The following is a 57671-nucleotide window of genomic DNA, read 5'->3' on the forward strand; positions in this document are numbered from 1 at the left end:
AGCTAATTCCAAAGGAGGTAAAACAGAAATTTATTTTTTTTTAAAAAAAGGTAATAAGTGGAAATTTTACGAGAAAAAATTATTGTTTCTATAACAGGGTACTTCATTTTTGATAGTGATAACTGTTTTGCATGAGCTTCTACACCAGAGAAGAGCTTATAATATAACAGAATATTTATATTTTAATAATAATAAATTCCGGTCTCATTTTGAGACCGGAATTTTATTTTATTAACAAGCTTTTAAAATCCCCGCTATGCAAAGTCTCCAGACTTTGAGCCAATAAATAATAGTAATTTTATAAACATTCCCCACAGTCGTGAGAAGAAGGTTCTTCGACGAAAGCGATGTGGATTCAACTATTATTACATCAATCATCACTTTATAAGCATGCCATTACAAACAATTCCATATATTGGAAGATATAAATGGTTGAAATAAATTTAAAAGTCATGAAAAATACTATTTTATTCCTTTTGGTTTTATTTATTTGTTTTTCCTGTGGAAAAAAATGTTCCAATGAACAGATTTTAATAACTATAAATTATGCGGGAAATCAAGATAGATATGAAGAATATTTTTTACTAAATTATTCATTATCTGAAAAGTTAGCGCTTAATCAATCTGAGTATAGGGTACAAAATAATTGTATGTTACAAAATATCAAGAGCTATGCTCAATTACATAACTCAAAATTTGTTCATAAACTTAATAAATTAAAGGTTGTTATTATTGAAAAAAATGTTAAAAAACAATATTTTTTCAATGCTACAGATGGAATTAGGTTTATTGATTTTCTGGAAAAAGAGGTTTATATATCTCCTGATAACAAGTATTTTAATGATCAATATTTTAAAAAAGAAGTTCTACCAGTATTAAGGAGTGAGTTGAAATTCTATTCGGGAAAAGAATATATGTACGACTAAAATTAATTCAAATACAATAAAAACTTAAGGGCTATATCTGCTATTAAATTTGCATTGTATCAATCATAAATTCTTGCCTCATTTTGAGGCAGGAATTTTATTTTATAACCTAGGTTATAGAATCCCCGCTACGCAAAGTCTCCAGACTTTGAACCAATAAATAATAGTAATTTTACAAATGTTCTCCAAAGTCGGGAGACTTCGGAGAGCAGGAGTCTATAAATGTTTCATCACCTAAACCATATGGAGTTGATGTTGAAATGGAACCTTTTATAAGTCCATCGAAAGTACACTTGGGACAGGCAGCAGGTGGTAATCGTGGTGGTGGATATATAGAATTTACAGTCCCTAAATCGGGGGTAACCCCTACTCCTCATATTGGTGGTACAGAAAATTCTGGCAGAATTCTGATAGAAGGTCGTATGCAATTGGATATAAGAAGTTTGAACCCAAAATATGTTAAACGTTGGTGGTAGCCTTTTTAATGAAAATATGAAAAAAATAAAATTAGAATATAACCTCTGTGTATTTTTATTTGCTTATTTAAATCAAGCAGACTTATCATTACACAGAGCAGGATGGACAAGCATCAGAGAATTGAAAAATTTTTATTCAAATCAGGTAAACCCTAAAGAAGTAGTAAATTTTTTAATATTAAATGCTGATATAAATGTTAATAAATTAGAATATTATTACGGAATAAAAGAGTATGGTTTTAAAAACATCATACTTTCCCGAATAAATTTTTTACTAGGATTTCCTCCTATCTTTCTTAAGGATGAAATTTATTACATATGCAAAAAATTATTAGATTTTGCAGAGATGCTTGAAAAAGACACTGAGGTTCATCCATTGGAAATGGAAAAATTAAGAATAGAGCTATCAAAATTTTCTTTTGATATATTAAGGTATAAAATATCTCATAAAGATTATAGTAAAACATTAAAAATTGAACATTACATGCAACATGATGGGCTACAGGACATTAAAATCAAAGAATTTATAAAAAAGCTTCCTGATTCCCCCGCTGCGCAAAGTCTCAAGGCTTTGAGTAAATAAATAAAAGTAATTTATAAACATTCTCCAAAGCTGGAGACCTCGGAGAGTAGGGTTCTTTGGCGAAAATAATGTTTGTATTATCTTTTGTCAAAGTATATAAAAATTAATTACAAACAGAACTTTTTTATTGATACAATGATAAATGGCTGCCTTATTTTAAGGCAGTCATTTTATATAAAAAACCACCGCAAAAGCGGTGGCTAAAAAATCAAATCTAATATGGACTATAGATTATAAATTGGGATTATTTTCAATCTCTTTCAATGGAATACTGAATAAATAATACGGACTATTCGGAACAAACGGAGTCTTATTCGGAAGATCAAATACGCTATGCCCTTTTCCATCAACTGTTTTTACTGTTCCATTAGAAGTGGTCACCTGAACTTTAATAGGCTTTCCTTCTGCATCTACAAATGGCTTTCTTTCCACTGTTCCCTGCGTTCTGATAATATCTGAAAGTGAGAAGCCTTCTCCAAACAATTCTTTTCTTCTTTCAATCAAAACTTCATTTACCACATCATTTTGTGCTAATGAACCTGTATAAGCATTAGCATTTCTTGCTGCTCTTAATTGATTTAAAACAGCTACTGCCTGAGCTGGATTTCCATTTCTTGCTTCTGACTCAGCTTCAATCAGGTACATTTCAGCCGCTCTCATATAAACAATATCTGCAATAAGTGTTGACTTAAACTTGAATTTAGCATATCTCAACAATCCTTCCCTTGCTGGAAGTCCATCCCATGAAAATAACTCAGATCTGATATCATTGCTATCAAACAGTTTTTTAAAATAAGGATCGGCCATGAAACTGTAATAATAACTCCCTGATGAAGACACATCCAGATAATGGAAGGCATAACTTGCATCCGACATCTCTTGCGTCTGTGCATGCCCCCAGATCCATTCTCCATTATTAATATCATTGAACCCTTCCTTATATTTTTCCGGAGTCATCAATGCAAAACCTTCTCTTGCTGTTTTTGCAGCAGCAGCAGCTTTAGTCCATTCTCCGGTATTCAAATAAACTCTTGCTAAAATCCCGTTGACAACGTTACGGTTGATCTTATCCTTTTTATTTCTTGTATAATTCTTCAATAAGTTATCAGCATCCGTAAGATCACTTTTAATCAAAGTATAAATATCTTCCAGGCTGGATTTTTTCTTTGCAACACTGCTTGTTGATGAAGGCTCCGTATAGATTGGAGCCGTTAAAGCCGATTTATCTTTTAGGTAACTGAACTGATAAAAACTGGCAATATTCAGATAACAGAACGCACGCAATGCTTTTGCCTGACCTTTTACCTGATCTTTCTTTGCCTGGCTTCCCTCTGCTGCATCAATTTTGGCAATAACATTATTCATATTATTGATGGTGGAATACAACATTGTCCAGATAAATAAAGGACGGGCTGCTGTATTATTCACCATTTCTGTAAAATCATAGGTCGATGAAAAGCCATACTTATTGGTTAACACAGCTACATCGCTTCCCATAGCATCACTTGCTCTTAATACAGTTGAGTACCCGATATTAGCAAAAGTAGTTCCGTCATTATTGAATTTCGCCCAGGTTCCGTTAATTACTGTTTCTGCACTTTCGGCTGTTTTGAAAACTTCTACACTATTCGCCTGATCCGTAGGAGCAGTATCCATCTCACTTTCACAACTTGTGAGTGACCATAATCCAATTAATGCAAAAGATAAATATTTTAATTGTTTCATTATTTCAAATGTTAAGGGTTAAAACGTTGCCTGAAGACCAAAAGTAATCGTTCTCATAGCCGGATATCTGTAATATGTGGTCCCGTCCAGTGCCTGTTCAGGGTCCATTCCTTTATGTTTATAGAAAGTCAGAAGATTCTCTGCCTGAACATAAATTCTGAACTTCTTCAATCCAATTGTTTCAAAATAATCAGATGGTAATGTATATCCTAAGCTTACATTCTTAAGCCTTGCATACGTTCCTGAATAAAGAAACCTTGTAGAAACCGAAGTCCAGTTATTCGTTTTTGTATTTAAAGCCGGAACATCTGTATAAGGATTGTCAGGAGTCCATCTGTTTAGCATTTCCGTACCCCATGCGCGTCCACCTAAGTTTCCACTGTGTAAGATTGAAGTATAATCTGTGTCCAGAATCTTCCCCCCAATCTTGAATGTCAATAATGCAGAAAAATCAAAATTCTTATAATTAATGCTCGTACTGACTCCTCCAGTTAACTTAGGCAGAGCAGAACCTTGCAGCATTTTTGTAGCCTTGGCATATTCTGAAGTTGTTCCTTCCACCGGATTTCCATTAGCATCCTTTGTAATGGTTTTCCACAATGGTTTTCCATTACTTGGGTCTACTCCTACCCATTCCGGAATAAAGAAATCATATACAGATCCCCCTTCATTCAATTGTTTGGTTGTTCCTACCACAAGAGGACCTTTAGGCAATTTAGTTACCGTATTGTTTAAGGTGCTCAGATTAATATCCACGTTCCATTGGAAGTCCGTATTTTTAATAGGTGTTGTGAATAATGAAAATTCAAAACCTGTATTCTTTATTGTTCCAATATTGGCCGGATAATCAGTGATCCCTAAAGACGGAGCAACCGGTACATTAAAGAGGAGGTCTTTACTTTTTCTTTCAAAATATTCTACGTTTCCTTTAATTCTGTTATTAAGAATGGCAAACTCAAGTCCTACATTCAAATTAAGATTGGTTTCCCATTTCAGATTAGGAGTTCCTACTTTCTCCAACGTTTTTCCAGGCTCACCAGCTAGAGGTGAGTCCCTGTATAATTCCTGATAAGCATAATAAAGGCTCTGTCCATTGGGCCTTAATAATTTATCATTCCCCTGTCCTCCATAGCTTGCACGTAATGTCAACTGATTGAAGAAATTTAGATTTTTAATAAATTCTTCATTTGAAAGTTTCCATGAACCTCCTACAGACCAGAATGTCCCCCATCTGTTATCTTTTGAAAATCTTGAAGAACTATCAGCTCTTGTAGATGCAGATAAGAAATATTTATTATCAAAATCATACTCCACCTTTCCAAGGAAACTCAACAAGCTTAATTTATCACTATTCCCTCCAAAATCCACTAACAGAGAGGCTGCATCAGGCTCATAGTAGTTGGGTAATGAGAAACCTTGTCTGCTACCGGAAATAATTTGGTAATCATATTTATAAAATTCATGACCTCCCAATACATTAATATGATGTTTTCCAAACCTCTTATCATAAGTCAGAATATTACTGGTCGTATAGGAAAGTGTTCTGCTATTCGCTTTTCTTACAGATCCTCCGGTCTCCTTTCCTTGTCCAAGAAGCGGATTGGTATAAAAATGCTCATTAAAGCTAACAAGATCAACAGAAAAACTTGTTCTAAACTTCAGCTCCGGAAGAAATGTAAACTCCATAAATCCTTTCCCTGAAAAATTATCGATCTTATTTTCATTTTTATCCAATGGTAAACTTGCCGCTAAATTTTGATTCTGAAGTGCCGCAGTAGGTCTGTATCTTCCAAAATCATAAATCTTGTTCCCTTCCGCATCCACTACATAAGATCCATCCGGATTTCTTTCATAATAAGGATAAAAAGACGGAATTGCCCTTGCCGCCTGAATAATATTACTCGCCTTAGAATCTGAAGAACTTGGAGCCTGCTGAATACTGTTCGTGTAACTTAAGTTCGCTCCAACATTCAACCATTTTTTAACTTCAGAATTTATTTTTAATCTCGTACTGTATCTTTTAAACCCAGATTCAATAGCCATTCCTTTATCATCTAGATAACCTAATGAAAAGAAATAATTACTTTTTTCATTTCCCCCGCTGATGTCTAGATCAACCTGATTTCTGGAAGCAACTCTTTGAAGAACATCTCTCCAGTCATCATTCCATAAAGCTCTCGCCCCCGGTAATAATTTCCCGTCTGTTCCCACTGGTTTTGGATAATTAGCTCCATAAGGATTAATTGATAATCCGGTACCAGATACAATATTGTCTGTTGCCATCTGTGCTGCCTGTTGTGCAGAAATCTGACCGGATTGGTATCCGTTTCTCATTGCCTCCCAATACAATTGGAAATATTGATCCGTAGTGACCTGCTCATAATCTTTTACCGCTCTGCCTGAAAACCCCTGGCTGATGTTAAGGTTTACCCTGGCTTCTCCTTTTTTACCGGATTTTGTGGTAATGATAATAATTCCGTTCGCTCCTCTTGAACCATACAAAGCACTTGCCGTAGCATCTTTTAAAACACTGATGGATTCTATATCATTAGGACTGATCGCATTGATGTTTCCGTCAAAAGGAATCCCATCCACAACGTATAAAGGCTCACTGGAAGCACTAACCGAACCTACCCCTCTGATCCTGATCGTAGAAGTAGCTCCAGGCTGTCCTGATGCACCGGTAACCTGAATTCCGGGAACCTGTCCTTCCAATGCTTTGGTAATGTTGGTCACAGGTCTGTTATTGATTTTATCACTGGAAATTGTTGCTACGGAACCGGTGTAGCTATTTCTTTTTGCTTTTCCGTAAGCCACCACAACCACTTCATCAATTTCCTTTTCTTTAAGAGTATCCTTTTTCGGTTTGGAATTTTGCCCGCTTACACTTACAATTCCTAAGAAAAATACAGCAACGGGTGGAATCCAAATTTTAGAATTAAATAGATTTTTATTAATCATAATCAATTTTATTTACCATATATTAAAATTTTGCCCTTTACTGAAAAAACAGCAAAGGGCATCGATAAATACGATAAACCAAATGCTTATTTTTCCTTTAAAGGCTGAATGTAACACCTTACATAACGCAGGTTGTCAAGACTTCGTAGGGTCAGTTCCCTCCATCTTTCTTTATAAGCCGATCGAAATATGGTTGCAAATCTATAAACTTTTAGTCTACAAAACAAGTAGACTTATAAAATTTTCATGATAATTTTTCAAAATTTATTATAATATTTTATTAATACCCACCACTATAAGACCTTAAATAAATTATCATTTTAATAAATATGATAAATATCATTAAATTGTATTTAATGATAAAACCATCTCATAATATCAAAAAAATGGTGCCTAAGCACCATTAAATTAAAATCTCTAAAAACCGTTTTAAATGTAAAATTATTGATTACATTCAAAACTTTTTTTCCACTTTGCTAAAGTATTTCTACTCATTTTAAATTGATTCGCCATTTGAGTATTATTATATCCATGGTCTTTTTGAAAATTTAAAATTTTTATAATAGCAGACTTATCATAAGACTTATGTCTTTGATTAAATTTTTCTGTTTCAATTCCTTCTAATCCGAAGACAATTTCATTAAGCTTAAGAACATCCAATGCCGTCAATCTTTTTTTTTGTAAAATAGGCGCACATATTTCAAGTTTTTGAGGATGCTTCATGGCAATGATATCAGTATAAATTCTTATATAATCAGGAGCTTGTTCTATCATATATTCAATGTTTTTAATTTAATATTTCAGTGCATGAGCCAACCATTTATTTCTAACTATCAAAATGAAAAACCTACTTAAGATTTATCATACTTACTAGCCCATTTATAAAGTGTAGTTTTAGGAATCTTGTATTCCTCTATTACCTGTTGCTTTGTTTTCTGCCCGGTACTGATAAGTTCCAAAACAAAATCTATTACTTCTTTAGTATATACATTCTTCCGAAACTGCGGAAGAGAAGAATCCTTTTTGGGACTAACTGTATTATATCCCATATTGGCTTGCGGTGCAAATATGATGATATGCTGGGTATAGATTCTAAAGAAATCATATTCTAAAAGCTTACTCCATCTCAACAGAACTTCCGTATCCAGACTTTTTTGCATAAACATTTCATACACCTCATCGTCTGTTATATTAAGAAAATTGCAAACCCGAATCATTGAAATTCCCAAGCTCTCATATCTTTCCTTAATACACGCTCCTATATGAATGTTTTTAAAATCAAATACCATTATTTAAAAATTACATATTGATAAATTAAAAAATCAGGCAGAATTAAGATTCATCACCAAAATATGGAAATTAGCAAGATGAAAAAATCACAATTATAACTGGACGTTCTACCTGATATTATTTATTTCATTCAGTCCCAAAAATAATATCTTCTTATGTATGACTGCTTTACAACATCATCTTCAAAGAAAAGGAGAAGGCATCTGCGGCTTTCAAACATCTTTTGAGGCACAGCATAGCTCCAAATCTCTGAATGCCAATAGTTAAAACCATGTCCTAACATTGAGACGATTTCCTCTTTACTCTTATTAAGAAAAATCTCCGGCTTAATCAGCTGTAAATCCTTATATAAATACTTCATTATACAGTGCATATTATTAAATCAAACTAAGAAATCATTGCGTCTATCCGTCTTCAGGATATCACCTCATGATAACGAAACTTGATTAATATAGCCTTTGGATAGATAAATAGATATCTCTGGTATCATCTGCGGTTGTAGCTGTATTCTTATTATCCACAATTGGGAAGTAATACACTCTATACCACTTATCATCCAATGAAAGGTCCATCGTCAAAACCTCCTGATGTGCTGAACCACCACTGCCTGTTACCCTTGGTGTGCTTGACCCTACCATATCATTATATCCTAAGTTATAATAAATCCCGTTATCCAATTCCACAAATGCAGAAGGAGCAAGAGAGGTTCCACTCCCTGTTGGTATACTTGGTGCCAAAAGATAATTTCCAGCATTGAACCTATCCACAGTCGTGAGGGCACTGAACCAAAACTTCACTGGTGATGAAGAGACATTAACCATTCTCGGATACATTGTAACCGACTGAGGTCCAACACTAGAATCTGCATTAAACCAGGCATCGAGCCTTAGTTTCCCACCCAAAACAGGAAGGTCAGGCATATAGGCACTCATCCAAACATTGGCAGGCCCTGCAGGTAAAGTAGCTTTATAGTAAATCAACTCTCCAAGCCCAATACCATCACCCCCTCCTACTATTGCGGAGCAGGATTTTCCACCAATATTTATTGGGAAAGTTGTAGTAATGGGACTGGTAACTGTTGGGGTACCTGCCACCGTATAACTCAATGTGCCTGCTCCAGAATTAAAATTTCCTGAGGAAAGAGTTGCTGTAAGCCCATTCACGGGTCCTATGGATTGTGCAGGATAAGTTCCTCCATTTCCTCCTGTATAAGGAACATTCATGGTTCCCGTATAGGGAGTCCCGGCAGTGTAAGTACTTGGTGATAATGTCACCCCATTACATACAAGAGCTCCAATAGTCCCAGGGGTAAGTGAACTGTTATTAAGTGATCTCCATTCCGTTCCGTTCCAAAAGACATAACCTACATAATTAAGTCCGGCTGTTCCCAAATTAAAAGCCAGCAACCCCACCGCTGGTGAAGCAATTGTAACCTGATCTGTTGGCGAGGTAAGGGCAACCTTAGGTCCTAAAAAGCCCTTCTTATTCCCGGAAGCCAATCCATCGACATTCACATCCAGCATGGCTGAAGCATTGGGGGAAACAGTTCCGATCCCAACTCTTCCCGTTGGAGTCACCGTAAAGTCATTGGCCTGCTGCAACGCAGTGGGAACTCCTGTAGTAGGATTATCTTTTGCCCCATCAATATGGAAGATTCCTTGTGGGTTGGTAGTATTAATCCCCACTTGGGAAAATAATACCCCGGAAACAACAAACATAAGTAAATGTATTCCTTTTCTCATTTTAATTGTATTTTTATTTTGGTTAGAAAATTGATAAAATATTTCATTATATACTTCATCAGTATTAAAAAATCATCATTTGTGTTTTATTTATTGGATGACATTTGTGTTCTTAATTATTGACTATTACATGGTATAAAGGATTGATTAACTTCTCTTGAATTTCTAAATCATAAATTATTTTTTACCATAAGATTTTATTGTTAAAGATAACCTCAAAACTATTTTTCTTTTCTTTATTTAAATTTTTGTCATAAATTCGAAAAATATATTTGAAAGAAAATTCATAAAAACTATTATAATAACCTAAGATTAAAACTTCATTTATAATCAATCTTTTTTGATTTTGTAACAAGCTTTTTGCAAAGTTATTCCTTAAGAAGATTCAAAAAAAATCAACTATAAATGATAATCTAGAAATTGATTTAACATTCATAAAAATCTCAAAATCAGATAATTAAAAGAATGATTTATTAGATTTCATTAACAATTATTATAATATTTAATTTAAATGTCCACATTGAAAATAAAAAAAGACCAGATACATAGGTTAAAACTGGAACTGATGGATAGATATGTGATTCTTATGATTTCTATCTTAGGAGTCTACTCCATCATTTTTATTTTTTTTATACCCGACAAAATTCTATCCTGGTATCTGCCGACAGGGATCTTATTCTTAGGATCCGGTTATTCATTTGCACGAAAAAGATTTTCTCCCAACCTCATTGTAAATACTTATCTCATACTTGCCCCCATATTCGGTTTTTATCTCATGCTTGCTTTTTGGGAAAATTCTGTAGCCAGCTTCTCATGGTTATTACCCATTCCTTTAGGAGCTTATATTTTTTTTTCTAAAAAAGGCACCATAAAGTATGTTGCGTATACTCTGATCATAATTATTACAGCCAGTATCACCGCTGACAATTTGAAATATGCCTTTCCAAAGCATACTCAAAGGGAGGTCATGTTTACAGACATCAATTTATTTATTTCAAATATTCTGGTCGTATCCTTATTGATTTATTACAAAGACAAAATCAAAAAGCAAGAAATACTGGAACATGCAGATTCACCGCCTCTCCCAAAGGCTAAACCTTATGAACCCAAAAGCGCAACAGACATTGCAGATATTGAGGGCATGGAAAAATTATTTGAAAGAATAGAAACAGCCATGAACCAGGAAATGCTTTTTAAGGATGTTAAATTGAACCTTTCACGATTAAGCGTTGTGCTAGATGTCAACAGTTCTTATATTTCTAAAGCAATTCGATATAAAGGACATTCTAATTTCAACATTTATCTCAATACCTATAGAATCAACTATGTAAAAAAACTTTTAGAAGAAATTGATTTTCAGAAAACTACTCTCATGTATGTCTATACTGAAGCAGGGTTTTCAAATCAATCTACATTCAATAGAGTTTTTAAACAAATTGAGGGAATCACTCCTTCAGAATATATTCAACAGAACTTAAAAATTGATGACAATTAGGATGTATAGTACAGTCCATTTCCCGTCAATTTTTTAAGAAAAATATTACATCATAAAAAGGTGTTGTTTAAAAACAGCCACCTTTTTACGGCCAGATTCTCAAAAATCATTATTTTTTCAGTATCAATTTAGTGATCTCTAAAAATAAATCTGAATTTAGATCATTAAATCACCTATGTGCTTTTATATTTGAAAACAAATTATAATCCCGTTTTATCCAAAGCATATGCAATTACATTATGAATAAATCTCTCCTGAGGAGTATCTATAGCTCCTGTTACAGATGCACGGAAAACTCCTTCATCCCAAAAGAAAATAGCCCTTCCATCCGCTCCTGCAATCCACCCTCCAGCATTATTTGTGGCCTCAGTAGCAAGAAGCCTTGCACCTGCAGGGAGTTGTGACATTAGTATTCTTCCAGCAGTATCAGCACCTGATAATGCAATATCTCTCACATCACCGAAAATACCATTATTTACAACATCATTTGTACTTCTCGCAATAACTGCACCACTACCCACAGTTCCGTTACCTCCAAAGGCCTGAAGCAATCCCGTTCCTACATTTCTGTCAAATAGTAAAAGGGCAACCCCACCCCGATCTACATACTCTTTAATCTTCGCAGCATCAGCAGCAGGTAAGTTAGACCCATTCCATCCTGTACATATCATATCAAAGTTGGTAAGTAATTCATCAGCCGTCATGTTTGATAAAGTAGAGGTGATATTCGTAATCTGAATTCCGGAAACTTTATTATATGTTCCGGAAGTTCCATAATTATTGGTGTCAGTAAGTTGAGAATTAAAAGGCATCCCCGCAGGAACAGCCCACTGGGCCATACGCAAAACAGGTGGTCTTCCTTTCCTGTCAGACACACACCGTGACCATCCGTTTAATTTATAAAATCTAATACAATCCAGAGTGGAATCATATATAATAGTCCCAACAGCAACATTACCTCCCTGAGGGTTAATAATATTATCCATATCTGAATTGGTAGGAATTACCAATCCGGAAGTATTGGTGACAGGCTTATTAATATCTAAAGCACCTCTTGGCGTTGTTGTGTCTATGCCCATTTGTCCATACATCTTAAACAATGCACTGCCCAAAACAACAATACTAAAAATAATTTTCTTTCTCATTACCTCTTGTTTTTTAATTAAATATAGATGGCAGATTATAATCCAACCCTATCTAAAGTGTATGCTATTACATTGTGCAAGAACTTCTCCTGAGGAGTATCTATTACAGTACCCGCTACATCGGATGAACGAAAAACTCCTTCATCCCAGAAGAAAACAGCTCTTCCACCAGCTCCAGTAATCCACGCCCCTGCATTATTAGTAGCTTCATTAGCAAGTAGCTTACTGCCCGTCGGAAGTTGGGATATTTGTACCCTGCCTGCACTGGCTGCCCCTGTTAATGCTACATTTCTTGCATCTCCAAAAACACCATTATTAATATTGCTCGTTGTGCTATTCCCTGCAAGACCTCCCGTTGTTACATTACCAGTACCTCCAAAAGCTTGAAGTAATGCTGTTCCAATATTATTATCAAGCAATATGATAGCAACACCCCCTCTGTCTACATAACTTTTAATCTTGGCAGCATCAGCAGCACTCATATTAGAAAACCCTGTACAGATAATATCATAATTAGTCAGAAGGTCTTCAACGGTTGCATTTGCCAAAGTAGAGGTAATGTTAGTAAACTGAAATCCGGAAACATTTTTATATGTCCCGGATACACTATAATTATTAATATTATTTAACTGAGAATTAAAAGTAGTCAAACCTGAACTGCCAATAGCAAATGTTGACCAATAAGCAAAACGAACAGTCTCTGGTCTGTTGATCTTATCAGACAAACATCGCGACCATCCATTTGATCTGTAAACCTTGATACAATCCTGAGTAGAGTCATACATCATTGTTGCAAGGGCAACATTTCCTCCCTGAGGATTAACAATATTATCAGTATCTGAATTAGTAGGAAGAACCAATCCAAAAGTATTTGTAGTAGGCTTATTGATATCTAAAGCACCTCTCGGCGTTACCGTACCAATACCCACTTGCCCATATACCAGAAGTAGTGTACTACATAAGACCACAGCAGTCAAAATAATTTTTTTTTTCATTACTTTATATTTATTAATTATAATACAATTGAGAGGAAATCATTGAAATACATCTGGCTATTATAACTTTAGCATCATCAAACCAATTCTCTTTGGTAGTAAATCTTCATTTCAAATCATCAATAAGAAGTATTATAAGTATCTTATAATTAAATTAAAACAACTACGCAGAATTAAACCCTGAAAAGGATTTATTATTCACCCAACTTTTAGCTAAAGTCCTATCCCATTTTAATAGAATTTACGCTGTCAATTCATCTTATAGTTTTTACTTTCTAACTACCAAAACAGTTAATATTAATTAAACGTCCAACAATAACTCCACAAAAAAGAATTATTATATGTTCATTAATTTTATATTTTTTCTATAATTTAGTAGACTTGATATATTTTCAATCCAAAGTTTGAGAAGCAAAATAATGTAACTAAATTGGATGAAAAAGAAATTTAATTTTAAGAAACTTCAAGGAATTAATGATAGAGTATTTTCATTATCTTCAACTTTTCAAAGTCCTGGTGCAAAGTTATTATTTACGATGCTAAAAAAAATTAAAGCATAAATGAAAATCTAGAAAATGACTTACAACAAACATATAACCAACTATAAAACAATAAATTAAACAAACCCATTATGAAAAACTGATTACCTGTATAAAATAATTTAATAGCTTCATTAAGTGCAAAAAGAAGACCTGATAAAAGACCTGAAACTAGAATTGATGGATAGATATGTAGCGATTATGATTTTCATATTAGCTATTTATATCACTATTTTCATATTTTTTATCCCAGACAAAATAATGTCATGGTATTTGGCTTTTGGTTTATTTTCTTTAGGATCTCCTTACATATTAACAAGAAAAAAATATTCACCTGATTTACTGGTCAATTTTTTTTTAATTTGTGTTCCTCTATACAGTGCTTATATTATACTATCCTTTTGGGAAAACTCTGTAGCAAGTTTCTCTATCTTATTGCCCATTCCGTTGGGCGCTTACATATTTTTTTCTAAAAAAGAAGTTATATTATATACCATCTATGTAATACTTACCATTATTACAGTCAGTATAATGGCTAACAATTTCAATTTTGATCTCCCCAAACATACCCAAGAAGAGGTTAAGTTTAATGACACCCTTCTATTTATTTCCAATATATCAATTGTGTTTTTACTGATCCACTATAAAGATAAAATTAAAAGACTGGAAACATCAGATCAGGTTATTTCACCTTCTTCTACCCTGATTAAAGATGAAAATGAAAGTATAATCAAGACTATACCAGACTCTATAGATATAGAAGCTTTTGAAAAATTATTTGAAAAAATAGAAACAACAATGAATCAGGACATGCTTTTTAAAGATCCAAAGTTTAATCTTTCAATGATGAGTGTTGTTTTGGATGTCAACAGCTCTTATATTTCCAAGGCTATTCGTTATAAAGAATATCCCAACTTCAATACCTATCTTAATAGGTATAGAATTAATTATGTGAAAAAGTTATTCACTGAAACTGATTTCAAAAAAATCACTTTAATGTTTATCTACACTGAAGCCGGGTTTTCGAATCAATCAACCTTTAACAGAGCTTTTAAGCAAATTGAGGGGATTACACCCTCTGAATATATTCAGCAAAACCTGTAATTTGTAACAGATAATAGTCTGTAAAAATATTTATCTTTGGATAAATTCTTTTTATGAAAATTTTAATTATTAATGGTCCTAACCTTAATCTTTTAGGCACCAGAGAACCTGAAGTTTATGGGAGTATTTCTATGGAAGCTTATTTAGAAAATCTAAAAATTGAGTTTCGTTCTCATGAATTAAAATATTATCAATCCAATATTGAAGGCGAGCTTATCAACAGGCTTCAGGAAGATGATTTTGATGCCATTGTGATTAATCCAGGAGCATTTACCCATTATTCTTATGCAATAGCAGATTGTTTAAAGAATATCCAAAAACCAAAGGTAGAAGTTCACATCAGTAACATCTACAAAAGAGAAGAATTTAGACAGAAATCTGTTACAGCAGCCAATACAGATGCGGTTTTATCAGGTTTCGGAATGGATGGATATAGATTGGCCTTATTGAGCCTTAAGTAAATTTTGACCAATTACCGAAATGAATTAGTCAACAATTACATAGACATATTAAAAACCAAAAGAGTCCATCTCACTACCCGTGAAAATGGACTCTTTTATTTTTTTCTTAGCCTCTGTCTAAGAATGATAAGGTTAAAATTTGTATTAGATCTATGTTCATTGTAATTTTCCAGAATTCTATAATTTAACTGTATATTTTCAAAATCTACCTTACATATTCGATCGCTATACTAAATATATTACAAAACATTCTGGCATTAGGACTTTCTGTACAACCTGTTCCTTCATTATAAAATTTATCTGTGGATTCATAATTATAAAATAAATTCACATCGGTATACACTAATAGATTACCATCTATGGTCCCAGCAACTCCACCGGCGCTGTCTTTCATAAATAATTTGGCAGTAGAAGGAAATTGCGTGATTCTTCCCATATAACGGTTAGTCTGTATCCTTGTATTTTCGGTAAGATTCCCAAATACACCACTATTTGGTCCTTGAGAGGTTGTGGTAAAAAAAGATCCTGGTCTTTGAGAATTAATATATTGTACACTGTAACCTATATTAAGTTTATTGATTGGAGTAAGATTTTGATGTTCCGCATCAATAATAAAAAACTTTTTCTTTTCTTGAATCTTCTGTTTCAAAATAGTGATAGCCTGATCCGAGAAATAACTAGTATATACATAACCAATCCAAATAATATCTGAGTTATCGATTGCCTGCGATAATTCAGCAGAGGTTGCAGTCTGGATATTAACAGTATTGAAAATAAAATTTGACATTACCACACTTCCATTGGGCCCAAAGTTACTAGGATTGGTCAACTTAGACCTCGCAACTGACGAATATCTCCCATAAGAATCTGTCGATAAAGTACCATTCCAAGCATCAGGAACTATGGAAAGTACTTTTATTGTCCTTCCAGAAGGCTGATTCGTCACCGTGATATTAAACGTACAACTGTCATTTCCTGAAGGATTAATAATAGAATAGGTATAGGTTCCTGTTTGTAAAGGAGTTCCTTCAGCGGAAAGAATAACATATTGTTCTCCTGTATTCTCAAAATTTCCATCTCCACTAAAACTCAACCCATTGATTGTTGCCGTATTAATTTTATAATTTCCAGGCTTGTTTACGGTTACTTTAATCCTTACAGAACCTGCTGCCGCAGCACCTGCATAAAAGCTTCCGCTGACAACAGGCTCACAATTGATCGTATAAATTGATGAGCCTCCCTGGCACATATTAATCCATTCCAAACTATTCCAAAATTCCAGACAGTGAACGGTTGTATTGTAAATCACCATCCCTTCAGCCTCTACATTTGGAGATTCCGGAGAAAGCAAATCATCTCTTTCCAGAGTTGTCATGCGTGGCGGAAGAAAACCTTTATTTTTAGAAAATACTTCTAGCGCTGATTTAGGGTTTGGTGTAGCAGTATTTATCCCTACCTGGCCATAGATCAATAAGAATGGGGCTATAAAAGCCACCATTTGTAATAATTTGTGTTTCATCATTTTTTTATATTTAATTTGTATTCTTTTGTATCTAAAACAGATAGCTATCCTGACTGGCTTTACGCTATAGCAGGATCTCCATTATTTTAAAATCACACTGTATTCATTTCAAAAGTGGTTATTTTTTTAAACAGTATGTATTAATCACCATTTGTGTTTTTAATATATATAGCAATTGTGTTTATTTTATTAGATTATGGCATAACAAGTTCTTAATACTCTATCCTCAAAATAGATAGGAATATTTTTTACTATAATTTATTCAAGATTAAGAGATTTTCAATTCAAGCTTGAAAAGTAAACGATCTGAATAAATAGAGGTATTTTCCTTTATGATGTAAAAATGATTATAACGAGAAGAAACGAAAAGCCCTTTTCGCCGTTGTCGTACTAATACCAACCTACCCGTGTATCAGAAGCAACGTACTCTATAAAATTAGTAACACTCAAAGACATCACTCTCAAAATTAAAAAGCCATTAATCATACATTAACGCAGCGTCATTTATAAAAATAAATTTCTCCTTCATAATCATTGACTATTTACTTAAAGCTTATTTTCATATTCATTAATACTTTATCCTTTATTCCAACCTGCTAAAATTATTCGATAATCTTCTATTGTAAAAGCAGCAAATATTACAATAACTCTACAAAATAGAATTATTATTTGTAACTAAAATAGACAAAAAGAAATTTAATTTTTTTAAAAAATATAAGGAATTAGTGATAGAGTATTTTCATTATTTTCAACTTTTCAAAGCCCTGTTGCAAAGTTATTCTTTACGGTCCTACAAAAAATTAAATCATAAATGAAAATCTAGAAAATGACTTATAACAAGTACATAAAAAGCTATAAAACAGCAAATTAAAAAAATTAATTATGAGAAACTGATTATCCAATATATAATAATTTAATCGCTTCATTAAGTGTAAAAAGGAACAAATAAAAAAACTGAAATTAAAATTGATGGATAGACATCTGGCAATTATGATATCCATATTAGCTATTTATATCACTATTTTCATATTCTTTATCTCAGACAAAATAATGTCATAATATCTAGCGGGTTATCGGTTTATTTTTTTCTTCTAGATTTAATAGATTAAGAGTATTTTTCATTCTGAAAAGTCTATTCTTTTTATGTAATATGGCATCAGCTTAATCCGTAAGATATAAAATAAAAAAAGCCTCATCGTGGATGAGGCTTTCTATTTGTACTCTATCTTATTAGATAGTTTGTTCTTGTAATTGTGGTCCAGAAGGAATTAATCTCTTACCTTCTTCAGTATCACAATACTGTTCGAAGTTTTTGATATATCTTGAAGCAAGATCTTTTGCTTTCTCTTCCCATTCTGAAGCATTTTCATAAGTATCTCTAGGATCTAAAATACCTGTAGATACGTTTGGAAGTTCAGTAGGAATTTCTAAGTTCATGATTGCAACCTGAGTTTTAGGAGCATTATCAATAGATCCGTCAATGATCGCATCAATAATTGCTCTTGTATCTTTTAGAGAAATTCTCTTTCCGGTACCATTCCAACCTGTGTTTACTAAATACGCTTTAGCGCCGTGTTCTTTCATTTTTCCGATCAATGTTTTAGAATACATTGTTGGGTGTAATGTAAGGAACGCTTCACCAAATGCCGGAGAGAAAGATGGCTGAGGCTCAGTAATTCCTCTTTCAGTTCCAGCTAATTTTGAAGTATAACCGCACAGGAAGTGGTATTGAGCTTGATCTTCATTCAGGATAGAAACCGGAGGAAGTACTCCGAATGCATCCGCTGAAAGATAAACGATCTTACTTGCATGACCAGCTTTAGATGGCAATACAATTTTATTAATATGATAGATTGGATAAGAAACTCTTGTATTTTCAGTGATAGATCCATCTGTATAATCTGCTACTCCATTGTGTACTACAACGTTTTCAAGAAGCGCATCTCTTTTTATTGCTCTGAAGATATCCGGTTCTTTCTCTTCTGAAAGGTCAATTACTTTAGCATAACATCCACCTTCATAGTTAAATACTCCATTGTTATCCCATCCGTGCTCATCGTCACCGATAAGGTATCTTTTCGGATCTGCAGATAAAGTAGTTTTTCCTGTTCCGGAAAGACCAAAGAATAGAGCAACATCCCCTTTTTCTCCTACGTTTGCAGAACAGTGCATTGAAGCCATTCCTTTTAATGGAAGGTAATAGTTCATCATAGCAAACATCCCTTTCTTCATTTCACCTCCGTACCAAGTACCTCCGATGATCTGTAGTTTTTCAGTAAGGTTGAACATCACGAAGTTTTCAGAGTTCAATCCCTGAGCTTCCCAGTTAGGGTTAGTTGTTTTAGAACCATTGATTACTGTAAAATCTGGTTCTCCAAAATTTTCAAGCTCGAAGTGAGAAGGACGGATAAACATGTTGGTAACAAAATGCGCCTGCCATGCTACTTCCATAATAAATCTTACCTTAAGTCTTGTATCTGCATTTGTTCCACAGAAAGCATCTACAACATAAATTTTCTTAGCTTCAGAAAGCTGAGTCATCACTAGTTCTTTACAAGACCCGAAAATTTCCTGCGTTGTTGGTAAGTTTACTTTACCATCCCAGAAAATTGTATCTCTTGTAACATCATCCTGAACAATATATCTGTCTTTAGGTGAACGACCTGTGAAAATTCCTGTTTTTACTGATACCGCGCCCGATTCTGTAAGTTCCGCTTTCTCAAACCCCTGATTTTCAGGAGAAACTTCAGCCTGGTATAATTCTTCATACGAAGGGTTACACACTACTTCATAGTTTCCTTTAATCCCTAATTTCTCTAAATCCTGGATGATTTTAGTGTTTTTCATTTTACTTATATTTTCTATTTCTTTATTGACTTCAACAAAAATAATATTAATTATTTGTTAAAGGCGGTTTAAATATACTGATATAAGTCAGAATGGCAAATAAAAAAAAGGAGCTATAAAACACTGATTATAAATCAATTAAATCAGACCATTTAAAAACAGTAGTAAAACCTTTCTCCCAAAAATACTCTTTAAAGCCCCCAAATTTGGCACTCATCACGAAATCTCCGCCCCAAGCACCCAAACTTTTGACAAATACAGGGCAATCTGAGAATATTTTTTCTTTAACTGTAGGAATTTCAATAAAATCGGAAATTTTACGCTCATGAATCATCATTAGTTCAGAAAAGGTTTCCAATTCATTGCATAATAAAACTTTCTTTGTGATATCTGAAAATTCATTAACTAATTCCTGAGACTTCTTTTTTGATTTGTAAAGATTGATTCCTTCACGGCTGTCCTGCTTTTGATTTAAGTGGATAAAAATCAATTCATTTTTAAAGGATGGATTAAAATCTATCTTCTCATACCAGATTTCTGGTTTGCTCTGAAAAAGTACGGCTGATTTTTCTTTTGCAACAGCAATATCATACCCACTGCCGCCTAAACTGATTGTATTTAAATAGAAAGGATCAACTTTAGCCCATTCAGAAAGGTTGTTCATCAATGTTGAACTGCTTCCAAGGCCAAAATCAGCAGGAAACTGAAGATTGGTTTTTAAATGGTAAGTATAATCGTTTTTGAATTTTGTAGTAGAAAGCTGCTGAACGTTCTTTAATGTTTTTACAATAAATTCAGCACTTGATGGAATGTTGGTTTCCAGGATTTGCCATTTTTTGTAATCAATGACAACCTTTAACCAAGGTTTATTTTGATGAAGAGCTTCCCAGAAAATCAAAGACTTGTTATCATCTTTTTCTTCAAAAAAAAACTCTTGTCCCAGCTTGGTAGGTACCGCTAAGACAAGAGCTCCGTCGATTGCGAAATATTCTGAAGTAAGCATCAGCTTGCCCGGTGAAAATATCGCGCTCATATTTTTTATTAATTAGATGGCAGAATTAGATTCTACTGATCCGTCAATTTTTTTGATTAGTCCCTGAAGAGTTTTTCCTGGTCCTACTTCTACAAAGTTAGAAGCACCATCTTTAATCATATTCTGTACAGACTGTGTCCATTTTACAGGACCTGTAAGCTGATCGATAAGATTTTGTTTGATCTCATCAGGATTGGTTACTGCTGTAGTCGTGATATTCTGGTATACAGGAATAGTAGCTTTTCTGAATTTTGTTTTTTCAATAGCAGCCGCTAATCTTTCCTGAGCCGGCTGCATCAAAGGTGAATGGAAAGCTCCGTTTACCGGTAATAATAAAGCTCTTTTTGCGCCTGCTTCTTTTAATTTCACACAAGCTTCTTCTACTGCAGAAGTTTCTCCTGAGATTACCAATTGTCCTGGGCAGTTATAGTTTGCCGGAACAACAATTCCACTGATCTGTGCACAGATTTCTTCAACTTTAGCATCCTCAAGACCTAAAATAGCTGCCATTGAACTTGGATTTGCATCACAAGCCTCCTGCATAGCCTTAGCTCTCTCAGAAACCAATTTCAAACCATCATCAAAAGATAAAACGCCATTAGCGACCAATGCTGAGAACTCTCCTAAAGAGTGTCCTGCTACCATTTCAGCGCCAAGACCGTTTACTGCTTTTAATGCTGCTACTGAGTGAATAAAAATTGAAGGCTGGGTAACCTCTGTTTTCTTAAGATCCGCATCCGTTCCGTTAAACATAATGGAAAGAATGTCGAAACCTAAAATTTCATTAGCAGATTCCATCAGATCTTTAATATCTTTTCTAGAATCATACAATTCTTTTCCCATTCCTACGAACTGAGAACCCTGCCCTGGAAATACAAGTGCTTTCATGTATTGAATTAAATATTATGCAAATATAACTATAATGTTAACAATATTCTTTTAAACAAAGATAAATCATCTAAGGTACCAGCCTGATTACTCTATAACCTGTGTTTACATAGGCACCGTTCGACTTAGATTTTACAAACTCAAATTTGGTGGCAAGCTGAGTCTGTACTTTATTCATTTGTTTGAAGATTTCTCCTTTTCTATTTTCTCTTGTCAACATATCATTAACAACATCAAAACCTACGATAGCATATTTTGGTGGAGTCTTACAGTATTTACTTTTATAAGCTGCAAGAATTTCTTTTTCAAAGTTACCATCTGTATTGATCTTTCTGTCCATCAGATATACCAGACTTGCCTGGCTCAAATCATCCACTTTCTTCTCAAAAACCGGAGAGTAGAACATACTGAATGCTTTTACTCCCTGTACTTCTTTAGAAAGGGCAATCACTTTATTAGCAAAAGCTTCTCCCATCTCATCACTAGCTAAAACAGCAATAACCGGAGCAGACTGTCCTGTCATCATGTTTTGATCCGGTTGAATATCTGCCGGAGAATTAACAATAATGATATTAGGATTTTTCACTGCTTTTTCAAGCCCTGCTTTGATGTAGTTTGCATTTTCTTTTTTAGCGTCTGCTACTACATATATCTTTTGATCTGAATATACTGATTTAACTTCTTCTATAAGTTTATCTGCATACGTCTGATTATTCGTTTCAACGATAATCAAATTGCTATAGTTATATAATTCCGGTGTATTGGCAAATGGAGCCACAACTGGAATTTTTTGATTTTTAGTAAAATCTAATACATCAATTACATTGGACTTAAAGAATGGCCCAATGATAAGATCCGTATTTTCAGGATTGATCTGCGTTAGAGAGTTTTTAAAAGAAGCTTCATTTCCTGAATCTACAATTTTAATATCCAGTTTCTGACCTCCTCTTGCGTTTCTTTCAATAGCAAGTTTAGCTCCTGTTAAGAAATCCAGAGCCATTCCTCTGTACTGTGTTTCATTGGTGCTGTAACCGAAAGGAAGCATCAATACCACACTTAGCGCATCACCATTTTTCTTAACGTAAACCGGATCCTGTTTTTTGATTTTTAAAACCATTCCTGATTTCAACCCTTTTGAAAGGTCCGGGTTAAGAGCAATTAATTCATCGATACTTACTCCGAACTTATTTACAATAGAGAATACGGTATCTCCCTGCTGAACGGTATAAGTCACATAGTCATCACCAACCACTACATTGTTGGAAACAGGTGTAGATTTTTCATTCCCTGAATCCATTTTTTCTTTTGAATTGGTTGTTTCAACTCCAGAATCAGTATTGATTTTTTTTATTTTAATGGTTTCACCAGGCTTCAGTCCTTTTTCTTCCAATCCTGGATTTAAGGTGTAAAGATCCTGTTGGCTAATCCCAAACTGTTTTGTAATTCTGTAATAATTATCTTTAGCCTGAATCACATAGCTTTCTCCTTCTGCAGCAGAGGTAGTGGGTGTAACCGTAACTGTTTTTTCAACAGGAGTTTCTACAGGTTTTGTTGTTGCAGTTGCAGTTGCAGTCGCTGTAGGCTGGTCTCCACCATATTTTTTGATGCTGGTAAGAGGTAATGTGATTTCATCTCCGATCTTCATATGAGAATCCAATTCAGGATTCAGTTTTCTCAGATCAGTTTCAGAGATTCTGTATTGCTTTGTAATCCCATAGATTGTCTGCTTAGGCTGCAAAATAATTTTACCTACCGCAGTTCCCGCAATTGTGCCTACTTTTTCAGGTGTAGCAGTTTTAGAAGCAACCGGAGTTACTGCCTTTTCTGTTTTTACGGCTAAAACATCTCCAATAGCTAGCTTGCCATCTTTGTGTTTAGGGTTTAGTTTCAGCAATTCATCTACAGTCATTCCATACTTCTTTGCAATGTTGTAAGGGTTATCACCTTGTACAACGGTATGCGACTTCTGGGCTGAAACTCCCAAAACCATACATAAACTGGATAGAATAAAAAACCTCTTTATCATATTCGATAATTATAATTTACAAAAATACTTCTTTAAAATTAAATGGCAACAATTATTAATTTGGAATCTTGAACCACCATCTCTTCCAAACAATTTTCAAGCCATGGATAACCTTCATCTGAAAAGAATACACTAAAGTTGAAAACTCTTTCCTGCCATGTTTTGGAAGGGTGTACATCTAAAAACAGCTTTTCAAGTCTTTCCAATAATTCATTTTGTTTTATTTTTTCTGCATGAAGAAGACGTTTTTTCATTCTTTTAAATGATTTCAGCTGTCTTACTTCTTCTGCTTTCACCATATTTCCAAAAGATTTCTCAGTAGTTTCAGCTGCTGCTTTTAACGCAACAAAATTGTTAACCAGCATTTCTTCTTTTGTATTCAGTAATTCTAAAATAGGATTATTATTTAAAATCTTTTGATTGGTAATCACTGTAAAATTTTGGAAAAAATCTTCTATTTTAAGATCCAATTTTTCAATTTTCCCCAATATTTTCTCTTTCAGGAAAAGCATGGAGTTTCTTGGAATCAGAATTGGGAATGGGATATCTAATTTTGAAAAATAATCTTTCAGCTCCAGCCAATACATAATTTCAGCATTCCCCCCGATATAAGCAAGATTTGGCAATACTTTTTCCTGATATACCGGACGCATTAAAGCATTTGGACTGAACTTTTCGGGGTGATTTTCAAGCTCAGCAATAATTTCGTCTTCTGTAAACTGAATATGTTTATCTACAACAATATATTTCTGTCCATTAAAATCTATTCTGTCTCTCGTTTCAGAAAGGTAGAAAAGGTTAATTTCACGAGGATTCACCTGAACCTTCCCATATTTATCAGTCAGAAAATCGACTTTATCTTTTGAAGTTTTATGTAAGCTGAAATGAAGTAATTCATCTTTAAAGACCTCTTTAATCTGCTCTTTAAGTTCCTTTGAATCTCCATCCAATATCAACAATCCAAATTTTGAAAAAAGACGGTTTACCAAGATCTGAATCGCTTGCGTCAAAGTATTTCCAACCTTATAGGCTTCTTTCAACATCAAGATCAGTTCTGTACCAAAAACTGAATCTTTGAATTCTTTTTCAAATTCAGAGATAAAGTAAGTATCATTAATTTTGATTCTGCCTACAGGACCACCGGATTTCTCATTAATTTCATAATAATTATTCTCCGTTTTAAAATGGTTGATCTCAGCAAAATCATGATCTTCAGAAGCCATCCAATATACTGGAACAAAATTAAAATCTGGAAAATGTTCTTTAAGATAGGCACAGGTTTTAATGGTCTGTAAAATTTTATAGACAAAGAAAACCGGTCCTGAAAACAAATTCAACTGATGTCCTGTTGTAATGGTAAAAGTGTTTGGCAGTTTTAGATGTTCAAGGTTTTCTTTCTGCTTTGAGGAAAGGGTAAGATCCGACAACTGCTTTTCAAATACATTGTATAATATATTCCTCTGTTCTGAAGAAAAAGAATCTTTTTTCAAGTGAATCTGCTCGCTGAAATGCTCTACAGAAAATGTTTTATTTTCAAAACCTTCAATATCATGATTCAAAAAATCTTTTACCAATTGAGGTATGCTTCCTATATCATTAAATGATATTTTATTAATTGTTTTCAACCTGTATCGTTTTTAGTTGAACAAATACCATACGATTCCGATATTCAGTCTGAAATCATACACCGGATAATGTGGAAATGCGTAAGCTTTGTTATTAGAAATAAAGGTACCTACCTGTTGTCCCTCTATAAAGAAGAACATTTTTTTCACCTTCATATTAATATATAGATCGGCAATAGGTTGTCCACCAATAGCGAATGAATCGTTGCCTGGAAGAACATATTCATTAAGAACAGGGAAATATTCTCTGGAATTAAATTTAGAGAAATAATATACTTTAAGTCCTGCCTGAATTTCTGCAGCCTTTTTAAATGCTTGTGTCTGATAGAAGAAGTTTGCTCTCCCTACAAAACTTGGCATTGGAAGCAAGTTCTTATTCGTTAGCGCATTTTGGAAATGCAGTCTTGTATTCAAATGGAATTTACCATAGCTGAATGTAGCATCCCCCCCAATTTGAGAAATATTCAATGAGTTCTCACTCTGCTTAGGAGCTCCATTGTTATCAAAGTAGGTATAATTATCAATTCTAAAGTAGTTGGCAAAAAGTTCTGTTTTAAACCATTTCAGATTAATACTTCCTCCAAGCTCCATTATAGATTGATTCTTCGCATTTTCAAGATAATAATTGAAGTTATTATAAACTGAAGTATTCAGTAAATAGTTGAATGATGGATAAGCACTCTGGAAGTTCACTTTTGCATTCACAAAATAATCTTTTATAGGCTCAAACTTCAGATTGTTTGTCGTTCTCAGATAGCTTTTAAACTGACTTCCGTTTGAAAACTCAAGGAATGAATTAAGCTGAACTTTATCCCAAAGTTTTACCTGTAGGTTTCCTACCGCTCCAATTCTGTTTTCCTTAAGCTCACCCGGAAAAGGTACTCCATCAAGAGAGACAACATCTCTTATTCCAAACTTAATCATCTGATATCGAACCCCAGCATCTAACTTGAACTTTTCATTATTAAAAACCAGGCTCAAAGTATTACTCAGATTACTGGAATATTTTTTTGTTGTCAAAGGAAATCCATTAATTAAATCAGCAGCAGTTTCATACCAATAGCTTTCCAAGGCTCCCTGATTATAATAATATTTATTTCCCTGATGAAAAATCGTATGCCTGATGCTGAATGGAAATTTTTCAGCATTGAACGGAGTAAACTGATGGCTTAGATAATATCTTCTGTAGGCAAACTGCGAACTCGTTGACGCCAGATTAACCTGAGCATTCTGTCTGTTCTTATAATTGCTGTCTCCACTTTGAAACAAGTTATCTTCGGTAATTCCCCCACTTTCCTGGTTGTTAACATTCTGATGAAGGTAGTGCGCAAATAGTTCATAGTTTCCACTTTTTGAAACATAATGTCCGGAGAAAATGGTATTGTTGTTAGCCGCCAATGAATTTCTGTAAAGTCCCTGTGAACGAAGCCCCATATATTCAATGGAAAAATTGAATCTTTTTCCAATATTTTGGGTATAGGTAGAATTTAGTGCGGCTCCATTTCTCATTGCATTATGATAGATAAATGTTGCCGTAGGTGTTTTCACATCGTAATACTTCACATCATTTGCACCTAAAATCATATACGATTTATTGGAAGGCAATAAAGATAAATTCTGTTCTGCGTTCACCTCAAAGACTAATGGATTAAATCCTGATCCGATATTCGCAGGCTGTATTCTTCCAAAGTTATCGTTATTGTTATATTGTGAGAAAATGTACGTTTTATTGAACGTCATAACCGTATCAAAAACTTTCTTTTCCGAAAACTGAGTCTGGTATTGATAATCGTTGATCGTTGGTTTAAAAATTTTTAAGGAATCTTTCTTCCCGGAGTCTATGACCAGAGTATCTTCCGGCTGTTTAGGCTTTTTGGCATCTTCTGTTTTAACAACCTGTGCACTGGCAGCGAAGCCGAAGAAAGTGATTATGAAAAGGATATACTTCATTATTCATTATTGTACAGCAAAAATAAGAAATAATAGTAAATAAAAACCCCTGCGTAGAGCAGGGGTTTTTTATGAGGCCTAATTTCTATTAATTATCATAACCTGGGTTAGAAACAATTAAAGTTCCTGCAACATTCGTTTCCGATTGAGGAATAGGGAATGTTAATTTTTTATCTGGTATAGTTTTATTCAATGATGGATCAGCAGTACCAGCATTATTATAGTATGGAATAACATTACCCCATCTTAATAAATCCCAATACCTAAATCCTTCTCCAACTAATTCTTTAATTCTTTCAGTTTTAACATTAGCTAATGTTACAGCTGCTACAGGCACAGATGTTCTTTGTAAAAGAATTTTATTATAGTAATCTAATGCCGTAGCTGGAGAACCTCCATTTAATTCAGCTTCAGCTCCATTTAATAAAATCTCTTCAAATCTAATAAGCTTAATATTACCAGCACCAGTTACATCTGGATACTTTCCATTTAAATACCTACTTGTCAACAACTTAGATCTTTCATCATTAACATATAAACTTACTGTACTAGGTAGAACTCTTATATTTGCATAACCGCTACTATTAACAAGGTTTGGATAACTATCAAATGATAATGCAGAAGAAGTTCCTACAGCAAGTTCAAAAATACTATTTGCATTATTATTTGTACTAAACGATTTTACTAAATCTCCTTTAGCTATAACCGAGTATTGCCCTGAATCAATAATATCTGCTGCATAAGATCTTACTTTAGCATAATCACCTTTGTACAAATAATATCTTGTCATTAAAGCTTTAACAGACATAGGATTTAAATAATTTGCTGAACTATTATTAAAATCATTATCATTCATATAGGTTATTGCTGATGCAAAATCACTTTCAATCTGAGCTTCAGTTTCGGCAATTGATGCTCTACCCATCTTTGCACTAGGATTGTAAGTTAATGGTAAAACTACACCTAATGTACCTCCAGAATACTTTTGTCCATATAATCTTAGCAAATCAAAAAATGCTTGAGCTCTTATAGCATATGCCTGACCTTTAATATACCTTGTTCTTTCTTTAATTTCTTCAGCATCTGTACTTTCACCATATGTCAATCCACTATCTGCAGTTGCAATAATCACATTTGCATTGGCAACAACTTGATAAATATCTCGCCAGGTAGTCGTTACATCACCATCTAAAGACGTAAAAGAATAGGTTCCCCATGCAACATTACGTCCTGAAGCTTGGGTAGTATAAGCTTCATCAGTATGAACTTCACCATATGCAATAAAATTTCGACCATAATAATTTACTGACCTCATTCTTGCATAAGTCCCATTTATAAAAGACGTTAATTCTTCAAGACTACTTATTTTTGAAGCCTGTTTTTCCTGATAAAATGTCGTCTCTACAAAATCGTCACTACAAGAGTTTGTAAGAAATATTAGAGAAATTGCTAATATACTTGTTGAAAATATTTTTTTCATTTTTCTTATTTTAATAAACTAGAATGATAAGTTAACACCTAAACTATACGTTTTCAAAGCAGGTAGATCAAGATTAGATGTACCACCTAATGCCGTTGATGTACCTCCCAGCTGAAGATCCGGATCATATTGTAAGTTTTTATCATATAAATATGTCCATATGTTATTTCCTAAAACATAAACTTCAACATTATTCAATCCTGTTCCTCTTAACATATCACCTTTAAAATTATATGATACTTTAAGAGTTCTTAATCTTAGATAATCTCCTTTATATAGAAACCTACTAGATGCAGCATTCGCTCTTGTAGTACCCGTTCCTCTATTTCCTCCTTCTATAGGTTTTGGATTTAAAGCATTAGGATTATTAGGAGTCCAATAATCAAGCTGAGCTCCATAACCAGGATAATTAAGGGTATATTGCCCATCACTGAATAGATAGTTAGCCCAAGAGTCATATATTTTATTCCCAAATCCAAAACTCATTTGAGCATCTATTGCAAACCCTTTATATGATAATTGTGTATTAGCTCCACCAAAATATTTAGGCATTCTATTACCTTGTACAGCTCTTTGAGCTTGGTTATAGTCTGATGTTGTTGCACCATCAACGCCATTTACATACCAAAGAGGATTTCCATTTGAAGGATCAACTCCTGCCCATTTTCTCATGTAGAAAGAATTTACAGCTTCACCTACTCTTAAGATATTAGTTCCGTTAATCACATCAGATCCACCATAAATACTGGTGATTTCATTTTGATTAATTGTTCCATTAACACCAAGTTTCCAGCTGAATCCATCAGGATTATTGAAAATATTAGCATTTATGGTTAGTTCAAAACCTTTGTTTACCATGTCTCCAACATTTTCTATCCTAGAGTTTGAAACTGTACCTCCACCTGGAGATGTTTCAGACAACCCTCCTTGAGAAGGAGAAAGAGGTACAAAAGTTGCTAAATCTTTAGTTTTCTTATGATAATAAGCCGCACTAACCATAAGCCTATTATTCCATAAGCCTACATCTAATCCAACATTAAATGGATTTACCTTTTCCCAGCTTAAGTTTGGATTATCTACATTTATGATTGTAGCTCCAGCTTCATCATTATAATTAGCTGTATATCTGTATAATGTATATGGAATCATATAATTTGGTAATTGATTACCTACTTGACCATAAGATGCAATAAACTTCATTTGTGAGATCACCTTAGAATCGCTAATTCCATTTAATTTAGCTAAATCAACACCTGCTCCTACAGACCAAAATGTTCCATCTTTTTGACCTGGCCAAAAATTAGATAAGTTATCTCTTCTAACAGACGCATCTAATAATAAGAACTTATCATAATCATAGTGTGCAGTAGCAGCATAACCTGCTCTAGAATTTTTATATCTATTCCCTATTGTTGTTATAGGTGTAACAAAGCTATCTAATGTTTTTAAGAATGTTGCTCCAACTGTTTGTGCACCACCACCAATTGTTCTTTGCTGGCTTGAATAAGCTTCCTGAATCAAACTTGCACTAAAATTATGCTTATCACCAAAAGTTTTATTGTATGATAAAATATTCTGCACATTGAAATTAAAATACCTTGTTGCATATGAATATAATCTTCCTTTGTAACTATAACCATCACCGTGTAGAGGAGTATTATATGAATCTTCTTCAATATTGATATATTCTGGAGCGAATACAAATCTATAAGTTAAATTATCTAGGATTTTATATTCAGCCTGAAGATTAGCAAATGCTCTAGCCGTTTTAGCTTTTTGGTAGTTTGTTTTTTGTAAAAATGCTGAATTAAATAATCCATTAGACAGGCTACCCTCACTTCCTAAATTATAGCTCCCATCCGCATTAAATACTGGATCAGTAGGCCAGTTAAATAAATAAGCCACCAAAGGATTTGAGAATGTCCCTCCCGTATTTAATGTACTAATTTCAGAGTAAGACAATTGAATATCAGTAGATAAAGTTAATTTATCTGTAGCTTTATATTCTATACGGTTACTATTAGTAACTCTTTTAAAATAAGAATTCTTAATAATACTATTTTGATCATAATATCCTAATGAGGAAAAATATGACATCTTATCACTACCTCCAGAAATAGATCCATTAAAAGTCTGGAAATATCCTCCTTTACTTTGAATTGCATTAAACCAATCAGAATTATGATCTTGTGAGTATAAATACTGATAAGTCCCTCCAAACTTCCCTTGTAAAGCCAAATCTGGCACCATAGCTGCTGTTAAACCTGGATTTGCAGCAATTCTTGATGGATTATTTGCAAGCTGGACAGCCATAAGACCTTTCCATTCTTCAGTACTCAAACCTTTAGGCATTTTTATAGCCGTGCTAGCTACACCCTGTTCAAAAGATAAATTAAATCTAGCCTTACCTTTACCTCCTTTCTTTGTTGTAATGATAACAACACCTGCTCCAGCATCAGCACCATAAATAGCTGTAGAAACCGCGTCCTTCAACACCGTAACACTCTCAAAATCAGAACTATTTAAGTTTGCTAAAATATTTGCAGTTGTGGAGTTTTGAGTTAAATCTCCTTGATTAATTCTAACACCATCTAAAATAATAATTGGATTATTATTTCCATTTATAGAACTTACACCTCTTACTCTAATGGAAGCAAAACCACCAGGCTGACCTGAAGCAGCACCAGTCTGAACACCTGCTATACTTCCCGCTAGAGCCCTTTCAATAGATGCTGAAGAAGAGCTTTGAGCTATACTTTTACCAGATACAGTACCTACAGCTCCCGTAAGTTCTTTCACTGTTTTTTTCTGGCCAAATCCAACCATTACAACTTCCTCTATCTGAGTTGTATTAGCCGTATCTTTCTTTGCTTTTTGTGCATAAGCAACCTGCCCCAAGAAGAACAATGCTCCAGCACTTAATACACGTAGTTTAACATTCATATTAACAAATTTTAATATATTTTAGAGGCAAATATGTTAATAAATATTAACACTAGCAAATTTTATATGCACAGATAGATCAATTTCATTCACAATACATCAAAAACAACCCCCACAAAACAGAAAGATTCGTAATATTTTCCCATATTTGTTTATGAAAATAAAAAATAACCGTTTTAAAATGGTATTTAACAATTAATAATTCGGTGTAAAAAAAATTATTTATAATCAATCTAAATTATAAAAGTGCTAATTTTCAGTTAAATAGGTGTTTAAAAGTAAAAAAAATCAATCAGTTTTGACAGGATATAAAGTTTTATACATTTCTTTACAATCCCATCATTTACCCATATTCTACCTAAAAAGATCTAGCAGACAACCCATTGCACATCTAATCCTTTGGTCATTAATAAAAAAAATAATTTTAACATCAATACATTAGTTTTCAATTCAAACCTAAACTAAAATAAACATTTGAAAAAATTACACTGAAAGGAAATCGGTAAGTTTAGAAAAAAGAGGTTTAAACAAAGTGAATGCAAACAAAAATAAGCCGTCTCAATGAGACGGCTTATTTTATATATGTATCTGAATATTATTTCAGCTTTTTCTTAACAGCTACTTCTTCGTAAACTTCAAGAATATCTCCGATTTCAATATCGTTATACCCTTTCAAATTCAGACCACATTCATAACCTTTTGTTACTTCTTTCACATCATCTTTGAAACGCTTCAAGCTTTCAAGCTCTCCATCAAATTTCACAATACCATCTCTTAACAAACGTACTTTCGACTGTCTTGTAACTTTTCCGGTAAGAACCATACAACCTGCAATGGAACCAACTTTAGAAATCTTGAATACCTCACGGATCTCAACGTTACCAATTACCTGCTCCTGAATTTCCGGAGAAAGCATTCCCTCCATCGCTTCTTTTACTTCGTCGATTGCTTTATAGATTACAGAATATGTTCTGATCTCAATTTCCTCACGGTCTGCAAGTTCTTTTGCATTAGCACCCGCTCTTACATTAAATCCAATGATAATAGCATCTGATGCTGCCGCTAAGTTGATATCTGATTCTGTAATCTGTCCTACACCTGAGTGAAGAATTTTTACACTGATTTCCTCTGTCGACAATCTTTGTAACTGGTCAGAAAGTGCTTCCACAGAACCATCCACGTCACCTTTAAGGATAATATTCAATTCTTTGAATTCTCCTAAAGCTATACGTCTACCCAATTCTTCAAGTGTTGTATGTTTTTTCGTTCTGATAGAAAGCTCTCTTTGAAGTTGCTCTCTCTTGTTAGCGATAGCTTTACCTTCACTTTCGTCGGCATATACTCGGAATTTATCACCAGCTGTAGGCGCTCCATCTAAACCTAAGATTGTTGCAGGGATTGAAGGACCTGCTTCCGCAAGATTTTTCCCTCTTTCATCAAGCAAAGCTTTTACTTTACCATGATTTTTACCTGCTACTACGTAGTCACCCACTCTTAAAGTTCCGGTTTGTACCAACATTGTAGCAACATAACCTCTACCTTTATCAAGAGATGCTTCGATAACAACTCCATTAGCTGAACGATCAGGATTAGCCTTCAATTCAAGCATTTCAGCCTGTAATAAAACTTTCTCCAATAGCACGTCCACATTATTACCAAACTTAGCAGAGATTTCCTGCGCCTGAACATTTCCACCCCATTCTTCCACTAAAACCGGAGGGTTTAAACCTGAAAGTTGTTGACGGATGTTATCAGGATTTGCATTTGGCTTATCAACTTTGTTGATTGCAATAATCATTGGCACTTGTGCAGCCTGAGCGTGAGCAATTGCCTCTTTTGTTTGTGGCATTACATCATCATCAGCAGCAATTACAATAATTGCAATATCCGTGATCTGAGCACCTCTGGCTCTCATCGCTGTAAATGCCTCGTGACCTGGTGTATCTAAGAATGTAATTCTTTGACCGTTTTCCAATTTCACATTATAAGCACCGATGTGCTGGGTAATACCTCCAGACTCCCCTGCAATTACATTAGTTTTTCTAACATAATCCAGTAATGAAGTTTTACCATGGTCAACGTGTCCCATTACAGTAACCACTGGTGCTCTTGAAACCAAGCTCTCTTCAGTATCAACTTCATCTTCTGCATCTGCATCTTCAAGATCAGCATCAGAGAACTCAATTTTATAACCGAATTCATCAGCTACTAATAATAAGGTATCAGCTTCCAATCTTTGGTTCATGGTCACCATTACCCCAAGTGAGAAACACGCAGAGATTACTTCAGTTGGAGAAACGTTCATTAAGCTCGCTAATTCTCCTACCGTAATAAATTCTGTTACTTTCAGCGTTCTGTCTTGTGCTTCAAGCTCCTGCTGACGTTCATCCTGTTCTCTTCGGTAAGTTCTCTTATCTTTTCTGTGTTTTGCAGATTTAGACTTACCGCCTTTGTTGGTAAGTTTTTCCAAGGTTTCTTTGATCTGGTTCTTAACTTGTTCGTCAGTTAATTCAACTGGCATAACTCTTTGACCAGGTCTGTTGTTTTGACCTCCTTTCTTAAATCCACCACCTTGGCCACCTGGACGGTTTCCACCCTGGTTATTTCCGAAACGGTTTCCACCTTGACCACCTTGACCTTGTGGACGATTACCTTGACCACCTTGTCCTTGACGGTTTCCTCCTTGGCCACCACCATTGTTATTATTGTGCGGACGGTTTCCTCCTTGGCCACCTTGGTTATTATTTCCAGAGTTTTGATTGTTTCCTCCTTGGCCTTGATTATTCTGGCCGCCAGGTTTTTCAATTCTCTTTCTTTTCTTTTTTGCTCCAGCTCCTGGCTTTGGTGCAAACTGAGTTAAGTCAATTTTTTCACCTACGATCTTAGGACCGTCCAGTTTCTGATAAACAGTTTCAATTTTTTGAGGTTCCTGAGACTCAGGTTCAGCTTCCACTTTTGGAGCTTCTATTTTTTTCTCTTCTACCACTGGTTTTGGAGTTTCTTTTACAGGTTCAACCGGTTTTTCTTCTTCTTTTTTCTCCTCCATTTTTGGCTTGTCTTTTTTTACAGGTCTATTTCTAGATTCTATCTGAGACAAATCAATTTTATCCAAAACTTTAAATTCCTGCTTTTCAGGAGCTGCTTTTACTTCCGGTTCTTCTTTCACGATTTCTTCTTTCTTTTCTTCCACCGGTGTCGCTACAGGAGCTGCAGGGGTTTCTTCAACTTCAGGTTTCGCAGGTTCTAAATCTATCTTACCTAAAATCTTAGTTTCTGGTTTGTTTGCTTTAGCTCTTATCACTTCAGGGGTTTTCTTCTCATCAATTTCCAGTTTCTCTTCCGGAACTTTAGTGATCACCACCTCATGGGAAGCTTTTCTTTGTTCGCCATCTTTAGCAAACTCAGCTTCCAATGCAGAATATGCCGATTCTTCCAATTGAGCGTTAGGATTGCCTTCAACTTCGAAACCCTTTGATTGTAAAAACTCTACTAATCTGGACATCGAAATATTGAATTCCTTAACCGCTTTATTTAATCTAATTTTTGGCATCTATATTATTTACTGTTTTTTAATTTTTAAAATTAAAGTATTTCCTTTTTACTGTTTTATTAAGATTCATTTTAAATCTTAATCTTCAAATTCTTCTCTCAGAATACGTTTAACCTCTTCAATTGTTTCTTCTTCAAGGTCAACCATATTTAAAAGACTCTCAGTTTCTTTATCCAATACTGATTTTGCAGTTGTAAGTCCTACTTTCTTAAACTCATCCAAAATCCACTGCTCGATATCGTCATTAAATTCTCTCAATTCAACATCGTCATCCTCGCTGGACTCTCTGTAAACATCAATTTCATATCCTGACAACCAAGAAGCCAGTCTAATATTCTGTCCTTGTTTTCCAATTACTTTAGAAATCTCTTCAACAGGAGTATATACTAATGCATAGTTTTGCTCCTCATTAATGTCAATTTTATTGACCGTCACATTTCCTAAAGCTCTCTTCACCAAAATTTCAGGGTTTTTAGACCACTGAATAACATCGATGTTTTCATTTCTCAACTCTCTTACAACTCCATGAATTCTGGATCCTTTAACACCCACACAAGCTCCTACAGGATCAATTCTGTCATCATAAGCATCTACTGCAATTTTCGCCTTTTCACCAGGAATTCTCACTACCTTTTTCAGCATGATCGTTCCATCCTGGATCTCAGGAATTTCCAGTTCTAATAACTTCTCTAGGAATTTAGGTGCAGTTCTGGAAATAATAATCTGTGGTTTAGAACCTTTAAAATCTACTGTCTCAACAATAGCTCTGATATTCTCACCCTTTTTAAAGAAATCGGATGGGATCTGGTTTTCTTTTGGTAAAATGAATTCATTTCCTTCATCATCCAACAAGATTACATGTTTGTGACGGATGTGGTGGATTTCTCCTACAACGATTTCACCAATTTTATCTCTAAACTGTTCGTACAGCATTGCATTATTATGCTCCTGTAGTTTTGTAGCCAGAATTTGCTTTAAGGTAAGAATATTTCTTCTTCCCAACTGTGCAACAGGAATTTCCATTGTAAAGTCTTCCCCTACTTCGAAGGTAGGGTCAATCTTCTTCGCTTCAGAAATTTCAATTTCCAAATCATCATCTTCAGACATTTCGTCCTCTACAATTGTTTTATTTAAAAATATCTGAAAATCTCCTTTATCCGGGTTTACAATCACATCAAAGTGGTCATCTGAATCGAATCTTTTTCTCAAAAGTGTCTTCAGTGAATCCTCAATAATTGCCATAAGATCAATCTTACTGATCCCTTTTTCGTCTTTAAAATCACCAAAGGATTCAATCAACGCTATATTATCCATCTATTTTTTTTTCTTTTTTAAAATTTAATTACTACTAATGCCTTTTTGATCTCAGTGTAAGGAATTTCTTTTTCCTCTTCCACATCCACCTTTCCTTTCCCGATATCCTTCGGTTTACGGTAACGTAAAACAAGAGTGATTTTCTCTTCGTCTACTTTTGACAACTCTCCTTCAATTTTAGAAGAATCCTCCAGCATCACCTCAATCTCTCTTCCTATGTTTTTATTGAACTGTCTTGGTGTTACTAATGGCTCGCTTAATCCCGCAGACATTACCTGAAGGCTGAAATCATTTTCTTCACGATCCATATTGAATTCTATTGCACGGCTTGCATCAAGGCAGTCCTGCAAAGAGACTCCATTATCACCATCTAAAATCACTGTAATATCATCCCCTGCAGAAATTTTAAGATCAATAAGGAAAAGATCTTTTCTGGTCTCAAGGAATTCATTTAATAATTCTTCAATTCTTTTTTTAAACTCCATACATTCTTTTATCTTGATTTACAGTACGAAAAAAGGCTTTCTTGCGAAGCCTTCCCATTTTTTCCGTAAATCCATTGCAAATATACGCTTTTTTTCTAAAAATGCAAAATTATCTTATTATCAAGCAAATAGAACGAAATTCATTTACATTAAATTAAAGAAGCAGATGAAGGTATTTTTATTATTTTTGTCTTTGAATTTTAAAAACAAAAACATTTTGAATATAACGATTGTAGGAACAGGCTACGTAGGATTAGTTACAGGAACTACTCTTGCAGAACTTGGCAATTCAGTATACTGTGTTGATATTGATGAAAAAAAAGTAGAAGGTATGAAAAACGGCATCGTTCCCATCTATGAGCCGAACCTTGAAGAGATGTTTCTTAGAAATATCCAATCTGAAAGATTATTTTTCACGACCAACTTAAAAGAAGCTTTAGATAAAAGTGAAGTCATTTATCTGGCATTACCTACTCCTCCCGGAGAAGATGGTTCAGCTGATCTTTCTTATGTATTGAAGGTAGCAAATGATATTGGAGAACAAATGACCGAGTATAAAGTTGTTGTTAATAAAAGCACTGTCCCTGTAGGCACTGCAGACAGAGTAAGAGAAACCATATCGTCTAAAACGAACATTCCTTTTGATGTTGTTTCCAATCCTGAATTTTTAAGAGAAGGGTTTGCTGTTGAAGATTCCATGAATCCTGCAAGAGTAGTTGTAGGAGCAAGTTCTGAAAGAGCTAAAGATATTATGGCTAAAATTTATCAGCCATTTACCAATACGGGTATCCCAATTATTTTCATGGATGAGAAATCATCTGAACTTACAAAATATGCAGCCAATTCATTCCTGGCTGTAAAGATTACCTTTATGAATGAAATTGCAAACTACTGTGAAAAAGTAGGGGCTGATGTAGATAAGGTAAGATTAGGAATGGGTAGCGATGACAGAATTGGACACAGATTCCTGTTCCCTGGCATCGGATACGGCGGAAGCTGTTTCCCTAAAGACGTAAAAGCACTTATAAAATCAGGAAAACAAGAAGATTTCAACTTCCAGATTCTGGAAGCTACAGAAAACGTAAATACTTCCCAGAAGGTCATTCTTGTTTCAGAAATTGAAAAATACTTTGGTGGAAATATAGAAGGAAAAAAGATTGCTATGTGGGGGCTTGCTTTCAAAGCCAATACGGATGACATCAGAGAAGCTTCTTCTTTAGACAACATTGCTCTTTTATTAGAAAAAGGTGCAATAATTGTAGCCTATGATGCAGTTGCTGAAACGAATGTTCAAAAATTATTGGGAGACAAAATTCAATATGCTAAAGGAATGTATGATGCCTTGGAAGATGTAGATGCCTTATTTATTGCTACGGAATGGCCAGAGTTTAAGAATCCTAATTTTGACCTTATGGCTAAGAAAATGAAAAATAAGGTTATTTTTGACGGAAGGAATATGTATCCGCTTGAAATCCCACAGCAAAAAGGATTTTATTATAAAAGTATAGGCAGAAAAACAATTACAAAATAAAGAAATGAAAAATATCATTATTACAGGAGGAGCGGGATTTATTGGATCTCATGTTGTAAGAGAATTTGTAAAAAACAATCCGGAAAGTTTGATTATCAACCTTGATGCACTTACTTATGCCGGAAATTTAGAAAACCTGAAGGACATTGAAAATGAACCTAATTATGTTTTCGAAAAAGCAGACATTACAAAACCTGAAGAACTAAGAAAGGTTTTTGAAAAATATAATCCAGATGCAGTGGTACACTTAGCTGCAGAAAGTCATGTTGACAGAAGTATCACCGATCCAATGGCGTTCATCAACACAAATGTAAACGGAACAGCCAATCTCCTTAATCTTTGTAAAGAATTCTGGACCTTAAATCCGGATCATACCCATGGCAGATTCCCGGATGAAAAAAGAACAAACTTATTCTATCATGTGTCCACTGATGAAGTATATGGAAGCTTAGGGGAAACAGGATTCTTCCTTGAAACCACTTCTTATGATCCACAATCTCCCTACTCTGCATCAAAAGCTGCGTCAGATCACCTGGTAAGAGCTTATGGAAACACTTATGGAATGCCGTTTATTGTCTCCAATTGTTCAAACAACTATGGGCCCAACCATTTCCCGGAAAAATTAATACCTCTTTGTATCTCCAATATCATTAACGAAAAACCTTTACCTATTTATGGGGACGGAAAGTATACAAGAGACTGGTTATTTGTAATTGACCATGCAAGGGCTATTCACCAGATATTCAATGAAGCTAAAACGGGTGAAACATACAATATTGGCGGATTCAACGAATGGCAGAATATTGACCTGGTAAAAGAACTGATTAAGCAAATGGATGCTAAATTAGGAAAACCAGAAGGGTATTCTGAAAAGCTAATCACTTTTGTAAAAGATAGACCGGGGCACGATAAACGTTATGCTATTGATGCCAATAAATTAAACAAAGACTTGGGCTGGAAGCCATCCGTAACATTTGAAGAAGGATTAGGAAAGACCATCGATTGGTATCTTGAAAATAAAGAATGGCTGGAAAACGTTACCAACGGAGAGTATCAGAAATATTACGAAAATCAGTATAACTAAGATTGAGTAAGATTGAAGAAACATATTTTATTGCTTCTTAAATTAAACCTTATTTAATCAAAGGAGCAGGCTCTACTTCCCTAGAATAGAGAATATCAAATAATAAAAAGATGAAAGGAATAATATTAGCCGGAGGTTCCGGAACAAGACTTTACCCTCTAACAATTGCCGTAAGCAAGCAATTAATGCCTGTTTATGATAAACCTATGATTTACTATCCGCTATCCACCCTTCTTCTGGCTGGAATTAAGGATATATTAATCATTACGACTCCACATGATCAAGCTGGGTTCATTAAACTTTTAGGAGATGGATCTCAAATTGGCTGTAATATAGAATATGTTGTACAGCCAAGTCCGGATGGACTGGCACAAGCCTTTATTCTGGGCGATCAGTTTATTGGTAATGATCCTGCAGCACTTGTTTTAGGAGACAATATCTTCTATGGTTCTGAAATGGGGACTTTATTAAAAAACAAAACCAATCCGGATGGGGGTGTTGTTTTTGCTTACCACGTTGCAGACCCTGAAAGATATGGTGTCGTAGAATTTGATGACAATTTCAAAGCAGTTTCTATTGAAGAGAAACCTTTGAAACCTAAATCTAATTATGCAGTACCTGGTCTATATTTTTACGACAACAACGTTGTGGAGATTGCTAAAAACATCCAGCCTTCTGCAAGAGGAGAATTGGAAATCACTGATATTAACAATGTTTACCTTAAAAATGAAAAACTTGAAGTAGGGGTTCTGGACAGAGGTACAGCATGGCTGGATACAGGAACTTTTGATTCCCTTCATGATGCTTCGGAATTCGTAAGTGTTATTGAAAAAAGACAAGGTTTCAAGATTGGATGTATTGAGGAAATTGCTTTCAGAAATAAATTCATCAACGAAGAAAAATTACTGGAAACAGCAGTAAAATATGGTAAAAGTGGTTATGGTCAGTATTTAAAACAACTTGTTGGTCAGTAATCATATAATATAATTTATAAACTTTACAAACTATTGGCTTATAGCCAATAGTTTTTGTAATTAATAACTAAGATCAATTCAGGAATAAGGATAAAAGTAGATAATACCACAATAGACCTTTTTTACCTGAAAAGTTCTCATGAAATAATTGTGATGAGTAATCGTTTTATGATTATTGGACGTAGAGAAACAGGCAACTATGAGTTTTGAAATCAATGGAATCAAAAATCACCTAGTGTAATTTTCCTTGCTGTTGTTTCAGAAATCAAAAAGTTATACCTTTTCCGTGCTCATCATTCAAAATAATTAATCATGCTTTTAAATATTATCTTTTCATATAACCGTGCCATGCAGGTAGATTACTTGTTGAGTACCATTTTAAAAAGAATCAAAATAGATGATTATGAAACGGTAGTTTTATACCATACCACCGGCAATCATCATTTAGGCTACAAAAAATTAATTGAAAAATATAAAAACTATCCCAATATTCGCTTTGAAGAAAGAAAAGAAATATGGTTTGATCCTGCTTTTTTCAGAACACTGACCAACAAAAAAAACATAAAATTCTTTCTTGAGAAAAACCTAAAGAGTAAACAAGGAGATAATTTTAAAGGATTACTTCAGGGGCTTCTGCGAAAAAGCCGACATGAACTCATTATGTTTAACACTGATGACGGTGTTTTTTATAATGATGTCTTTCTTGATGAAAATATTCTTTCTGAATTTAAAAAAGATCCCGAAAACTCGTCCTACAGGATGTATGTAGGTGATAATATTGAAGGATTCCCTGATTATATTCAGAAAAAGGACAATTATTATGAATGGGATTATTATGCTGATAAGAACATTACGCACTGGTCCTACCCTTTTTCAGTTGATGGAACTATATACAATACCAAACACCTGCTAAAGGTTTTAGAAAAAATACCTTATCATAATCCAATCACTCTGGAAGAAAATGTGTTTCGATATGCATTGCAACATCAACTTTTCAGAAAAGGGATGGGGCCGTTACAATCCAAATTGGTAGGAACAACCTTAAATCGGGTTTCTGTGGAAACATTTAACCCAACGATCAACATCAGCGTGGATGAATTAAATGAAAAATTCATCGAAGGATATACTCTTCATCTCGGGCTTCCCGATCATATTGATGTCGTCAATATTGTTCCATTCGAAGTAAGTGTAGTAAAAGAGGACAAAAAAGAGCTTTTATATTCTTTAGATGATGATGGCAAGAAAATACAAAATTCTTATGGAATTGAAGGGACTAAAAACGAGCCCTAATAGATATACAAATTAAATGATTATGACTCCGCATATTATAGATTTTTCAAAGATCGGATCTCCGGAATTAGGATATATTACTGTAGCAGAAACTCAAAAGAATATTCCTTTTCCCATCAATAGAGTTTACTGGACTTATTTTACGCCTCAAGATGTAATCCGTGGAGGACATGCCCATAAGAAACTACAGCAAGTGATCTTTGCCGTTTCAGGAACAATAGAATTCAACACTCAGGACCTGGATGGTAATGAGGCAACATTCGTTTTAGACAACCCTTCCAAGGGACTTTATATTCCGGAATTAATCTGGAGAGATATTAAGTTCAGCCACAGTGCAGTCCTTTTATGCCTTGCTTCTGAACATTATGACGAGCATGATTATTTCAGAGATTTTGAAGAGTTTAAAAATTACAAAAAATGATACACCCTTTAGCTGACGTACAGTCTCAAAATATAGGCGAAGGAACTTCTGTATGGCAATTCTGTGTCATTTTAAAAGGCGCCAAAATCGGAAGTGGATGCAATATCAACTGTCAGGTCCTTATAGAAAATGAGGTTACTATTGGAGATAATGTCACCATCAAACCCGGAGTTCAGATTTGGGATGGTGTAGATCTTGAAGACAATGTATTCATCGGACCTAATGTAACTTTTACCAACGACCTTTTTCCAAAATCTAAAAATAAAAATTTCACATTAGAAAAAACTTTGGTAAAAAAAGGAGCCTCGATTGGTGCCAATGCGACTATTTTAGCTGGAGTTACGATAGGTGAAAATGCATTAATCGGTGCAGGCAGCGTAGTGACCAAAAATGTTCCCGATAATGAAATATGGGTGGGAAACCCTGCAAAATTTTTAAAGAATAATAACAATGATAAAGTTTCTTGATTTACAAAAAGTTAATCTCAAATACCAACAGGAAATAGAAAGTGCCTTATTACAGACATTCAGATCAGGATGGTATCTTTTAGGAGAAAAAACCAAAGCTTTTGAAACTAATTTGGCACAATATATCGGATCAAAACATGCTATTGGAGTAGCCAACGGATTGGATGCTTTACGCCTTATTCTTCGTGCTTACATAGAATTAGGCATCATGAAAGCAGGAGACGAAATCCTTGTTCCTTCCAACACTTACATCGCTTCTATACTGGCTGTTTCTGATAACGGATTAGTACCTGTATTAATAGAACCGGAACTCAATACCTATAATATTGATATTGCTAAAATTGAAGAAAAAATCACCCCAAAAACAAAAGGAATTCTTATTGTTCACCTTCAGGGAAGAATTGTTTTCTCAGATCAGCTTAAAGAAATTGCTCAGAAATACCATTTAAAAATCATTGAAGACAATGCCCAGGCTATAGGGGCAGAGTGGAATGGTATAAAATCCGGAAATCTTGGAGATGCTGCCGGATTCAGCTTTTATCCGGGAAAAAACTTAGGAGCTTTAGGAGATGCAGGGGCTGTAACAACTAATGATGATGAGCTAGCCAAAGCTATCAGAGCATTGGCTAATTATGGTTCCAATCAAAAATATGTAAACATTTATCAGGGATTAAATTCCAGACTCGATGAACTTCAGTCAGCAGTGTTAGACATCAAGCTGAAATATATTGATGATGAAAACAATGCAAGAAGATTTATCGCAAAAAGATTTATCGAAGAAATCAACAATCCTGCGATCATCCTTCCTGAGTATCCTGAAAATGAAAATGAGCATGTATGGCATGTTTTCGTAATCAGGACCCAAAGAAGAGATGAACTTCAGGCTTATCTTACAGAACATGGAATACAAACCATTATCCACTATCCTATTCCTCCTCATCATCAGGAAGCATATAAAGAGTGGAAAGATCTTTCTTTTCCTATAAGCGAAAAAATTCATGCGGAAGTGTTAAGTCTGCCAATTTCATCTGTTTTAGAAGAAGAGGAAGTCCTGGCAATTATTGAAACGGTAAATAAATTTTAAATGGAACAACCCTTAGTAACAGTTGTCGTAGTTTCTTATAATCAATCACAGTTTATAAAAGAAAATTTAGATAGCATAAAAAATCAAACCTACAAAAACATTCAGTTAATCGTAGGCGATGATGCTTCTCCGGATCATTCAGTAGAAGTTTTTGAACAATGGTTACAGGAAAACAACTATCCTGCAGAAAAAAACTTCCATACTAAAAATACAGGCTTACCCACAATGCTTAATGAATGCCTTGATTTGGCTAAAGGGAAATATATAAAAATCATTGCTGCGGACGATTTCCTACACCCTGAATCCCTTGAAAAATCAGTATATACCCTTGAAAAACTGGGAAATGAATATGGAATGTCTTTTTCTCATACCCATGCTGTAAATAACGACAGCCAGATTATTGAGGATATTGCTGACTATGATGCATTGGGAAATATAGACCCTTATATTTTCAGAGAAGAACTATTAAAAGGAAATAGAATTGCAGCGCTCACCGTCTTATTAAGAACAGACGTTGTAAGGGAAACCGGAAAATATGATTCACAGTTTATTATAGAAGATTATTATCGATGGCTCAAAGTCAGTCAAAAATATTTAATTGCCTATATTCCTAAAAAGCTGGCATATTACAGGCTTCATGCTGATAATATTTCAAAAGTAAAGGCAGACAGAATCGAAATGGAGGCAGCTACACTTCAGATGATGTTTGATAAAAAAGGAGTTTCGAGAGGAAGCATCAATCATATTACTCAAAAATTATATCAATCTGGAAATCAACTCCCTGAGGAATACATCAACGCTTATCATGCATATCCGTTTCGGTCAAAAAAACTGGACTTTGCAATAAAAAAGAATCTTCCTGTTTCTTTGTATAAGATTTTAAAGAAAGTTATGTAAGATCAATTCTTTAATCTCAACCATACTTTCTTGTTGTTATCTATGTGTAACGGATATAAGAACTGAGGTATGACGCATTGGAAGATGTAAATACTTTATATGTATTACTGCAGAATAATCTGGGTTCAAAAATTTAAACTTTGAACTGATAGTAAGGAAAATAAGGTTATTTTTGACAAAGGGAATATCTATTCATTTGAAATCCCAGGATAAAAAAAATTTCATTATAAAAGTATAAGTAGAAAAGCAATTACAAAATAAGAAATGAAAAATATCATGATTACAGGCATAGCAGAATTCATTGAATCCTATATTGTAGAAGAATTTATAAAAAATCATTCGGAAAATATAACCATTAATCCTGAGGTGCCTGCCTATACTGAGTATTTATAAACTTTGCAAAATAATTACATTATAGAGTCAATAATTTTTATACATAATAACAACACCAATATATTAGTTATTATTTTTAGTTTTATATAATCAATAATTTACAGACTAAAAAAATGGTAAAAATTAATTATTATAAATTTGTTAAAACTTACACAGATGAATGAACCACAACAAAAGTGGACGGAAACCATTGAAGCAGACCATTCTTTATTTAATCTAAAACTAAAAGAAGTTTGGCACTACAAAGATTTAATTTACATGTTTGTAAAGAGAGACTTCATATCCAGTTTCAAGCAAACCATTTTAGGACCAATCTGGTTTTTTATAAATCCCATCTTTACAACGATTACTTACCTTATTATTTTTGGGAGATTTGCTAAGTTACCTACAGATGGAGCTCCCGGTATCATATTTTATCTCTCCGGAGTTACTTTATGGAATTATTTTTCAGGCGCATTGCTGGGAACTACGGCGACTTTTACAGGAAACGCCAATATCTTTGGTAAAGTTTACTTCCCAAGATTAGTAACTCCCATTTCAATTGTCATTTCAAACCTGATGCGTTTAAGTGTTCAGTTTATCCTATTCCTTATGGTATGGGTATACTATCTTGTTAATCATGAGGTCTCTCCTAACTGGTGGATCCTGGCAACTCCATTTTTATTAGTTCTGATGGCCCTTTTTGCACTTGGTGTCGGAATGATATTCTCTGCACTTACTACAAAATATAAGGATTTAAGTATGCTTTTAACATTCGGTATCAGCTTATATATGTATGCTACACCGGTTATTTATCCTGTATCAATGCTTCCGGGATATTTCAAAAAGTTAGCAAAATTTAATCCATTGACAGGTATTTTTGAATGCTTCAAATATGGCTGGCTGGGCGTGGGAGATTTTTCTCCGGTTATGCTGGTTGCCAGTACTGTGATTATCTTACTTCTTCTTATGGTTGGAGTTGTTACTTTTAACAAGGTTGAAAAAACCTTTATGGACACAGTATAAAAACTATAGCATTGGATATAAAAAACACTTGAGTAAAAATTTAAATCACAAAAACATGTTAGCTTTAAAAGCAGAAAATATATCAAAACAATATCGTCTTGGAGAAGTGGGAACCGGGACTTTATCCCATGACCTCAACAGATTTTGGCATAAAGTAAGAGGTAAGGAAGATCCTTATCTAAAAATTGGTGAAGCCAATGACAGAACAACCAAAGGTGAATCTGATTATGTATGGTCCCTCCGTGATATCAATTTTGAGATTAACCAGGGAGATGCTGTGGGGATCATAGGGAGAAACGGAGCTGGAAAATCTACTCTTCTCAAACTTTTAAGTAAAGTAACAAAACCTACCACTGGAAAAATTTATACCAATGGAAGAATTGCATCTTTATTAGAAGTGGGAACCGGATTTCACCCGGAAATGACCGGTCGTGAGAATGTGTTTTTGAATGGCGCTATCCTTGGGATGACCAAAAAAGAAATCAAGCGTAAGTTTGATGAAATTGTAGATTTCTCAGGAGTTGAAAGATATATAGATACCCCTGTAAAAAGATATTCTTCCGGAATGTATGTGCGTCTTGCTTTTGCTGTTGCTGCTCACCTGGAATCTGAAATATTAGTCGTTGACGAAGTTTTAGCCGTAGGTGATGCTGAATTTCAGAAGAAATGTTTGGGGAAAATGGGAGATGTTACCAAAGGAGAAGGCCGAACTATTTTGTTTGTAAGTCATAATATGGCTGCTGTAAAAACCCTTTGTAACAACGGTATCTTATTAGAGAAAGGAATGGTAAAATATTCAGGGAATATCGATAAATGTGTAAGCTATTATCTCGGAAATTCCAAAGAAAATGAATATATAAAAACCTTTGATATTGGAAGCGAGAACGTAAGAATCCAAAGAGTTACCGTGAAAAACGCTGGCTCAGATGATTTTAAGAATTTATATGAAAACCAGGCAATAGAATTAATCACAGATATTAATGTTCTTTCAAATAATCCGGGAAGATATCATTTGACCTATGTTTTGAATAATGAACAGGGAGAACCTCTTTTTTCTCTTTCTCATTTTGAACAATTTGGACTAAAACCCGGACATAATAAAATAAAATGCACTTTCCCGGCAAAATATTTTCAGTCAGGTAACTATTATTTGAGTTTATACATTATTGAAGATGCTTTAAGAGCAGATTTTATTGAATCTGATATATTTACATTTATAGTTGAAGATACTCCAAGGGAACTAGGCGACTGGATGGGTCGTGAACCTGGATATATTCGCCCGACCTTCAACTGGACCTTAGATTAAAATTAAAAAGATGAAAGATTTATTACAAAAAATAGCCAACAAAGTAGGCTATACAATCATTAAGAACGACACTTATGATAGTATGGTCCAAAGAAGTAAAAAAGCAGCAGTTGCAAACGAGAAAAATGACCTGCTGAATAAATTTTATGCAACCCTGAAAGCATTAAACTTTCAGCCTAATTTTATTGTTGATATTGGGGCGAATACCGGAACATGGACAAGAGAGGCTTTAAAACAATTCCCTGACTCTTCCTATCTTCTTATAGAACCACAGGAAAGGCTTTCAGCAAATTTTCAAGACTTGCTGCAAAATCCTAAAATCAAATATTTACCTGTGGGTGTTGGAGATAAAAATGATATCTTAAAATTCACAATAGTTGATAGAGATGACAGTTGCTCTTTTATTTATTCAGAAGAGGAAGCTGCCAAAATGGGATATGAGCAAATTGAAGTTCCTATCAAAACTCTGAGTTCCATTATCAAGGAAAATAATCTTGATTATCCTGACATTGTAAAAATTGACGCTGAAGGACTGGATCTGGAAGTGATTGATGGTGCCTCCGATTTATTTGGAAAAACAGAAGTGTTTATGGTAGAAGCAGGCGTTCAGGTTAAAGTGTATAAAAACTCTTTATTGAGATTGGTCAACAAAATGGACGAAGCTGGATATGAGCTATATGATATTACAGATTTAAACAGGCCAATTGACATCCCTGTTTTATGGCTTGTAGAACTTGTCTTTGTAAAAAAAGGCGGTAAACTTACTCAATTTCCAATAAATCTATAATTATGATTCCTGTAACAAAACCTTTTCTTCCCCCGAAGGAAGAGTATGATGCATATTTAGAAGGTATCTGGAAAAGAAACTGGCTTACCAATATGGGACCATTGGCCAGTCAGCTTGAAATGGAACTTAAAGATCATCTTAAGTTACCGCATCTCCTTTTTGTCACTAACGGAACTGTTGCTATACAAATGGCGATAAAAGCGTTGGAAATTACAGGAGAGATCATTACGACTCCCTTCTCTTTTATTGCAACTACCAGTACTATCGTCTGGGAAGGATGTACACCGGTTTTTGTAGATATTGACCCAAAAAGTTTATGTATAGATCCAAAGAAAATAGAGGAAGCTATCACAGAAAACACCCAGGCAATTCTTGCTACTCATGTTTATGGAAACCCTTGTGATGTGGATGCAATAGAAGCCATTGCTAAAAAACATAATTTAAAAGTTATTTATGATGCAGCCCATGCTTTTGGAGTAAAAATAAATGGGAGATCTATTTTTGAATATGGAGATATTTCTACCTGTTCATTACATGCTACCAAACTTTATCACACTATCGAAGGTGGATTATTAGTTACCAAGAAACCTGAGCTTTTAAAAAAATTAGCCTCCATAAGGAATTTTGGAATTTCCGGGTATGATTCCTTTTCTGATCTGGGAATCAATGGGAAAAATTCAGAATTTCATGCGGCAATGGGATTAGCTAATCTAAAATATATCACCCAAATTCACGAAAAAAGAAAGGCTCTTTCAGAATTGTATGACGAAAAGCTTAAAACACTAAAGGCTGTAAAACCCCTTTGGCATGCCAAGGCCACTGAGAATTACCCGTACTATCCTATTGTTTTAGAAAGTGAAGAACTTTTATTAAAATTAAAAAAAGAGATGGATAGCCATGAGGTATTCACACGCAGATACTTTTATCCAAGTTTAGCCTCAGCTTTACCTTATCTTCCAAAATTAGAATTACCGATTACTGAAGATATTTCTAAAAGATCTTTATGTCTTCCGCTTTACTATGATATGACTTTTGAAGAAGTTGAATTCATTTCAAGATTGATGCTAAGAATCCAAAATAATTAGTATGAAAACAGCAATAATGCAGCCCTATTTTATGCCCTATATAGGCTATTTAAGTCTTATTAAGCATTCTGATCTGTTTATTTTGTTTGATCCTGTACAATTCATCAGACATGGATGGATAGAAAGAAACAGAATCCTTAAGCAGAACGAGGGCTGGTTATACATACAGGTTCCGCTAGTAAAAACTGGCAGAGACACTTTAATTAAGGAGTGTCTGATTGATAATTCTCAAGATTGGAAAGGTAAAATTCTGTCTCAGTTACAGATTTATAAAAAACAAGCTCCTTACTATTATAAAACAGTCCAGCTACTGAAGGAAATATTTGAAGGAGAATATGATACGATTACAGCATTGAATAAAGCTTCGCTGGAAAAAATATGTAATTATCTTGGTTTCCCGAAAGAACTTCCTGTATTCTCAGAAATGAATCTTGAAATAGAGGAACCCAATAGTCCGGATGAATGGGCTTTAAATATATGTAAAAAACTGGATGGAAAAATTCATTATATCAACCCTATCGGAGGGTTAGAATTTTTTGATACAGAAAAATATACAAATCAGCATATTGATATTTCATTTCAGAAAATGATTCCGGTTCATTATGACCAAAAAAGAACACCTTTTGAATACGGATTATCAATCATTGATGTTATGATGTTTAATTCGCCTGAAGAGATTAATAATATGTTAGATCAATTTGAGCTGGTCAATGAATAATAAAGCAATAGGAGGATATTTTGAACTTGAGCTGCCTGTTGGTAACTCAGATTTTGCAGGTAATAATTCTATTACTCTTAATTCTGCACGAAATTGCCTTGAGTATATTCTCCGTGCCCGGAAGAAGTCAAAAATTTATATTCCTTATTATACTTGTGATGTCATTTTAGAACCTATCCAAAAAATTAATCTTGAATATGAATTTTACGATGTGGATTCTAATCTGGAACCTCTGTTCGATTACTCAACGATAAAAGAGAGTGAAGTTTTTTTATATACCAACTATTTTGGGATTAAAGATCTCTTTATTCAAGAGTTAATCAACAAGATTCCCAATAATATCATTATTGATAATGCTCAGGCTCTGTTTGCTCCTGTAATAAAGAATATTGATCAGTTTTACTCACCAAGAAAGTTTGTTGGGGTAGCTGATGGAGGATTTTTATACACTAATAAACATCTGAACATTGATTTTGAAAAAGATGAAAGTTACCAACGGATGAGCCATCTGTTGAAGAGAATAGATCTATCTGCAGAAGAAGGGTATTCTGATTTCAGTGAAAATGATAAATCTTTGGAAAATCAGCCCATTAAGACCATGTCTAATCTGACAAAAAAAATGTTAACAGGCATTGATTATGATTATATAAAAAAGCACAGAAAAGAAAATTTTCTTTTTTTACATGAAGCGTTAAAAGAAAAAAATAGTCTTCCTATTGAATTATCCAAAGAGTCTGTTCCCCTGGTATATCCTTTCAGGACTCAGGATAAAAAACTTAAACAAAAGCTTATCGGTGAAAGAATTTACTGCGCCACTTATTGGCCAAATGTTTTAAACTGGTGTACGGAAGATAAGAACTCTCATATTTTAGCACAAGAAATAATAGCATTACCGATAGACCAGAGATATTCGGTTAATGAAATGAAAAAAATTTTAGAATGTATAATGTATTAATAAGACCACTTGTCAAAGAAGATGCATTGACTTCATACCAATGGAGAAATGATCCTGAAATCTGGAAATATACAGGTTCCAGACCAGATATTACAATAACGAAGGAAATAGAATCCGAGTGGATTGAAAAAGTACTGCAGGATGATACCAGTAAAAGATTTGCTATTGTATGCAATGAAGAATATATTGGAAATGTACAGCTTACTAATATTGATAAGTATTCTGCTGAGTTTCATATTTTCATTGGTAAAAAAGAATTTTGGGGAAAAGGGATTTCTCAATTGGCAACATACCAAATATTATACTTTGCTAAAGAGGTTTTAAAACTAAAAGAGGTTTATCTGTCTGTAAAATCAGAAAATATTGCTGCTGTAAAATCTTATCAAAAAAATAATTTTGTTATTAAAGAGCAAACTGAAGGAGAGATTACCATGTCAGTAGTATTATCTGAGCTTCCCAATACCGTTGTAAGTATATTTATGATGGTATATAATCATGGGAAATACCTGAAAGAATGTCTTGATAATATCCTACTGCAAAAAACAAATTTCAACTACGATATTGTAATAGGTGAAGATTGTTCTCAGGATAATTCCAGAGAAATATTACTTACTTATCAAAAGTTATATCCCGGAAAGTTTAAACTTCTGCTCCATCCTCAAAATATCGGAGCCATGAAGAATCAAAATGAAACATTTAAAAACTGTACGGGTAAATATATCGCAATTTGTGAAGGTGATGATTACTGGACAGATCTGCTAAAACTTCAAAAACAAGTAGATTTTTTAGAGGAAAATAAAGATTGTGTCCTATGTTTTCACAAAGTGAAAATAGTAAAACCAACAGGTGAACTCGTAGATGACTTCATCACTAAGGTTCCTGAAAATTTTGAGTTAAGAGAAACATTAGCAAAAAAACTAAATTATATACATACTCCTTCAGTTCTTTTCAGAAATGTAATACAAACAGAAGTGGATGCCATAGAGTTTAAAAACTCGCCTATTGGAGATTATTTCCTCTATATGATGTTGACAAAATATGGAAAAATAGGATATCTAGAAGATTCTATGGCAGTGTACAGATATGGTGTGGGTATATTTAGTTCTTTAAACAGGCTTAAACACATCAAGGTCAATATATTATTGTTTACTAATCTCTATTCTTATGAAAAAGACCCTGTAATAAAAGAGATTTTTTACCAACATCTTCAGGATGCCCTTTCATTAGTAGATGAAGAATTTCAGAAAAGTGATAGAATTCTTAATTCAAGAAGACATAAATTAGTTGAAAAGATATATAGGTTTTTGAAAAAATAAAAAGTTTCATCTAAACTAATAAATCTATATTTATATAAAAGAAACCGTAAATGTTACAGGATCTTCAAAATAAACTTGCCATCATAATTCCTTACTACAAGATAGATTTTTTTGAAAAAACTATCCAGTCTCTTGTTGCTCAAACCAATAAGGACTTTACATTGTACATTGGGAATGATGCAAGCCCCAATAATCCTCTACCTATTCTCACTCAATACCTCAATCCTGAAGAGTACCATTACTTTGATTATAAAGAAAACGTAGGCGGCAAAAATCTAGCTTTGCAGTGGGAAAGAGTACTGGAAAATATACATGAAGACTGGTTTCTTATTTTAGGCGATGATGATACCATTTCAGAAAATTTTGTTGATGAATTCTACAAAAACCTTAAGACTGTAGAAGAAAATAAGATCAATGTGATCAAATATTCTCAGGCATTAATTGATGAGAATGACCAAATTCTCACTTCTTTTACAACATATAAACCTATAGAATCTTCAAGCAACTTATGGCTTCAAAAACTTTATGACGGGCATCGTTCAAGTTTGTCAGAGCATATTTTCAGAAGAATTTCATATCAAAAATATAAATTTAAAGAACTTCCTTTAGCCTGGCATACGGATGATTTAGCAGTATTGGAATTTTCTGATTTCGGATCAGTTTATTTTATTAATCATGCTCAAACATTTGTACGGATTTCCTCAGCAAGTATTTCCGGAGATGTAGAAAATACCACTTATCAGGAACAGAAAACAGACGCCAGATATCAGTTTTTTGGATATCTGATAACGGCTTATTATGATAAATTCCCTGTAGAGACGCTGAAAAAATTAATCAATGTGCACCTGCATTTTTGCTGGCAGCATAAAAAGAAATTGAATATTGATCTGTATAAGCTTTACTATTATTTAAAAAGCTACAAACAACTGTTGGGAGTTCCGCGGAAAAAGTATTTGTTGCTGAAAAATCATAATCCTGTATGGGACCTGCAACATTATACTGCAAAACTCCATAAAGTAAAAAATAAATATCTGTACCAGTATCTTATTCGGTATGATCAACATGTAAAATCCCAGAGACAAAATCCTTTAAGCATTCCTGTGATTATCATTAATTTTAATCAGTTACATTATCTGAAACAGTTAATAAGCTTTTTACAGGAAAGAAAATTTGAGAATATTATTATTATAGACAATAAGTCGGATTACCCTCCGCTTCTTGACTATTATCAGTCTATTGATAAAACAGTAACAATAGAAAGAATGAACGGAAATTTCGGACATAAAGTTTTTTTTGACCACAAAGATTTACAGGAAAAATATGGTAATGGCTATTTTATATTAACTGATCCTGATATTGTTCCCAATAAAGAACTCCCTCAAAACTTTATGACGGAAATGATCTCTAAGATGGATAAATATTATAATACCATAACCAAGGTGGGATTTGCTTTGGATATAGAAACCATTCCTGATTATTTTCCATTAAAATCCAAAGTAATTAAATGGGAAAGTAACTTCTGGACGAACAAACTGGAAGACGAGGTATATTCTGCACTTGTAGATACAACCTTTGCCCTGTACAAACCTTATTATCCAATAAAATTCAACAATTTACCCTTTTTAGAAGGAATAAGAATGGGTGGTAATTACACTGCTTTACATGGTGGTTGGTATATGGATCCTCAAAATTATACAGAAGAATATCTGCACTACATCCAATCGGTGGATAAATCAAGTTCGTGGAAACTGGATGCAAAAGGAGGACATGACAATAAAGGAATCGCAAAATATGAATAACAAGGTCACTTAAAAAGTCTTTATAAGAAAATTGTAACACAAACGCTGATAATGATTATAGGAAATGGGCTTATTGCCAACTCATTAAAAAAAATTGATTCAGAAGAGTATTTATTCTTTGCCTCAGGAGTATCCAATTCATTGGAAACAAGAACTTCTGAGTTCGAGAGAGAACTGTCTCTTTTGAAGACAGTCTCCGCAGAAAACAAGGAAAAGAAATTAATTTACTTTTCTACGCTCAGTATTCATGATCAATCCAAACAAAACAGTCAGTATGTGATTCATAAAAAAGGAATTGAAGATTATATTGAAAATAATATTGAAAATTACCTGATATTGAGAATAGGAAATATTGTAGGAAAAGGAGGAAACCCCAACACTCTTTTCAACTTCCTGAAAACTCAGATTTTTAATGACTGTAAATTCCCAATACATCTGAAAGCAAGAAGAATACTTTTAGACATTGATGATATTCCAAAATTTATAACACCCCATTGCCTGAATACCCATAATAAAGTAATCAATTTTTCTTATCCCTATTATTACGATCTCAAGGAAATCGTAAGTGCCATTGAAAAAGAAATCCATAAAAAAGGGAGGTATTCAGAATCTGATGAAGGAGATTTTTATAAAATAGATTTTGATAAAGAAATTATTAGTTTTTTCTCCACAATAAGCCCAGAGGATTATTTAAAAAATCTAACCCAAAAATACATTTAAAATGGCGAATATATATGTTATTATTGTTACTTACAATGCCATGAAATGGGCAGAAAGATGTTTCAGCAGCTTAAGAAACTCTTCTGTTCCGGTACAATGTATTACGATAGACAATGGTTCTACAGATGGAACCCAGGAATATATAAAAACCCACTTTCCGGAAGTAGATTTTATACAGTCTCTGGAAAATCTTGGTTTTGGAAAAGCCAACAATCTGGGAATAGAAAAAGCCCATAAACAAGGAGCTGATTTTTTTTATCTGATGAATCAGGATGCCTGGATTTATCCGGACAGTCTTCAAAAAGTTTTGGACGTGTACAATAACTATCCGGACAATAACCAGATTGGAATTCTAAGCCCAATGCACCTTGACGGAAGTGAAAAAAAACTGGATCTTCACTTTGAAAATTATTTAGCCAAAGACTTACGAAACAACAGAATGCTTTCAGACATCTATTTTGATGAAGTAAAAGCATACTATGAAATTGGTTTTGTAAATGCGGCTCATTGGTGCATTCCAAGAGTAATTATCGAAAAAATAGGAGGTTTCAATCCTTATTTTTTCCATGGCGCTGAAGACTATGAATACGTTAACCGTATCACCTATTTCGGACTTAAAATAGTGGTATGCTCCCAAAGTAAAGTGGTACATGATACTGTACAGTCCTTTTATAAGCAGGAGCCCAAGGACAAAGCAGAATTATTGAAAAATAAAAGGCTTTCTATGATTATGCAGCGGGAAACGAAATATCTTGATCCCAATTATCATTATGACACCAAAAGAGAAAAAAAGGCACTCTTTTCTTTTGCTTTGAAAATGGGAGCTAAGGGAAATATTAGTGAATATAAATTTTATATGGAACAATATAAATATTTCTCAGGGAAATTTAATGAGATCGAAAGAGCCAGAAAAACAGCAATGACGGGGCTGCATCCGTTCCTGAATCTTTAAATAAGAATGAATATGGAAAAACTACCCATAAGCATCTGCATTCTTTCCTGGAAAACAGGAAAAACACTGAAAAATACGCTGAAATCATATAAAAAGTATGGACTTCTGGATATGATTGATGATATTGTTATTCTTTTTCAGGAGGTAAGTGAGTCAGATAAAAAGCTGGCAGATCAATATAAAGTAAGATATATAGGACTAAAGGATAATATAGGTATCGGAAAAGGAATGAAAATGCTGGCAGAAAATGCGGCCTGTGAAAATATTCTTTTCCTGGAACATGACTTTGAGCTTGTCGAAGATCAAAAAACCGTATTTTCTCGGCTTAAAAGTGGTCTTGAGATGCTGAACAACGGCTTTGATGTAGTCCGTTACAGAAGTAGAAAAACACCCGGTTACCCTCTGATTTCAATCAGGCACAAAGGAAATGAGCTAAATTATTATGACGACTGGCATGAGTGTACTTCACCTCATCTTCTGGAATCTTTGCACTGGCTTGATCCTGCCTCAGAATTTCCGGATAAAATTCAAAAGCAAGGTGAGTACTTTGTGACCACTTCACGCTGGGCCAACTGGACCAATAATCCTTATCTTGTAAGAAAAAGTTTTTTACTGGAAACCATTATTCCTTTTTCAGGAGAGACGGTCTCTCTGGAAAGAAATATCGCAGCCTGGTGGGTAAAGCAAAACTTCAGGATCGCACAAGGCGAAGGACTTTTTAAACATAATGATCTTACCAAATATGCAAAAAAAACGATTATTCAGAAGATCATAGGAAGACTGAAAAACAAACTTAAATAACACTTTTAAGATGAAAATTCTTTTTCATGAAGATGAACTCAATTACAGAGGGACTTCCATCGCAGTATACGATTACGCAGATTTTAATGAAAAATATCTGGGGAACGAATCTATCATTGTATATAACAAAAATGCAAAGACCAATCACCCGTTGGGCATTGAAAAATTTGAAAAAAGATTCCGGGTACATGGCTATTCAGATTTCAGTGAAGTAGATCAGCTTATCCGTGAAGATAATATAGATCTTTTTTATGCCATCAAAAACGGGAATATCGATGGGATAGATACTAAGGAGTGTAAATCCGCAATACACAGTGTTTTCAAACATTTTGAACCGCATGGAGATGTATATGCGTATGTTTCCGAATGGCTGAGCCAGGAAATGACCGGTTCAAAATACCCTTATGTTCCTCATATGGTTAATTTTGACTCACAGACCCACGAGGATCTGAGAGCAGAATTTAATATTCCTCCAAAAGCAAAAGTATTTGGATATTATGGTGGACATATCAGCTTTAACATTCTTTTTGCTCAAAAAACGATTGAGGAGATCGCTTCAAAATACAAGGATATCTATTTCATTTTTATGGGAGTAGATCCTTTCATCAAGAAAAAATGGTGGAAATCGGTTCCTTCTAATATTATATTTCTTCCGCCAAGTTCGGACATTATCATGAAGCAGAAATTCATCAATACGTGCAACGCATTACTTCATGCCCGTGAAAGAGGAGAAACCTTCGGAATTACCGTGGCTGAATTTGCCATTATGGGAAAACCTGTGATTGCTTTTGCCAACCCTCCAGAAAAAGCCCACATTACTCATTTACAGGACAAAGCATATTATTATAATGATAGTAAAGAGCTAAAGTCCATTATCCTGGATGCAGACCTCACTTTATCTGCAAAAGAACTCTATGAAAAATTTCTCCCTCATCCGGTAATGGATACATTTAAAAAGGTTTTTATTGATTAAAGAATATT

At 34.1% G+C, this 57671-nt stretch carries 47 protein-coding genes and 1 riboswitch (1 of these 48 only partly in view); of the genes, 28 read left to right on the forward strand and 19 right to left on the reverse strand.

Going from position 1 to position 57671, the window contains the following annotated elements:
• From NBX25_RS11615 to NBX25_RS11630, 4 genes are all read left to right on the forward strand, one after another.
• Nucleotides 1-94 carry the 3' end of a hypothetical protein gene (locus NBX25_RS11615; protein WP_250253714.1) on the forward strand. It extends 530 nt beyond the left edge of the window, so only the last 94 of its 624 coding nucleotides appear in the window; its start codon lies beyond the left edge, outside the window; its stop codon occupies nucleotides 92-94.
• A 358-nt stretch (nucleotides 95-452) separates the two neighbouring features.
• Nucleotides 453-926: a hypothetical protein gene (locus NBX25_RS11620; RefSeq protein ID WP_250253715.1), complete on the forward strand. Its 474-nt coding sequence runs from the start codon at nucleotides 453-455 to the stop codon at nucleotides 924-926.
• Nucleotides 927-1186: 260 nt separating this feature from the next.
• On the forward strand, nucleotides 1187-1402 hold the full coding sequence (locus NBX25_RS11625) for a hypothetical protein (RefSeq protein ID WP_250253716.1): 216 nt from the start codon (nucleotides 1187-1189) through the stop codon (nucleotides 1400-1402).
• Complete coding sequence (locus NBX25_RS11630) at nucleotides 1383-1985, forward strand: hypothetical protein (RefSeq protein WP_250253717.1); 603 nt, start codon at nucleotides 1383-1385, stop codon at nucleotides 1983-1985. The genes NBX25_RS11625 and NBX25_RS11630 overlap by 20 nt, the downstream gene beginning before the upstream one ends.
• Before the next feature lie 231 nt (nucleotides 1986-2216).
• Here the strand turns inward: NBX25_RS11630 and NBX25_RS11635 are convergent, their stop codons facing one another.
• The 5 genes from NBX25_RS11635 to NBX25_RS11655 all read right to left on the reverse strand — a co-directional run bounded on the left by NBX25_RS11635 (nucleotide 2217) and on the right by NBX25_RS11655 (nucleotide 9703).
• Nucleotides 2217-3710, reverse strand: a complete 1494-nt coding sequence (locus tag NBX25_RS11635) for a RagB/SusD family nutrient uptake outer membrane protein (RefSeq protein WP_250253718.1) — start codon at nucleotides 3708-3710, stop codon at nucleotides 2217-2219.
• Between the two features lie 18 nt (nucleotides 3711-3728).
• The gene (locus NBX25_RS11640) at nucleotides 3729-6671 is read right to left on the reverse strand and encodes a SusC/RagA family TonB-linked outer membrane protein (protein WP_250253719.1); all 2943 of its coding nucleotides are present in this window, start codon (nucleotides 6669-6671) and stop codon (nucleotides 3729-3731) included.
• 83 nt (nucleotides 6672-6754) lie between these two features.
• A riboswitch (SAM riboswitch) is annotated at nucleotides 6755-6851 on the reverse strand.
• Nucleotides 6852-7112: 261 nt separating this feature from the next.
• Complete coding sequence (locus NBX25_RS11645; RefSeq protein WP_250253720.1) at nucleotides 7113-7445, reverse strand: helix-turn-helix domain-containing protein; 333 nt, start codon at nucleotides 7443-7445, stop codon at nucleotides 7113-7115.
• A 77-nt stretch (nucleotides 7446-7522) separates the two neighbouring features.
• The gene (locus NBX25_RS11650; protein ID WP_123858763.1) at nucleotides 7523-7960 is read right to left on the reverse strand and encodes a transposase; all 438 of its coding nucleotides are present in this window, start codon (nucleotides 7958-7960) and stop codon (nucleotides 7523-7525) included.
• Between the two features lie 447 nt (nucleotides 7961-8407).
• Nucleotides 8408-9703, reverse strand: a complete 1296-nt coding sequence (locus NBX25_RS11655; RefSeq protein WP_250253721.1) for a phage tail-like protein — start codon at nucleotides 9701-9703, stop codon at nucleotides 8408-8410.
• Between the two features lie 565 nt (nucleotides 9704-10268).
• Here NBX25_RS11655 and NBX25_RS11660 point away from each other — a divergent pair.
• The gene (locus NBX25_RS11660) at nucleotides 10269-11198 is read left to right on the forward strand and encodes a helix-turn-helix domain-containing protein (RefSeq protein WP_250253722.1); all 930 of its coding nucleotides are present in this window, start codon (nucleotides 10269-10271) and stop codon (nucleotides 11196-11198) included.
• 200 nt (nucleotides 11199-11398) lie between these two features.
• Here the strand turns inward: NBX25_RS11660 and NBX25_RS11665 are convergent, their stop codons facing one another.
• Nucleotides 11399-12343 (reverse strand): hypothetical protein, encoded by a 945-nt coding sequence (locus tag NBX25_RS11665; RefSeq protein WP_250253723.1) that lies wholly within the window; start codon nucleotides 12341-12343, stop codon nucleotides 11399-11401.
• A 35-nt stretch (nucleotides 12344-12378) separates the two neighbouring features.
• On the reverse strand, nucleotides 12379-13338 hold the full coding sequence (locus NBX25_RS11670; protein WP_123858759.1) for a hypothetical protein: 960 nt from the start codon (nucleotides 13336-13338) through the stop codon (nucleotides 12379-12381).
• A gap of 1070 nt (nucleotides 13339-14408) precedes the next feature.
• Here NBX25_RS11670 and NBX25_RS11675 point away from each other — a divergent pair.
• Both NBX25_RS11675 and NBX25_RS11680 read left to right on the forward strand, forming a co-directional pair.
• The gene (locus tag NBX25_RS11675; RefSeq protein WP_164464416.1) at nucleotides 14409-14981 is read left to right on the forward strand and encodes a helix-turn-helix domain-containing protein; all 573 of its coding nucleotides are present in this window, start codon (nucleotides 14409-14411) and stop codon (nucleotides 14979-14981) included.
• Between the two features lie 53 nt (nucleotides 14982-15034).
• Nucleotides 15035-15442: a type II 3-dehydroquinate dehydratase gene (locus NBX25_RS11680; protein ID WP_123858757.1), complete on the forward strand. Its 408-nt coding sequence runs from the start codon at nucleotides 15035-15037 to the stop codon at nucleotides 15440-15442.
• A gap of 205 nt (nucleotides 15443-15647) precedes the next feature.
• Here NBX25_RS11680 and NBX25_RS11685 read toward each other — a convergent pair whose 3' ends face one another.
• The 12 genes from NBX25_RS11685 to rimP all read right to left on the reverse strand — a co-directional run bounded on the left by NBX25_RS11685 (nucleotide 15648) and on the right by rimP (nucleotide 37105).
• Nucleotides 15648-16964, reverse strand: a complete 1317-nt coding sequence (locus NBX25_RS11685) for a phage tail-like protein (protein WP_123858756.1) — start codon at nucleotides 16962-16964, stop codon at nucleotides 15648-15650.
• Nucleotides 16965-18194: 1230 nt separating this feature from the next.
• The gene (gene pckA, locus NBX25_RS11690; RefSeq protein WP_250253724.1) at nucleotides 18195-19811 is read right to left on the reverse strand and encodes a phosphoenolpyruvate carboxykinase (ATP); all 1617 of its coding nucleotides are present in this window, start codon (nucleotides 19809-19811) and stop codon (nucleotides 18195-18197) included.
• A gap of 127 nt (nucleotides 19812-19938) precedes the next feature.
• Nucleotides 19939-20844, reverse strand: coding sequence for a GYDIA family GHMP kinase (locus NBX25_RS11695; RefSeq protein WP_250253725.1), 906 nt, complete (start codon nucleotides 20842-20844; stop codon nucleotides 19939-19941).
• Nucleotides 20845-20856: 12 nt separating this feature from the next.
• Nucleotides 20857-21732 (reverse strand): ACP S-malonyltransferase, encoded by an 876-nt coding sequence (gene fabD, locus NBX25_RS11700; RefSeq protein WP_123909231.1) that lies wholly within the window; start codon nucleotides 21730-21732, stop codon nucleotides 20857-20859.
• A 70-nt stretch (nucleotides 21733-21802) separates the two neighbouring features.
• A complete protein-coding gene (locus NBX25_RS11705) occupies nucleotides 21803-23758 on the reverse strand; it encodes a LysM peptidoglycan-binding domain-containing protein (protein ID WP_228412895.1) in 1956 nt (651 codons plus the stop codon).
• 38 nt (nucleotides 23759-23796) lie between these two features.
• Nucleotides 23797-25383, reverse strand: a complete 1587-nt coding sequence (gene bshC, locus NBX25_RS11710; protein ID WP_250253726.1) for a bacillithiol biosynthesis cysteine-adding enzyme BshC — start codon at nucleotides 25381-25383, stop codon at nucleotides 23797-23799.
• A 12-nt stretch (nucleotides 25384-25395) separates the two neighbouring features.
• Nucleotides 25396-27333, reverse strand: coding sequence for a putative porin (locus tag NBX25_RS11715; protein WP_250253727.1), 1938 nt, complete (start codon nucleotides 27331-27333; stop codon nucleotides 25396-25398).
• A gap of 88 nt (nucleotides 27334-27421) precedes the next feature.
• Entirely contained in the window at nucleotides 27422-28813 is a 1392-nt protein-coding gene (locus NBX25_RS11720; RefSeq protein WP_250253728.1) for a RagB/SusD family nutrient uptake outer membrane protein, read from the reverse strand.
• Nucleotides 28814-28831: 18 nt separating this feature from the next.
• Nucleotides 28832-31756, reverse strand: coding sequence for a SusC/RagA family TonB-linked outer membrane protein (locus NBX25_RS11725; protein WP_250253729.1), 2925 nt, complete (start codon nucleotides 31754-31756; stop codon nucleotides 28832-28834).
• Nucleotides 31757-32351: 595 nt separating this feature from the next.
• On the reverse strand, nucleotides 32352-35306 hold the full coding sequence (infB, locus tag NBX25_RS11730; protein ID WP_250253730.1) for a translation initiation factor IF-2: 2955 nt from the start codon (nucleotides 35304-35306) through the stop codon (nucleotides 32352-32354).
• A 78-nt stretch (nucleotides 35307-35384) separates the two neighbouring features.
• Nucleotides 35385-36620: a transcription termination factor NusA gene (nusA, locus tag NBX25_RS11735; protein WP_123909237.1), complete on the reverse strand. Its 1236-nt coding sequence runs from the start codon at nucleotides 36618-36620 to the stop codon at nucleotides 35385-35387.
• Between the two features lie 17 nt (nucleotides 36621-36637).
• Nucleotides 36638-37105 (reverse strand): ribosome assembly cofactor RimP, encoded by a 468-nt coding sequence (gene rimP, locus NBX25_RS11740; protein WP_250253731.1) that lies wholly within the window; start codon nucleotides 37103-37105, stop codon nucleotides 36638-36640.
• A 217-nt stretch (nucleotides 37106-37322) separates the two neighbouring features.
• Here rimP and NBX25_RS11745 point away from each other — a divergent pair, with 217 nt between their 5' ends.
• The 21 genes from NBX25_RS11745 to NBX25_RS11840 all read left to right on the forward strand — a co-directional run bounded on the left by NBX25_RS11745 (nucleotide 37323) and on the right by NBX25_RS11840 (nucleotide 57663).
• Nucleotides 37323-38636, forward strand: coding sequence for a UDP-glucose dehydrogenase family protein (locus NBX25_RS11745; RefSeq protein ID WP_123858744.1), 1314 nt, complete (start codon nucleotides 37323-37325; stop codon nucleotides 38634-38636).
• 4 nt (nucleotides 38637-38640) lie between these two features.
• Nucleotides 38641-39720 (forward strand): dTDP-glucose 4,6-dehydratase, encoded by a 1080-nt coding sequence (gene rfbB / locus NBX25_RS11750; protein ID WP_250253732.1) that lies wholly within the window; start codon nucleotides 38641-38643, stop codon nucleotides 39718-39720.
• Between the two features lie 110 nt (nucleotides 39721-39830).
• Nucleotides 39831-40694: a glucose-1-phosphate thymidylyltransferase RfbA gene (gene rfbA / locus NBX25_RS11755; protein ID WP_123858742.1), complete on the forward strand. Its 864-nt coding sequence runs from the start codon at nucleotides 39831-39833 to the stop codon at nucleotides 40692-40694.
• Between the two features lie 312 nt (nucleotides 40695-41006).
• On the forward strand, nucleotides 41007-41984 hold the full coding sequence (locus NBX25_RS11760; RefSeq protein WP_123858741.1) for a hypothetical protein: 978 nt from the start codon (nucleotides 41007-41009) through the stop codon (nucleotides 41982-41984).
• A 22-nt stretch (nucleotides 41985-42006) separates the two neighbouring features.
• A complete protein-coding gene (locus NBX25_RS11765; protein WP_123909239.1) occupies nucleotides 42007-42405 on the forward strand; it encodes a sugar 3,4-ketoisomerase in 399 nt (132 codons plus the stop codon).
• Nucleotides 42402-42872 (forward strand): acyltransferase, encoded by a 471-nt coding sequence (locus NBX25_RS11770; RefSeq protein WP_123858739.1) that lies wholly within the window; start codon nucleotides 42402-42404, stop codon nucleotides 42870-42872. Before NBX25_RS11765 ends, NBX25_RS11770 begins: the two co-directional genes overlap by 4 nt.
• A complete protein-coding gene (locus NBX25_RS11775; RefSeq protein ID WP_250253733.1) occupies nucleotides 42856-43956 on the forward strand; it encodes a DegT/DnrJ/EryC1/StrS family aminotransferase in 1101 nt (366 codons plus the stop codon). Before NBX25_RS11770 ends, NBX25_RS11775 begins: the two co-directional genes overlap by 17 nt.
• A complete protein-coding gene (locus NBX25_RS11780) occupies nucleotides 43957-44853 on the forward strand; it encodes a glycosyltransferase family 2 protein (RefSeq protein ID WP_250253734.1) in 897 nt (298 codons plus the stop codon). It abuts the gene before it with no gap.
• 264 nt (nucleotides 44854-45117) lie between these two features.
• Nucleotides 45118-45246: a hypothetical protein gene (locus NBX25_RS24705; RefSeq protein ID WP_284346227.1), complete on the forward strand. Its 129-nt coding sequence runs from the start codon at nucleotides 45118-45120 to the stop codon at nucleotides 45244-45246.
• A gap of 156 nt (nucleotides 45247-45402) precedes the next feature.
• Nucleotides 45403-46251: an ABC transporter permease gene (locus NBX25_RS11785; RefSeq protein WP_123909242.1), complete on the forward strand. Its 849-nt coding sequence runs from the start codon at nucleotides 45403-45405 to the stop codon at nucleotides 46249-46251.
• A 55-nt stretch (nucleotides 46252-46306) separates the two neighbouring features.
• Nucleotides 46307-47557: an ABC transporter ATP-binding protein gene (locus NBX25_RS11790; RefSeq protein ID WP_123909243.1), complete on the forward strand. Its 1251-nt coding sequence runs from the start codon at nucleotides 46307-46309 to the stop codon at nucleotides 47555-47557.
• Between the two features lie 10 nt (nucleotides 47558-47567).
• Entirely contained in the window at nucleotides 47568-48344 is a 777-nt protein-coding gene (locus NBX25_RS11795) for an FkbM family methyltransferase (protein WP_123909244.1), read from the forward strand.
• Between the two features lie 2 nt (nucleotides 48345-48346).
• The gene (locus tag NBX25_RS11800) at nucleotides 48347-49429 is read left to right on the forward strand and encodes a DegT/DnrJ/EryC1/StrS family aminotransferase (protein ID WP_250253736.1); all 1083 of its coding nucleotides are present in this window, start codon (nucleotides 48347-48349) and stop codon (nucleotides 49427-49429) included.
• 1 nt (nucleotide 49430) lies between these two features.
• Nucleotides 49431-50147, forward strand: coding sequence for a WbqC family protein (locus NBX25_RS11805; RefSeq protein ID WP_250253737.1), 717 nt, complete (start codon nucleotides 49431-49433; stop codon nucleotides 50145-50147).
• Nucleotides 50140-51102 (forward strand): hypothetical protein, encoded by a 963-nt coding sequence (locus tag NBX25_RS11810; protein WP_250253738.1) that lies wholly within the window; start codon nucleotides 50140-50142, stop codon nucleotides 51100-51102. Before NBX25_RS11805 ends, NBX25_RS11810 begins: the two co-directional genes overlap by 8 nt.
• On the forward strand, nucleotides 51087-52418 hold the full coding sequence (locus NBX25_RS11815) for a GNAT family N-acetyltransferase (RefSeq protein ID WP_250253740.1): 1332 nt from the start codon (nucleotides 51087-51089) through the stop codon (nucleotides 52416-52418). Before NBX25_RS11810 ends, NBX25_RS11815 begins: the two co-directional genes overlap by 16 nt.
• Nucleotides 52419-52468: 50 nt before the next feature.
• Nucleotides 52469-54217 (forward strand): glycosyltransferase family 2 protein, encoded by a 1749-nt coding sequence (locus tag NBX25_RS11820; protein WP_250253741.1) that lies wholly within the window; start codon nucleotides 52469-52471, stop codon nucleotides 54215-54217.
• Between the two features lie 51 nt (nucleotides 54218-54268).
• On the forward strand, nucleotides 54269-54937 hold the full coding sequence (locus NBX25_RS11825) for an NAD-dependent epimerase/dehydratase family protein (RefSeq protein ID WP_123909249.1): 669 nt from the start codon (nucleotides 54269-54271) through the stop codon (nucleotides 54935-54937).
• 1 nt (nucleotide 54938) lies between these two features.
• Complete coding sequence (locus tag NBX25_RS11830) at nucleotides 54939-55889, forward strand: glycosyltransferase family 2 protein (RefSeq protein ID WP_250253743.1); 951 nt, start codon at nucleotides 54939-54941, stop codon at nucleotides 55887-55889.
• A gap of 12 nt (nucleotides 55890-55901) precedes the next feature.
• Nucleotides 55902-56690, forward strand: a complete 789-nt coding sequence (locus NBX25_RS11835; RefSeq protein ID WP_250253745.1) for a glycosyltransferase family 2 protein — start codon at nucleotides 55902-55904, stop codon at nucleotides 56688-56690.
• A 10-nt stretch (nucleotides 56691-56700) separates the two neighbouring features.
• Nucleotides 56701-57663, forward strand: a complete 963-nt coding sequence (locus NBX25_RS11840; protein WP_250253746.1) for a glycosyltransferase family protein — start codon at nucleotides 56701-56703, stop codon at nucleotides 57661-57663.
• The last annotated feature ends 8 nt before the right edge of the window (nucleotides 57664-57671 follow it).

It is taken from the genome of Chryseobacterium sp. Marseille-Q3244 (assembly GCF_940807095.1).
GTDB lineage: Bacteria > Bacteroidota > Bacteroidia > Flavobacteriales > Weeksellaceae > Chryseobacterium.

Excerpts from the sequence above, each read along its gene's own strand:
- NBX25_RS11620 (WP_250253715.1), top strand. The coding sequence starts at position 453 with ATGAAAAATACTATTTTATTCCTTTTGGTTTTATTTATTTGTTTTTCC.
- NBX25_RS11625 (WP_250253716.1), top strand. The coding sequence starts at position 1,187 with ATGGAACCTTTTATAAGTCCATCGAAAGTACACTTGGGACAGGCAGCA.
- NBX25_RS11630 (WP_250253717.1), top strand. The coding sequence starts at position 1,383 with ATGTTAAACGTTGGTGGTAGCCTTTTTAATGAAAATATGAAAAAAATA.
- NBX25_RS11635 (WP_250253718.1), bottom strand. The coding sequence starts at position 3,710 with ATGAAACAATTAAAATATTTATCTTTTGCATTAATTGGATTATGGTCA.
- NBX25_RS11640 (WP_250253719.1), bottom strand. The coding sequence starts at position 6,671 with ATGATTAATAAAAATCTATTTAATTCTAAAATTTGGATTCCACCCGTT.
- NBX25_RS11645 (WP_250253720.1), bottom strand. The coding sequence starts at position 7,445 with ATGATAGAACAAGCTCCTGATTATATAAGAATTTATACTGATATCATT.
- NBX25_RS11650 (WP_123858763.1), bottom strand. The coding sequence starts at position 7,960 with ATGGTATTTGATTTTAAAAACATTCATATAGGAGCGTGTATTAAGGAA.
- NBX25_RS11655 (WP_250253721.1), bottom strand. The coding sequence starts at position 9,703 with ATGAGAAAAGGAATACATTTACTTATGTTTGTTGTTTCCGGGGTATTA.
- NBX25_RS11660 (WP_250253722.1), top strand. The coding sequence starts at position 10,269 with ATGGATAGATATGTGATTCTTATGATTTCTATCTTAGGAGTCTACTCC.
- NBX25_RS11665 (WP_250253723.1), bottom strand. The coding sequence starts at position 12,343 with ATGAGAAAGAAAATTATTTTTAGTATTGTTGTTTTGGGCAGTGCATTG.
- NBX25_RS11670 (WP_123858759.1), bottom strand. The coding sequence starts at position 13,338 with ATGAAAAAAAAAATTATTTTGACTGCTGTGGTCTTATGTAGTACACTA.
- NBX25_RS11675 (WP_164464416.1), top strand. The coding sequence starts at position 14,409 with ATGGCTAACAATTTCAATTTTGATCTCCCCAAACATACCCAAGAAGAG.
- NBX25_RS11680 (WP_123858757.1), top strand. The coding sequence starts at position 15,035 with ATGAAAATTTTAATTATTAATGGTCCTAACCTTAATCTTTTAGGCACC.
- NBX25_RS11685 (WP_123858756.1), bottom strand. The coding sequence starts at position 16,964 with ATGATGAAACACAAATTATTACAAATGGTGGCTTTTATAGCCCCATTC.
- pckA (WP_250253724.1), bottom strand. The coding sequence starts at position 19,811 with ATGAAAAACACTAAAATCATCCAGGATTTAGAGAAATTAGGGATTAAA.
- NBX25_RS11695 (WP_250253725.1), bottom strand. The coding sequence starts at position 20,844 with ATGAGCGCGATATTTTCACCGGGCAAGCTGATGCTTACTTCAGAATAT.
- fabD (WP_123909231.1), bottom strand. The coding sequence starts at position 21,732 with ATGAAAGCACTTGTATTTCCAGGGCAGGGTTCTCAGTTCGTAGGAATG.
- NBX25_RS11705 (WP_228412895.1), bottom strand. The coding sequence starts at position 23,758 with ATGATAAAGAGGTTTTTTATTCTATCCAGTTTATGTATGGTTTTGGGA.
- NBX25_RS11715 (WP_250253727.1), bottom strand. The coding sequence starts at position 27,333 with ATGAAGTATATCCTTTTCATAATCACTTTCTTCGGCTTCGCTGCCAGT.
- NBX25_RS11720 (WP_250253728.1), bottom strand. The coding sequence starts at position 28,813 with ATGAAAAAAATATTTTCAACAAGTATATTAGCAATTTCTCTAATATTT.
- NBX25_RS11725 (WP_250253729.1), bottom strand. The coding sequence starts at position 31,756 with ATGAATGTTAAACTACGTGTATTAAGTGCTGGAGCATTGTTCTTCTTG.
- infB (WP_250253730.1), bottom strand. The coding sequence starts at position 35,306 with ATGCCAAAAATTAGATTAAATAAAGCGGTTAAGGAATTCAATATTTCG.
- nusA (WP_123909237.1), bottom strand. The coding sequence starts at position 36,620 with ATGGATAATATAGCGTTGATTGAATCCTTTGGTGATTTTAAAGACGAA.
- rimP (WP_250253731.1), bottom strand. The coding sequence starts at position 37,105 with ATGGAGTTTAAAAAAAGAATTGAAGAATTATTAAATGAATTCCTTGAG.
- rfbB (WP_250253732.1), top strand. The coding sequence starts at position 38,641 with ATGAAAAATATCATTATTACAGGAGGAGCGGGATTTATTGGATCTCAT.
- rfbA (WP_123858742.1), top strand. The coding sequence starts at position 39,831 with ATGAAAGGAATAATATTAGCCGGAGGTTCCGGAACAAGACTTTACCCT.
- NBX25_RS11760 (WP_123858741.1), top strand. The coding sequence starts at position 41,007 with ATGCTTTTAAATATTATCTTTTCATATAACCGTGCCATGCAGGTAGAT.
- NBX25_RS11765 (WP_123909239.1), top strand. The coding sequence starts at position 42,007 with ATGACTCCGCATATTATAGATTTTTCAAAGATCGGATCTCCGGAATTA.
- NBX25_RS11770 (WP_123858739.1), top strand. The coding sequence starts at position 42,402 with ATGATACACCCTTTAGCTGACGTACAGTCTCAAAATATAGGCGAAGGA.
- NBX25_RS11775 (WP_250253733.1), top strand. The coding sequence starts at position 42,856 with ATGATAAAGTTTCTTGATTTACAAAAAGTTAATCTCAAATACCAACAG.
- NBX25_RS11780 (WP_250253734.1), top strand. The coding sequence starts at position 43,957 with ATGGAACAACCCTTAGTAACAGTTGTCGTAGTTTCTTATAATCAATCA.
- NBX25_RS24705 (WP_284346227.1), top strand. The coding sequence starts at position 45,118 with ATGAAAAATATCATGATTACAGGCATAGCAGAATTCATTGAATCCTAT.
- NBX25_RS11785 (WP_123909242.1), top strand. The coding sequence starts at position 45,403 with ATGAATGAACCACAACAAAAGTGGACGGAAACCATTGAAGCAGACCAT.
- NBX25_RS11790 (WP_123909243.1), top strand. The coding sequence starts at position 46,307 with ATGTTAGCTTTAAAAGCAGAAAATATATCAAAACAATATCGTCTTGGA.
- NBX25_RS11795 (WP_123909244.1), top strand. The coding sequence starts at position 47,568 with ATGAAAGATTTATTACAAAAAATAGCCAACAAAGTAGGCTATACAATC.
- NBX25_RS11800 (WP_250253736.1), top strand. The coding sequence starts at position 48,347 with ATGATTCCTGTAACAAAACCTTTTCTTCCCCCGAAGGAAGAGTATGAT.
- NBX25_RS11805 (WP_250253737.1), top strand. The coding sequence starts at position 49,431 with ATGAAAACAGCAATAATGCAGCCCTATTTTATGCCCTATATAGGCTAT.
- NBX25_RS11810 (WP_250253738.1), top strand. The coding sequence starts at position 50,140 with ATGAATAATAAAGCAATAGGAGGATATTTTGAACTTGAGCTGCCTGTT.
- NBX25_RS11815 (WP_250253740.1), top strand. The coding sequence starts at position 51,087 with ATGTATAATGTATTAATAAGACCACTTGTCAAAGAAGATGCATTGACT.
- NBX25_RS11820 (WP_250253741.1), top strand. The coding sequence starts at position 52,469 with ATGTTACAGGATCTTCAAAATAAACTTGCCATCATAATTCCTTACTAC.
- NBX25_RS11825 (WP_123909249.1), top strand. The coding sequence starts at position 54,269 with ATGATTATAGGAAATGGGCTTATTGCCAACTCATTAAAAAAAATTGAT.
- NBX25_RS11830 (WP_250253743.1), top strand. The coding sequence starts at position 54,939 with ATGGCGAATATATATGTTATTATTGTTACTTACAATGCCATGAAATGG.
- NBX25_RS11835 (WP_250253745.1), top strand. The coding sequence starts at position 55,902 with ATGGAAAAACTACCCATAAGCATCTGCATTCTTTCCTGGAAAACAGGA.
- NBX25_RS11840 (WP_250253746.1), top strand. The coding sequence starts at position 56,701 with ATGAAAATTCTTTTTCATGAAGATGAACTCAATTACAGAGGGACTTCC.